At 48.1% G+C, this 53176-nt stretch carries 51 protein-coding genes; 21 read left to right on the forward strand and 30 right to left on the reverse strand.

Annotation, left to right across the window (positions count from 1 at the left end; translation table 11 throughout):
- Together BLQ88_RS34995 and BLQ88_RS35000 are read left to right on the forward strand one after the other, a co-directional pair.
- On the forward strand, positions 1–284 hold a 284-nt coding region (locus BLQ88_RS34995), incomplete at its 5' end, for a transposase (protein WP_143017006.1).
- A gap of 142 nt (positions 285–426) precedes the next feature.
- Positions 427–1740 (forward strand): site-specific integrase, encoded by a 1314-nt coding sequence (locus BLQ88_RS35000; protein WP_090157674.1) that lies wholly within the window; start codon positions 427–429, stop codon positions 1738–1740.
- A gap of 275 nt (positions 1741–2015) precedes the next feature.
- Here BLQ88_RS35000 and BLQ88_RS35005 read toward each other — a convergent pair whose 3' ends face one another.
- A complete protein-coding gene (locus BLQ88_RS35005) occupies positions 2016–2438 on the reverse strand; it encodes a response regulator (RefSeq protein ID WP_090157675.1) in 423 nt (140 codons plus the stop codon).
- Positions 2439–3689: 1251 nt separating this feature from the next.
- Here BLQ88_RS35005 and BLQ88_RS35015 point away from each other — a divergent pair.
- Complete coding sequence (locus tag BLQ88_RS35015) at positions 3690–4127, forward strand: response regulator (protein ID WP_090157676.1); 438 nt, start codon at positions 3690–3692, stop codon at positions 4125–4127.
- 36 nt (positions 4128–4163) lie between these two features.
- Here BLQ88_RS35015 and BLQ88_RS35020 read toward each other — a convergent pair whose 3' ends face one another.
- Positions 4164–4610, reverse strand: coding sequence for a hypothetical protein (locus BLQ88_RS35020; protein ID WP_090157677.1), 447 nt, complete (start codon positions 4608–4610; stop codon positions 4164–4166).
- A 139-nt stretch (positions 4611–4749) separates the two neighbouring features.
- Here BLQ88_RS35020 and BLQ88_RS35025 point away from each other — a divergent pair, with 139 nt between their 5' ends.
- The 3 genes from BLQ88_RS35025 to BLQ88_RS35035 all read left to right on the forward strand — a co-directional run bounded on the left by BLQ88_RS35025 (position 4750) and on the right by BLQ88_RS35035 (position 7418).
- Positions 4750–4941: a cold-shock protein gene (locus tag BLQ88_RS35025; RefSeq protein WP_019942599.1), complete on the forward strand. Its 192-nt coding sequence runs from the start codon at positions 4750–4752 to the stop codon at positions 4939–4941.
- 68 nt (positions 4942–5009) lie between these two features.
- Positions 5010–5936: a lysophospholipid acyltransferase family protein gene (locus BLQ88_RS35030; RefSeq protein ID WP_090157678.1), complete on the forward strand. Its 927-nt coding sequence runs from the start codon at positions 5010–5012 to the stop codon at positions 5934–5936.
- A gap of 9 nt (positions 5937–5945) precedes the next feature.
- The gene (locus BLQ88_RS35035) at positions 5946–7418 is read left to right on the forward strand and encodes a glycoside hydrolase family 130 protein (RefSeq protein ID WP_090157679.1); all 1473 of its coding nucleotides are present in this window, start codon (positions 5946–5948) and stop codon (positions 7416–7418) included.
- Here BLQ88_RS35035 and BLQ88_RS35040 read toward each other — a convergent pair.
- Both BLQ88_RS35040 and BLQ88_RS35045 read right to left on the reverse strand, forming a co-directional pair.
- Complete coding sequence (locus tag BLQ88_RS35040) at positions 7415–8425, reverse strand: glycosyltransferase family 4 protein (RefSeq protein WP_090157680.1); 1011 nt, start codon at positions 8423–8425, stop codon at positions 7415–7417. The genes BLQ88_RS35035 and BLQ88_RS35040 overlap by 4 nt on opposite strands.
- Positions 8422–10665, reverse strand: a complete 2244-nt coding sequence (locus BLQ88_RS35045; protein ID WP_090157714.1) for a glycosyltransferase family 4 protein — start codon at positions 10663–10665, stop codon at positions 8422–8424. Before BLQ88_RS35045 ends, BLQ88_RS35040 begins: the two co-directional genes overlap by 4 nt.
- 272 nt (positions 10666–10937) lie before the next feature.
- Here BLQ88_RS35045 and BLQ88_RS35050 point away from each other — a divergent pair, with 272 nt between their 5' ends.
- Entirely contained in the window at positions 10938–11435 is a 498-nt protein-coding gene (locus tag BLQ88_RS35050; protein WP_229212993.1) for a transglutaminase N-terminal domain-containing protein, read from the forward strand.
- Here the strand turns inward: BLQ88_RS35050 and BLQ88_RS35055 are convergent.
- The 8 genes from BLQ88_RS35055 to BLQ88_RS35090 all read right to left on the reverse strand — a co-directional run bounded on the left by BLQ88_RS35055 (position 11415) and on the right by BLQ88_RS35090 (position 19899).
- Positions 11415–11777, reverse strand: coding sequence for a DUF1259 domain-containing protein (locus BLQ88_RS35055; RefSeq protein WP_229212994.1), 363 nt, complete (start codon positions 11775–11777; stop codon positions 11415–11417). The two genes, BLQ88_RS35050 and BLQ88_RS35055, sit on opposite strands and share 21 nt — an antisense overlap.
- Positions 11778–12080: 303 nt before the next feature.
- On the reverse strand, positions 12081–12992 hold the full coding sequence (locus tag BLQ88_RS35060) for a helix-turn-helix domain-containing protein (protein ID WP_090157681.1): 912 nt from the start codon (positions 12990–12992) through the stop codon (positions 12081–12083).
- 25 nt (positions 12993–13017) lie between these two features.
- On the reverse strand, positions 13018–13380 hold the full coding sequence (locus BLQ88_RS35065; RefSeq protein ID WP_090157682.1) for a hypothetical protein: 363 nt from the start codon (positions 13378–13380) through the stop codon (positions 13018–13020).
- A 13-nt stretch (positions 13381–13393) separates the two neighbouring features.
- The gene (locus tag BLQ88_RS35070; RefSeq protein WP_090157683.1) at positions 13394–14308 is read right to left on the reverse strand and encodes an SDR family oxidoreductase; all 915 of its coding nucleotides are present in this window, start codon (positions 14306–14308) and stop codon (positions 13394–13396) included.
- Between the two features lie 300 nt (positions 14309–14608).
- Positions 14609–17119 (reverse strand): excinuclease ABC subunit UvrA, encoded by a 2511-nt coding sequence (gene uvrA / locus BLQ88_RS35075; protein ID WP_090157684.1) that lies wholly within the window; start codon positions 17117–17119, stop codon positions 14609–14611.
- 87 nt (positions 17120–17206) lie between these two features.
- Positions 17207–17656 carry an Hsp20/alpha crystallin family protein gene (locus BLQ88_RS35080; protein ID WP_090157685.1) on the reverse strand — a complete coding sequence of 150 codons (450 nt, stop codon included), beginning with the start codon at positions 17654–17656 and terminating at the stop codon, positions 17207–17209.
- Between the two features lie 262 nt (positions 17657–17918).
- A complete protein-coding gene (locus BLQ88_RS35085; protein WP_090157686.1) occupies positions 17919–19109 on the reverse strand; it encodes a zinc-dependent alcohol dehydrogenase in 1191 nt (396 codons plus the stop codon).
- Positions 19090–19899, reverse strand: coding sequence for a YgaP-like transmembrane domain (locus BLQ88_RS35090; protein ID WP_090157687.1), 810 nt, complete (start codon positions 19897–19899; stop codon positions 19090–19092). Before BLQ88_RS35090 ends, BLQ88_RS35085 begins: the two co-directional genes overlap by 20 nt.
- Positions 19900–20074: 175 nt before the next feature.
- Between BLQ88_RS35090 and BLQ88_RS35095 the strand changes: the two genes are divergently transcribed.
- On the forward strand, positions 20075–20983 hold the full coding sequence (locus tag BLQ88_RS35095; RefSeq protein ID WP_310590167.1) for a DUF3050 domain-containing protein: 909 nt from the start codon (positions 20075–20077) through the stop codon (positions 20981–20983).
- Here BLQ88_RS35095 and BLQ88_RS35100 read toward each other — a convergent pair.
- Positions 20980–21501, reverse strand: a complete 522-nt coding sequence (locus BLQ88_RS35100) for a VOC family protein (RefSeq protein WP_229212995.1) — start codon at positions 21499–21501, stop codon at positions 20980–20982. The genes BLQ88_RS35095 and BLQ88_RS35100 overlap by 4 nt on opposite strands.
- Positions 21502–21900: 399 nt before the next feature.
- Between BLQ88_RS35100 and BLQ88_RS35105 the strand changes: the two genes are divergently transcribed.
- Positions 21901–23220, forward strand: a complete 1320-nt coding sequence (locus BLQ88_RS35105) for an alginate export family protein (RefSeq protein WP_229212996.1) — start codon at positions 21901–21903, stop codon at positions 23218–23220.
- Between the two features lie 39 nt (positions 23221–23259).
- Positions 23260–23736: a group II truncated hemoglobin gene (locus BLQ88_RS35110; protein ID WP_090157688.1), complete on the forward strand. Its 477-nt coding sequence runs from the start codon at positions 23260–23262 to the stop codon at positions 23734–23736.
- Between the two features lie 288 nt (positions 23737–24024).
- On the opposite strand, the gene BLQ88_RS35115 is transcribed toward BLQ88_RS35110, so the two are convergent.
- The 4 genes from BLQ88_RS35115 to BLQ88_RS37295 all read right to left on the reverse strand — a co-directional run bounded on the left by BLQ88_RS35115 (position 24025) and on the right by BLQ88_RS37295 (position 26769).
- Positions 24025–24345, reverse strand: coding sequence for a helix-turn-helix domain-containing protein (locus tag BLQ88_RS35115; RefSeq protein WP_090157719.1), 321 nt, complete (start codon positions 24343–24345; stop codon positions 24025–24027).
- Between the two features lie 167 nt (positions 24346–24512).
- Positions 24513–24611: a hypothetical protein gene (locus BLQ88_RS37440; protein WP_262485729.1), complete on the reverse strand. Its 99-nt coding sequence runs from the start codon at positions 24609–24611 to the stop codon at positions 24513–24515.
- A complete protein-coding gene (locus tag BLQ88_RS35120; protein WP_262485730.1) occupies positions 24608–25069 on the reverse strand; it encodes an antirestriction protein ArdA in 462 nt (153 codons plus the stop codon). Before BLQ88_RS35120 ends, BLQ88_RS37440 begins: the two co-directional genes overlap by 4 nt.
- A gap of 281 nt (positions 25070–25350) precedes the next feature.
- Positions 25351–26769, reverse strand: coding sequence for a HEPN domain-containing protein (locus tag BLQ88_RS37295; RefSeq protein ID WP_229212997.1), 1419 nt, complete (start codon positions 26767–26769; stop codon positions 25351–25353).
- A 142-nt stretch (positions 26770–26911) separates the two neighbouring features.
- Between BLQ88_RS37295 and BLQ88_RS35130 the strand changes: the two genes are divergently transcribed.
- On the forward strand, positions 26912–27319 hold the full coding sequence (locus BLQ88_RS35130) for a helix-turn-helix domain-containing protein (RefSeq protein WP_090157689.1): 408 nt from the start codon (positions 26912–26914) through the stop codon (positions 27317–27319).
- 27 nt (positions 27320–27346) lie between these two features.
- Here the strand turns inward: BLQ88_RS35130 and BLQ88_RS35135 are convergent, their stop codons facing one another.
- From BLQ88_RS35135 to BLQ88_RS35185, 11 genes are all read right to left on the reverse strand, one after another.
- Entirely contained in the window at positions 27347–27829 is a 483-nt protein-coding gene (locus tag BLQ88_RS35135) for a nucleotidyl transferase AbiEii/AbiGii toxin family protein (protein ID WP_090157690.1), read from the reverse strand.
- Positions 27830–28024 carry a nucleotidyl transferase AbiEii/AbiGii toxin family protein gene (locus tag BLQ88_RS37655; protein WP_090157691.1) on the reverse strand — a complete coding sequence of 65 codons (195 nt, stop codon included), beginning with the start codon at positions 28022–28024 and terminating at the stop codon, positions 27830–27832.
- The gene (locus BLQ88_RS35145) at positions 27982–28293 is read right to left on the reverse strand and encodes a DUF6922 domain-containing protein (protein WP_090157692.1); all 312 of its coding nucleotides are present in this window, start codon (positions 28291–28293) and stop codon (positions 27982–27984) included. Before BLQ88_RS35145 ends, BLQ88_RS37655 begins: the two co-directional genes overlap by 43 nt.
- 105 nt (positions 28294–28398) lie before the next feature.
- Positions 28399–28872, reverse strand: coding sequence for a hypothetical protein (locus BLQ88_RS35150; protein WP_090157693.1), 474 nt, complete (start codon positions 28870–28872; stop codon positions 28399–28401).
- A 54-nt stretch (positions 28873–28926) separates the two neighbouring features.
- Positions 28927–29772: a relaxase/mobilization nuclease domain-containing protein gene (locus tag BLQ88_RS35155; RefSeq protein WP_090157694.1), complete on the reverse strand. Its 846-nt coding sequence runs from the start codon at positions 29770–29772 to the stop codon at positions 28927–28929.
- Positions 29769–30428: a plasmid mobilization protein gene (locus BLQ88_RS35160; protein WP_090157721.1), complete on the reverse strand. Its 660-nt coding sequence runs from the start codon at positions 30426–30428 to the stop codon at positions 29769–29771. The genes BLQ88_RS35155 and BLQ88_RS35160 overlap by 4 nt, the downstream gene beginning before the upstream one ends.
- Before the next feature lie 283 nt (positions 30429–30711).
- Positions 30712–31242: a hypothetical protein gene (locus BLQ88_RS35165; protein WP_090157695.1), complete on the reverse strand. Its 531-nt coding sequence runs from the start codon at positions 31240–31242 to the stop codon at positions 30712–30714.
- A complete protein-coding gene (locus BLQ88_RS35170; RefSeq protein ID WP_090157696.1) occupies positions 31235–31933 on the reverse strand; it encodes a P-loop NTPase family protein in 699 nt (232 codons plus the stop codon). The genes BLQ88_RS35165 and BLQ88_RS35170 overlap by 8 nt, the downstream gene beginning before the upstream one ends.
- A gap of 3 nt (positions 31934–31936) precedes the next feature.
- A complete protein-coding gene (locus BLQ88_RS35175; RefSeq protein ID WP_143017007.1) occupies positions 31937–32263 on the reverse strand; it encodes a hypothetical protein in 327 nt (108 codons plus the stop codon).
- Positions 32264–32298: 35 nt separating this feature from the next.
- Complete coding sequence (locus tag BLQ88_RS35180) at positions 32299–32565, reverse strand: hypothetical protein (RefSeq protein ID WP_090157698.1); 267 nt, start codon at positions 32563–32565, stop codon at positions 32299–32301.
- A 96-nt stretch (positions 32566–32661) separates the two neighbouring features.
- Positions 32662–33552, reverse strand: a complete 891-nt coding sequence (locus BLQ88_RS35185) for a hypothetical protein (RefSeq protein WP_090157699.1) — start codon at positions 33550–33552, stop codon at positions 32662–32664.
- A 1600-nt stretch (positions 33553–35152) separates the two neighbouring features.
- Between BLQ88_RS35185 and BLQ88_RS35200 the strand changes: the two genes are divergently transcribed.
- Positions 35153–35788, forward strand: coding sequence for a response regulator (locus BLQ88_RS35200; RefSeq protein WP_090157702.1), 636 nt, complete (start codon positions 35153–35155; stop codon positions 35786–35788).
- Between the two features lie 16 nt (positions 35789–35804).
- Here BLQ88_RS35200 and BLQ88_RS35205 read toward each other — a convergent pair whose 3' ends face one another.
- Positions 35805–38834, reverse strand: coding sequence for a ligand-binding sensor domain-containing protein (locus BLQ88_RS35205; RefSeq protein WP_176885199.1), 3030 nt, complete (start codon positions 38832–38834; stop codon positions 35805–35807).
- A gap of 148 nt (positions 38835–38982) precedes the next feature.
- Positions 38983–40299, reverse strand: coding sequence for a sensor histidine kinase (locus BLQ88_RS35210; protein ID WP_143017008.1), 1317 nt, complete (start codon positions 40297–40299; stop codon positions 38983–38985).
- A 581-nt stretch (positions 40300–40880) separates the two neighbouring features.
- Here BLQ88_RS35210 and BLQ88_RS35215 point away from each other — a divergent pair.
- From BLQ88_RS35215 to BLQ88_RS35255, 9 genes are all read left to right on the forward strand, one after another.
- Positions 40881–41606 carry a hypothetical protein gene (locus BLQ88_RS35215; protein ID WP_090157705.1) on the forward strand — a complete coding sequence of 242 codons (726 nt, stop codon included), beginning with the start codon at positions 40881–40883 and terminating at the stop codon, positions 41604–41606.
- Positions 41607–41663: 57 nt separating this feature from the next.
- A complete protein-coding gene (locus tag BLQ88_RS35220) occupies positions 41664–42551 on the forward strand; it encodes a tail fiber domain-containing protein (protein ID WP_090157706.1) in 888 nt (295 codons plus the stop codon).
- 26 nt (positions 42552–42577) lie between these two features.
- Complete coding sequence (locus BLQ88_RS35225) at positions 42578–43255, forward strand: hypothetical protein (RefSeq protein WP_229212998.1); 678 nt, start codon at positions 42578–42580, stop codon at positions 43253–43255.
- 87 nt (positions 43256–43342) lie between these two features.
- Complete coding sequence (locus tag BLQ88_RS35230) at positions 43343–44668, forward strand: T9SS type A sorting domain-containing protein (protein ID WP_090157708.1); 1326 nt, start codon at positions 43343–43345, stop codon at positions 44666–44668.
- Positions 44669–44757: 89 nt separating this feature from the next.
- The gene (locus BLQ88_RS35235) at positions 44758–45483 is read left to right on the forward strand and encodes a hypothetical protein (protein WP_090157709.1); all 726 of its coding nucleotides are present in this window, start codon (positions 44758–44760) and stop codon (positions 45481–45483) included.
- Between the two features lie 31 nt (positions 45484–45514).
- Positions 45515–46837: a T9SS type A sorting domain-containing protein gene (locus BLQ88_RS35240; protein WP_090157710.1), complete on the forward strand. Its 1323-nt coding sequence runs from the start codon at positions 45515–45517 to the stop codon at positions 46835–46837.
- A 135-nt stretch (positions 46838–46972) separates the two neighbouring features.
- The gene (locus tag BLQ88_RS35245; protein WP_090157711.1) at positions 46973–47602 is read left to right on the forward strand and encodes a response regulator transcription factor; all 630 of its coding nucleotides are present in this window, start codon (positions 46973–46975) and stop codon (positions 47600–47602) included.
- A 49-nt stretch (positions 47603–47651) separates the two neighbouring features.
- A complete protein-coding gene (locus BLQ88_RS35250; protein ID WP_090157722.1) occupies positions 47652–48278 on the forward strand; it encodes a response regulator in 627 nt (208 codons plus the stop codon).
- A gap of 228 nt (positions 48279–48506) precedes the next feature.
- The coding region (locus BLQ88_RS35255; protein ID WP_090157712.1) for an SBBP repeat-containing protein at positions 48507–53176 on the forward strand (4670 nt) is incomplete at its 3' end.

The raw sequence follows: 53176 nt of genomic DNA on the forward strand, positions 1-53176 counted from the left end.
TGGAGCTCAGTAACATTTTCACGACTACAAAAGAAAAAATATACGGACTGACCAGGCTGGCTAAGTGGCACGAAAAGGTCAGGCAATCCGGCTTCAAATCATTCAATACCGTTGCCCGCTCGATTGAGAATCACTACAAGACCATTGTTAACTATTTTGATAACAGAAGCACCAATGCATCCGCTGAATCTTTCAATGCGAAGATCAAAGCGTTCAGGGCGCAGTTCAGAGGAGTCAGGAATGTAGAATTCTTCCTTTACCGCCTTACCCAGTTATATGCTTAATCCAAGGTGCTCCACAACATTTGGTCTTGATCCTAACCTGCTTTGCTTACTAAATTAGGTTACCGAATGGACATGTTTGACAGAGGCGATTTTGACCAAGGTTTCTCAAACATCAATGTTTTTCTAACCTTAAACTGTGAGGATGATGAATTTCAAACAGAACCTGACTGTACTATTCTGGCTGTACAGACAAAAAGCGAAAGCAGACGGCAAAGCACCTATTTATGCCAGAATCACAATCGACGGTAAGTACACCGAAATCTCAACGGGCAAGAAAGTAAACCCGGCATCCTGGGACTTGGATGTCAAGCAGGTTATTGGCTCAGGACTTGAAGTAAAGCTGGCCAACCAGAAACTAGCTCAGTTGCAAACAGACGTCGAACGGATTTTCAACGGCCTTCAAACGCAGTTCTCTGAGGTGACTCCTGCGATGGTCAAGAATGTCTACTTGGGCAAACCTGCGGTCGAGCAGTCTAAGGTAGCCAAACCCGCAGCCAAGAACGAGCTAACCTTGCTGGAAGTCTTCGACGAGTTCATCGCAAAATTTGAGAAGCGGGTAGAACGGGAAAATGCCTCGTATGAGACCTTGAAGCACTGGCGCAGCACCAAAAAGAAGGTGGCCGGTTTCATCAAATATCACTTCGATCGCCAGGACATTCTTTTTTCATCTCTTGGTGACACCTTTGCGGACGACCTCTATGATTATTTGACGCTACATGTTGCCAAACCGTTGGCTGAGGTAACAGCCCGAAAAGAAGTGAAATGGGTGCGTCAGATTGTCAAAATTGGGGTTAAGAAAAAATATATTCCTTCCAATCCCATGGAAGGTTTTAAGTGTTCCGGCGGCGATGTGGAGGTCATCCCGCTAGAATTTTGGCAAGTCGAGAAAATTCAGCAAAAGCAGTTTAGCGTTGATAGGATTTCAGAGGTTAGGGATGCATTCATTTTTCAGTGCTTCACCGGCTTTGCTTATCAAGACATTTATGACCTCAGCCCCGAAAATGTCGTTCTGGTCGGGCCTAGAAAAGAACGCTGGCTTGTCAAGCACAGAGGTAAGACAGAGGTTGGTGAAATGGTACCAATTCTGCCGATTGTCGACCAACTGATATCCAAATACCAGGGCCATCCCTACTGCCTTGCCAATCGCAAGTTAATCCCGGTGAATAGCAACTACCGATACAACGTGTATTTGAAGGACATTGCCCAGCTTTGCGAAATACGCGATGTTAGTGGAGGAATCAGAAGGCTCGATACACACGATGCACGGCATTTCTTCGCAGACATGATGCTAAACAATGGCGTTCCATTGGAAGATGTCAGCAAAATGCTGGGCCATAAAAGCATCAGGACGACGATGCGTTACTGCCGAGTGAGAAAATCGAGGATTAGCGCGAATGTTGCCCTAGTGAGGAACAAATTGTTTACCAAGACCGGTAAGTTTCGACAAGCTTCTTAGGGATTATCACCCGGTGCGGTCGGATTCAATTCCGGCCGCACTTGCCGCAATGCGCGGGTCACAGTCGAACGTCCTATGCTTCGAATAAGTCCAACTTTATCTGCTGCTAAGTTCTACACGCCCGTGAACAACAATTCATTGATCTTGAATACCCGCTGAAAATCTACGGTTACGTAAATCGGACGACTATGGTCTGTTGCTCCAAAGCTTCCCCACGCATCATGAGCGATATCAATCAAGGCCGCAGCTGCATAAAGTCAGTTATGTCTATACGTTTACGTAGCTCTGATCGCAGTAGATGCAGTCCAGTATTTTACGATCAGCTCGATGAGGTCCTTGATTTCATGGTACTCAGACGGTTTAATAAAAAAGCCTTGGGCTGATTCGCAGTAAGCATCGATGAGATGCTGATGATTTACTGATGTCGTTAAATATAGGTAGGGTACACACTTCAAAGCTATATCTGCATTTTTTTTTAATTCAAGCCGCAGTTCTAAACCGGTGAGTCTTGGTAAATTTACATCCGAAAGAATTAGGAAAATTGGTTCCGAAGGGCCATTTAGGTAGCGTAGAGCGGTATGTCCATCCGGGAAATAAATCCTTTTATTGGGCAAATTGAGCTCTTTAAAAACTTCTTCTAAGACAAACTGGTCATCCGCATCGTCCTCGATGACAATAACCATGCCGCTTTTGTCCATGTGCTATGAGGGTTAGAAAATCTACACATCAAAAGAATCGTTCCTCACTGACTATTAATAAGAAACAAAAAATTTTCCAAAACCGCTTTATCGGTATAATCCAACCCTAGGTTGTGTTCACAGGTATTTTGTTTTTCATCCCAGAGTTCCTCTTTTCTTCATCGCAGCAGACGTATCACTGATCAAACCTCTGGGTGTTTATTAACCCGTTCTTTCACGATGGATGATATCCACCGTAATTCGAATAGAAAAAATAAAATCGTGTTGGTCGACGACAATGAAGATTTAGCGGCTATTCACCCCCTTCATTTAAAACTTCTGAGATTTGAAGTTGCTTTCTGCCATAATGGTAGAAAGTGTCTGTAACTGGTCGAATCCACTAACCCGGACATTGTCATCCTCGACATTGATATGTCCGGGATGGACGGCTATCAAGTCTGCGACCTTCTACAGGCACATTAGATCGGTCGTAACTTCCCTGTCGTGGCATATACGGCCAGGGACGAATACTCTTTAAACCAAGAAAACAAAGCTCATTGCTTTGACACTTACATGCAGAAGGGAATGAATCACACGAAAATGGTTGACATTATCAATAACGCAATTTATTCGAACTAGCGACGGCTGGACTACTATCTAGGCATTTTTTTCGGATTGTCCCCCTGTCTATTCGTTTCGTTGGCACGCTCCAAATCCGAACGTGATCGATAACAGCTCTCCACCATATGGAGCAAGGCTGAAATTTTCGCCATTCTGTCTGTTGCGAATTTATGGCTTGGGCCATACGTTTCAAATTCTACCGTAATAGCCTTACAATTGCATGTAAAGTGGCTAGTGAAAATTTAAGTCAGCTTGCAAATACATATTTTTTCTTTTGTTTAAGATAGTTACAGCCATTTAAGTTTCCTATCTTCCTGAATGGAAAACAAACATCTAGTAGGGTCGGTGGTCTCGTTGTTAACGGATCCCAGGAAGCGGTTGACGGTCAAAAGGTATTTGAAGCGTATTTACTATTGTGAAGAAATTGGCGACAGTGATAAAAAGATGTTGGCCTTTTTTGAAAGGGAGTTGATCCCTGTTCCATTGAACTGATCGATTGAATAAGACGGTGTTCAGTGAGCCCAAATGCGATGTGCTAGGGCTCGCTTTTTATTTCCTGCTGGCCGTCTGCCTATGACCTAGCCTTTCGAGCATCTTAATCTGTGGTTTGGTTTTTGCCTTAGAAGGCAACCCATTAAACCACTATCCATAATGAATATAGACGGAGAAATCATTATTATTGAAGATGACGAAGAAGATAGAAACGTGCTTGAATACGTATTTGAAAAGCTAGGCTATTCCAATAGAAGGGCCTATTTTGAGGACGGAGCGTCGGCATTAGCATATCTGGAAGCCCCATATCCCGAGCCTTTCCTGATATTATCTGACATCGATCTTCCATATATGGATGGTGCCGACCTTAACACCCAGCTAAGTACCGACACCGAAATAAGGCGAACAGGTATCCCATACCTTTACCTGACGAATGGGTCAACTCACAAGCATGTCATCGATGCGTATAGCAAATTGGCACAGGGCTTCTTCATTAAGCCCAATTCTCCAAAGGAGCTTATTTCGACACTAAAAGCCATTATCGATTATTGGCTGGTATGTGCTATCCCTTCTGAATCCCAGCGATCGGCGTGGTGATAGCTGTTAGGTATCCAATCCATGCCCATCTACTGGTCAACTATAAATTACCAGCGCGTGCGGAGGGATAGTTAGTCGGATCGCCTTGCCGTTTCTTACTTCAATATTTAATTCGGCCGGACTTAAATCGGATGCAAACAGGCATTTCATCGAGCTGTCTACCGGGTGCATTACATCATCGACAGTAACATATACACAAGCGTATTTTTCCTGGTCCAAATTCATAGCACACAGTATTTCATGGTCGCCTGAGATCCGCGACCACGCAATCACCTGTTTATCGCCGGTTTGCTCATCCGGATAGCTAAATGTGATTCCATTCCGTGATGTAGACCGGAGAAAAAAGGTGCCGGATATCAAAGCAGGATACCTCTGAACCAGGCTGTCAAGCCGCTCTATATGCGAAGACCGCAATTTTTCCAGACAGTGCTCGCGAGCTCCCAAAAAGTCGGGATTTAAATGGATGTCAAGCAGGTTTTGCATCACAAAAGTCAGGTTTAATAAAACGTCTGTTGAAGGTAGTCAATTTCGAGTAGAATAAAATATTATTCTAAATACTTCCAAAAACATTTTTATTGTCGAAATTTTATTTTACATTTGATAAATATTTTAAAATAAAGTTATGAATAGAGGAACGGTTAAGTTTTTTAATGATACCAAAGGTTTTGGTTTCATTGCTCCGGAAAATGGCGGAGATGACATTTTTGTACACACCACAGGTCTTAATGATGATATCCGTGAGAATGACAGTGTGTCTTACGAAGTTGAAGAAGGTAGAAAAGGCCTGAACGCAGTTAATGTAACCATTATCTAAGCGCTCAAATACATACAAAGCAATAAAATCCTCCCGGTGCGGAGGATTTTTTGTTTTAGCCCATATAGATGAAATCCACTATCCCGAAATACCCGAGATCGTTATGGCGAACAATAGCGCAGCTATTAACAGATCTGCCAGCCACCATTTTGAGTAAATCGCTGCTTTGCCTGACCTCACTCCTTTCTATTTTACTTTCCTTATTGCTTCGGTTTGTACTGCAATACCGGAAAACAGTGATCCGTAAAAATCTCACAAGTTCTTTCCCCACCAAATCGGCCGGGGAGATCCGCAAGCTGATGAGCGCATATTACCGGCACATGAGCGATCTGTTGCTCGAACCTTTTTTGTTTTATCTGGCGCCCGAAAGACTTAGAAAGCGCCTGGCGAGGTATATCAATCCGGAAGTTCTGGAATCGCTCCATGCCGACCAGCGACCGGTAATAGTCTTCGCGTCGCATTATGGAAACTGGGAATACCTGATTAATCTTCCGCAAGTGACAGACTATCCGGTCTACACAGCGTACTCGCCGATCAAAAATGGTTTGCTCGACAGGATGATGATCGGGTTGCGTTCGTTCCTGGGAGTCAAACTTATTCCCAAGAAGGGATTTTACCGGCAAGCGTTGTCGCTGTTGCGCCAAACGGCTATCCCTAATTTACTGGTGGTCATCGCCGATCAGCGGCCAGCGCCTGGCAGCGACAAATTTCATATTTCATTCCTGGACCAGGAGACTGCCGTTCAGACGGGAGGAGAACGGATGGCGGCTTCATCGCAGGCGGCAGTCGTGTACGTCGAATCTCAAAAAAGGTCTCGTTTCAGCTACGAGTTCACATTTCGGCTGATGGAGCATCCTGACCGGTCAACGCCCTTGAGCATTACAAAATCCTACTACCATTTTCTGGAAAGTAGCATCAGTCGCGCGCCATCTTACTGGCTATGGTCACATAACCGGTGGAAAATTCCGGCGGCTGGTGCTATCCATTCATCTTAAATATTGATCATGGCCGCACATCTCATTCGGAAAGACACCATTTTTCAACCTGATTCAAGCCGGGTCATTGCGCGATTTCTATACAATGGCGAGGATAGGAGTAAAGAACTGATATCGATTATTCTCGCTCTCGACACAGGCACCCAGATACGGCAGCTGAACAACGTTCTGAGAAAGTACGCGAAACGGCACCGGAATATCCTCAAAGTATTCGAACGGCATTTTCGAAAGCTAGAAGTCCTGCTCAAAGCCATGCAAATAGATCCGCAGGACCTGGAAACGAACCAGCGTTTGCTAATCGGTGCTTATTTTACGATGGAATACTCTATTGAGGCAGCCGCCTTTTTCAATCCGTCCATCGTAGCCGATCCCGACCAGTCCGACGTGGAACTGGGCGAAACGCGCGTGATCCTCAGCTTTCGGGCTACGGGGGAAGGGCATATATCGTCTATTGTGTTCCGTTCGGCACTCATTGACGAAAACAATGATATTGTCATCGAGACACCTGGCCGGTTACTCGACTCTCCCGAGCATGTGCGTAACCACATTTATAAGAAAAAGTCATTTCTGTCAAAATTGGGCGAAATGCAGGATTTGGATAATCTTGCTTACGCCACTTTGGAAGGGAAGCTGACGGAGACTTTTACTTACGAAGAGCTTAAACGGTATGTGGAAGAAACCAGCAGGATGGCCGGAATGGATATCGCCGGCGCGGTGTTTCTCCGCGAGGTAATGTGGCTGGCCTCCTCGCACTACGAAATGGATTTCTCCCTGGATACCGACATTTCGGAACGTGTGATCTTTCCCATCGCCGATACTGAAAAAAGAGGTATCGAAGATGCAAGGTTCGTTTGTTTTACCGATGACAAGCAAGAGCGCACCTACTATGCTACCTACACCGCATACGATGGCGTCAATATTCTGCCCAAGCTATTGAAAACCAGGGATTTTTATCATTTCAAAGTACTGCCGCTTCACGGAGAGATTGCTCAGAACAAGGGAATGGCACTTTTTCCACGCAAGATCAACGGTAAATACGCGATGCTTTGCCGTATCGACGGCGTGAACAATTACATTGCCTATTCGGAAAATATCAGCGTTTGGCGGAAAGCTGTTTTGATCCAGACACCCAAATTTCCTTGGGAATTCGTCCAAATTGGAAATTGTGGCTCGCCGGTAGAAACCCGGGCCGGATGGCTGGTATTGACCCACGGAGTCGGCCCGATGCGCGAGTACGTGCTAGGTGCCTCCCTGTTTGAACTGGAAAATCCTGAAAATGAAATAGGACGCCTGAATAACCCCCTGCTGATCCCTAATGCAAGCGAGCGCGACGGTTATGTACCGAATGTAGTGTATTCCTGCGGCGCGTTTGTGCACAATCAGAGTCTGATTATTCCATATGCCACTTCCGACTACGCTTCTACCTATGCCGTGGTCAATCTGGAAGAATTGTTGGAAGACCTTCTCAGTGACAAATGTTAACGACAAAGAATTTCTTCATACACTTTCATGTAATTGTCAACCATCTTTTCTTTCGAAAACATCGCTTTCGCCCATTGGCGGCATTCCTGCCTATCGAGCCGTGCCACATTTGTCACAGCCTGAACAGCTTCACCGATTGTATGGACCAGGAACCCGGTTTTGCCGTCGACGATCAGCTCGCACATCGAGCCACGGTTGAAGGCGATTACCGGCGTGCCGCAAAACATCGATTCGGCGACACTTAAACCGAAGGGTTCGTTGAACTGAATCGGATGAAGTAGCGCGAGCGCTTTTCCCAGCAATGTTTTGCGCTCGGATGGCCCGACGTTTCCAATGTAAAAGACCGATCTTTCGTCAATGCAGGGCTTAATCTTTTGTTCAAAATAGGCATCGTCCTGAATCAGCCCCGCGATCAACAGTACCTTCCCGGACTCCCGGGCTATCTGAATCGCTTCCAGCGTTCCCTTCTCTGGATGGATACGCCCGAAAAACAGCAGATAGTCTTGCGGGGTTTTCTCGAAAGGGAAATCCTTGCCGTCTACACCGTTATATACTGTTGCAATGTAGTCCAATTCATCGCTACGATCGGCATTGCTGATAGATGCGTAAAAGCATGATCCGTTATACTTCCGGTAGACGTCCCGGATTTTCGGGGATGAGAATCCATGGATCGTCGTCAGCATCGGGGCGCGGATCAATTTGGAGTAGGTTAATGGGAGAAAATCGAAATGATTGTGTATCAGATCAAACCGCGAAGCATTTTCCATTAGATGGCTGATGTGCAAACATTCGGCCACCTTTGGGTCTATGTTTCTGTCTTCCGCATAGGGAGCATGTGAAGTGCCTTCCAGTTTTGCCGTGGTCACCGAATCGGTTGTGGCAAAAAGCGTTACATCTACGCCCTTCTCCACGAGCCCCTCCGTCAGATAGGAAGCCACTTGCTCCCACGGCCCATATTGCCGGGGTGGCGTACGCCATGCGATCGACGATAGGATGGCCACTCTCATACCAATTCGGCTTCCATTTTGGTGACCTCCTCAAATGCTTCGAGCACGCTCAAATGGGAGATCAGGTAGGCCAATGTGCTTTCTGCGCCTTGGTTTCGGTTCACGCCCGTGCTTTCCAGCCCGTCGCAGCAACCTTTTGTTTCAAAATCGTAAAGGCTTACCCTAAGGTCGTTTTCACCCAAAAACCACATAAAACAGGTATATAGCTTCTGAATGTAAGACTGATCATTAGTAAGCCGGAAAGCTTGATGGAACATTAATACCATGGCAAGCGCATCCAGCGGTTGCTGGGCAAACATCGACTGCTCGCGGTCTCTGCCGTACCAGTTCTCGTTGCCGACAACCGACAAATAGCCGTTCCGAAGCGTCACATCCGAAAGAAAATTCATACTTTCAATCGCTACCTCAGAAACTCGGGCATCATGCAAAAACTCGGCTGAATGAAGGAGCGCCAAAGGCAGAAATGCATTGTCATAGGCCAGTAGCGATTCAAACCATTGCCAATCATTGCTGCGGTGGATGTCATATTCCGTAAGAAGCCTGCCGGTCAGGATCTCCAGTATTTTGAGCATGCCTTCGTCCGTCGGACTACTTTTCAGGTAATGGCATATCCCGACGATGGTGTTAGCAATGCTTCGGATAGATCTGAGACTTGTAAAATTCGGCACAGCGTCAAAGAAAATCTCCCGGCCGGTTTGGTAATAAGCGTCATTAGGCGCATTACCGAGCAGATAGCCCAACGACCAGATGGTACGTCCAAAAGAATCCTCTGACCCCACTTCATCCAGAAAGTTTCGATTGAAGCTCAGGAAGTTCCGGAACATGCCGTCCTGGGTCTGCATATAATTGATGTAGCTCAGATAGGTGGGCGACAATTTCAAGGCGAGCGGATGCTTGTTTCTTTTGTAGGTCATCAACACCATCAATAAGGCCCTCGCATTATCATCCAGGCAATATCCTTCTTTCAGGTTGGGGATTCCGTATTTGGCGTGTTGGATAATGCCGGTGTCGTCGGTGAGGCGCTGCACATGATCGAGCAGGAACGGCGGAAGCGTAAGCGGGTCCAGAATCATCGGATTGCCCGATTCAATTTCCAGTCCGATTTTCGTTATTGACCCTGCCAATTCCAGATATTTTTCCCCGATTTTCGGCCAGGTGATTTCGCGGCCATAATCAAACGCATTCTTCCGGAGTTGCTGCATCTGCTCGGGATGGTCCAAGAGCTCAAGGAGTATCTCGGTAAGTGCCGACGAGTCGTGGAAATTGAACAGACGGCCCCTGCCATCGGCGAGCAGTTCTGCCGCATGCCAATAGGGTGTAGAGATCACCGCATTACCGGCGCCGATGGCGTAGGAAAGCGTTCCGCTGGTGATCTGGGCCTCGCTGGTATAAGGGGTGATGTAGATATCGGAGGCCGAGAGGTATTTGAAAAGCTCGGACTGACTTATGAACTCGTTCAGAAACACGACATGCTTTTCAATGCCCAGCTGTTTGACCAGGCCTGCAAGGAAGACACGGTATTCTTCCCCGGCATGCCTGACTACGTTGGGATGTGTTTTTCCCAGCACAATGTAGACAAGCTGCGGATACTTCTTCACAACCTCAGGCAAGGCCTTCAGAACAGTCTCAATCCCTTTATTGCGCCCGATAAACCCGAAGGTCAATAGGACCTCTTTGGAGGAAAGTCTGAATTCTTTCTTAGCCAGAAGCTGGCCAAAATGTATGTCCGGCACGCCATGTGCAATGAGCGCGATCTTCTCTTTGGGCACCCTGTACACATCCGATAGCATATCGACCGCGGTCTGGCTCATGACCACCACCGACTGCGCAATTTTACATATCTCGGTCATAACAGCCTTCTGATTGTAGGAAGGTGTTTTCAGGACGGTATGCAGCGTAACGATCAACGGAATTTTGAGCCGATACAATAGCGGCAGGATGTAGATGCCGTTCTGCCCACCGAATATCCCGAATTCGTGTTCGAGGATGCATAAATCGGCCCCGCTCAGGTTAATGATATTGGCCGCTTCCAGGTAATCAGTCTGCTCTTCCTGCCGGATAGTGAGCTTTACCTCTTTGGGATAATCATAATGCAGGCCATTGTCGTCAATCGCGATCACAAAGCCTTGCGAGCCACCAGCTAGGGCTTCCTCTCCGACGGTAGAATGATATAAATTTTGGGTGAAGGTGCCAATCCCGCACTCCCTTGGCGGGTAGGTTCCTATAAAGGCAATTTTCATTTTCGGCCGTTTGTTGATTTGTTGTAAGATAACCTTATTAAACGGCATTACCCGGGAATATTTCAGCTGACACCTAATACTTCACAGGATTTCCACGAATAAACAAAACATGTTGAATATCAAGCAAAAGGATCTACCTTACAACAAAACTAAAAACCATGTCAAAAGAAAAAAATCAGCAGAAAAGTGACAAGAAGACGCCCGCAAAAAACCTGAAAGAAAAGCGCGCGGACAAGAAGGAGAAGCGGGACAATAAGTCGAAAGGATACTAGATGACGCGCGTTTCAATCAAGCATAAGATAGACTACAGCTACAGTCACAAAGTACTTCTGTCCCCACACAGATTCCGCCTGGCGCCGCAGCGCTATACCCAGGCGATCATCGACGGATACAGTTTTGTTCTGCGGCCCGCCAATCGCCTATACTGGCAACATGATGTTTACGGCAATAAAATGGCACGGGCCGATTTCGATGCGAAAACAGATTTTATGTCGGTGGAGGTTACTCTGGAAATCGAGCTGACCAGTTTGAACCCCTTCGATGTACTGGTCGACGATGAATCGCAGTACTTCCCATTTTTGTATCCTTCGATCGTTAAAAATGCTTTGCTGCCATATTTACAAATCGTAGACAGGAGTTCTGCCCTCACTGCGTTCGTTGGCTGCACCGAAAAGTTTCATGGTGAAACCCTCTCATTCTTGGTGAAACTCAATCAACATGTTAGTAACCATATCCGGTACGTTCATAGATTAGAACCGGGTGTGCAATAGCAGTACAGTATCGCTCATCAAGACCGCTGACTTTCCATCTACCGTCTTTTTGATGGAAACCCAGCCGCCAAAGCCGAAAGAAACGGGAACGTTCTCTGATTTGATCGCGATTTTCAGGTCACTTCTCGGGAGTGCGATCGTATGAACAGCCTGGCCTTCATTGTAAGTGCCTTTTTTGCCAATTGCGCTTTCTATCGCCGCTATCTCTTCGGCCGAAAGGGGCGGTGTTTTTACCGGTGCGCTGCTAGCAGTGGTATAGTAAAGCCCAGTTAACCCTGCTGTGGCCGCCATCGATGTTGCACCGAGCCATGTTCTTCTCGAAATCAGTGTTTCGTTTTCCATTTTTGAAATAATGTGGTTGACAATGCAATACTATCAAACCCATTACCTAAAAAATAGAATAAAAATAACTCGTTTGTACGGAGTTTACTTTTTGGCCATAGATTTCCTAAAAGCCGCCGGATTTTGCCCGGTGCATCCCGCATGGGTAAAAAGTGGCTTCGGAAATGCCAGGCTGCCGCAAATCTCCCTGATCGGAATGGCCGCTTCATGCTGTTTGAGGATCGAAAGGATGGCACGGGCCAACCCGCTGCGCCTCTGTGAATCTTGTCTTAGCGGTCCAGATCTGATATACCTACAATCAATTCATAAATTGAACGAAGCCCTGAATTCCAAAGGAGATTGTGAGGTTTTTGTTTTGAAAAGCTTACTGAATGACTGCGAATGTTCAAAGCCAAGTTCGTAAGCAATCTCGCTGATTGAAAGACTGGTAGTCGACAGCTTCTCCTTCGCTTTATCAATCAGCTTTTCATGAATGTGCTGCTGGGTGGATTGGCCTGTTAGTTGTTTTAACAGGCTGCCCAGATATTTAACAGATATATTTAGCTCACTGGCCACATACTGGACGGTTGGCAGCCCCTCTGACAGCAAATCTTCATTGTTAAAGTAATCAGCCAGAACCTCTTCCACACGATTTAAAATTTTGCTATTCGTTATCTTCCGGGTGATGAACTGGCGTTCGTAAAACCGCTGGGCGTAGGTGAATAATACTTCCAGCTGTGCCACGATTACGTCCTGACTAAACTTGTCAATATTGGAACTGTACTCGTTTCTGATGTTATCAACAATGGAATTGATGACGGATTCTTCCTTGTCAGAAAGGAACAATGCTTCATTTGTTGAATATCCAAAGTATTCGTACTGCTTGATCTTTTTTGCGAGCGATGTATTCCATAGAAAGTCGGGATGGATAAACAACATCCACCCACGCAGGTTATGCGGCATACCATTGTCTTCGCCCCGCAGTATTTGACCCGGAGCCAGAAAAGCCATCACACCTTCGTCAAAATCATATTTCTGCTGCCCGTAGAAAAGTTTATCGCAGCCGCGTTTCATCGAGACTACATAAAAATCAAATATGACCGAAGTAATGTCCGTATTATTGGCTAGACCTTCCAGATTTAAAATACTGATCAGCGGGTGATGCGGTTTTGCAATTCCCGCAATACGGTGCAGCTCCGAAATGGACCGTAATCTGTATGGTTCGGAATTTTTCATCAAGGCATTATTAGATTTTTAAAGCTTATTTAATGTTGAGCCAAAGTTCTTCCACGTTAAAACTGATCAGCGACACTTTGGTTTTAGCGGGCATTTCAACGGCTGTGGCGCTTCCGTCTCTGACAATCCGGGTGTGTTTGATCAATTCCTCAAGACTTTTCTTGTCTTCTTCTGTCCATTTACCCTCGCCAAAATCTAACACTTTTTTCTCCTCTATCCGCAACCCGTTTATTGAGTCTTTGAAGACAACAGGGTGTGCACTTTGATAGGAGCTGTCGACCAGTAAGCTGAGCGGGCTGTCTGTTTTATTACTGATGTATACCGTTTTGGGAGGATTGCAGGATAACAGCATTATCCAGACAATCAAGATAGGACTTATAAGTTTCATGGTGTTCTTTTTGTTAAAATTCAACTTTGGCTAACGCTTTTGATATCTCCCATAATTTTAAAGAATCATCTGCATCCTCTGCTTGTACTGGTATTTTCGAGACAGCTGGGAATCCCCGGGTCTCCATCAATCTGGCAGGTCCATAATATGCGCCTCCCCGGGCATCCGGAGATGTAGCCGCATACAATGTTGGCAATGCTCCCTGTGCGGATGGCTGGAACAAAAATGGAAGAAACGTCCGCGCCATTCCTGCGGCACTCCAGCGCCCAGCGCCTGTAATCAGCAAATTTGTTCGGGAAACACCCGGATGCGCGGCGATGCTTGTAACACCCCAACCATGCTTTTCGCTTTTCCGTTGAAGCTCTAAGGCAAACATTAGGTTCGCCAATTTGGACTGACTGTATGCTTTCCCGGGCACATACGCAGATTTCGATTGAAGGTCGTCAAAATTGATTTTTCCCTCCCGATTTGCTATACTCGAAACGGTCACTACGCGCGCTTCCGGCGATTTGCGTAGTAATGGCAGAAGTTGCGCGGTCAATGCAAAGTGACCAATGTGATTTGTGCCGAATTGTAACTCAAAGCCATCGGCAGTTTCAAGCCGTTTTGGCGGCGTCATAACGCCGGCATTGTTGATAAGAAGATCAATCGCTTGCCCTTTTGAAATCATTCTCGACGCAAATGATTTGATGGATGAAAGATCCGCCAGGTCTATTTGCTCGAAGCTCACTTTGGCGTGGGGATTAACCTCTTTAATCCTGGCGGTAGATTCCGCGCCTTTCTTAGGATTGCGTCCCATTAATGTGACATTCCATCCTGCTGACGAAAGTGCCAGTGCGTCTTCATATCCGATGCCTTCCGTGCTGCCTGTAATGATAGCTAAACCACTATTAGTTTGTGGAATGTCAGCTGTCGTCCAATTTTTCATTTGCGTCTGTTTCTAACGTTTTTTGTTAATACAAAAGTGGGTAACATTAAAAAAACAGATGTAGCCAAAAGTCGTATTGTTGTAGTGGAAAGTCATGTATGAGAAAAAGCCACATTCTCGGGACAGTGATTGACATCATGGGGAATCCGTAGGCTACCAGTGTTTTGACAAGCACGGGCACGAACATAATAATATAACATTCACGAACTCGTGCAATCCGTTAGATTTACAGGCTCGATTGTTGTAGTAGATGTTTTTGTTGCAGCAGACCCAAAAGTTGCCCCTGAACAATATTCTGGCTCATACTGCCAGATATTTCCCCGTTTTACTTGCCGGTTCAACGGCAACAACTGCCGCGGTACCGCAAGCAACGATTTTACCACCCTCATTCCCCGCACCCGGTCCGACATCGATCACCCAATCGCTGTTCGCGACAACGTGCATGTCGTGTTCGATGATAATGACGGTATTTCCCTGATCGACCAGTTTATTGAGCTGGACAAGTAAATTGTCTACATCGGACGGATGCAAGCCGGTTGTAGGCTCATCCAAAATGTATAACGTATTGCCATGCTGGGCCCGTTGCAACTCGGTAGCCAGCTTGATCCGCTGCGCCTCGCCGCCCGAAAGCTCGGTAGCCGGTTGCCCAAGACGCAAATATCCCAGCCCAACCTGCCGGACCACATCCAGTGCACGGCTGATTGGTGGTTCAGACTCAAAAAACTCAAATGCCTCATCCACAGTCAGGGCAAGTACGTCGGCAATGTTTTTGTCTTGATAGGTGACTTCCAGCGTTTTTTCATTGTAGCGGCTTCCCTGACAAACCGGGCAGGGCGTGTACACACTGGGAAGAAATAGAAGTTCGACCATCACAAAGCCTTCGCCCTCACAGTTTTGGCAGCGCCCTTTTGCCACATTAAAGGAAAAGCGGCCTGCGTCGTATTTTCGGCTCTTTGCCATTTTGGTACTGGCAAATAATTTCCGGACATGATCGAAAAGGCCCGTGTAGGTCGCCAGGTTTGACCGGGGTGTACGTCCGATGGGTTTCTGGTCTACCGGTATCAGTCTGCGGATTTGACTTATTCCTTCCTGGATATAACCGGTCGTCGTTTGTGGGGCTTCTCTTTGAAGAAGATCTTCTTCCTGACCCTCTGTATCCGGTATTCGCTGTCCTAATTTCTCCAAAACAAGCTCCACAAGGGCCTGACTTACCAGACTGCTTTTCCCGGAGCCTGATATGCCGGTGACGCTGGTCAACACACCTAATGGAAAGTCGGCATCCACATGCTTCAGATTATTCTGGCTTACGTCCCTGAGCCGCAGCCATCCTTTCGCCTCTCTTGCAGGTTTTTGGCTTTGATCTGCATTAAATAAATAGCGCCTTGTCACGGACCTGTCCACTTTTTCCAATCCCTGCAATGGACCACTATAAAGGATTTCTCCGCCCTTTTCACCCGCGCCCGGCCCTACATCGACAACCCAGTCGGCATGGCGGATGATTTCGATCTCATGTTCGACGACAAAAAGCGAATTGCCGGCTGCTTTCAACCGGTCCAGCGCCCGGAGCAATGACTGTGTGTCGGCAGGATGAAGACCGGCGGATGGCTCATCGAGTACATATACTACGCCAAAAAGATTGGAATGTATCTGCGTCCCCAGCCGCAGGCGCTGCAATTCTCCCGGCGAAAGTGTGGGGGTGCTTCTTTCAAGTGTCAGATACCCAAGTCCCAGATCGATCAATACATCCAGGCGGGACAAAAGGTCATGACCAATACGTTGAAGCACCAATGCCTTTTCAGGATGCTCCTTGTCTAAGCGATCATTTTTTGAGTTAAGAGATCGAGATATGATTTCGTATAAACGCTGGATATTCAGCTGATAGAATTCCGCGATATCCATCCCGGCAAATTTCACGGACAATGGCTCAGGACGCAGGCGCTTTCCGCGGCAGATTGGACACTGCGCGCGCAACATGAATTTGGCCACGCGCTTTTTCATCGCCTGGCTCGGTGAATTGGCAAATGTCTGCATCACATACCGTTTCGCGCCGGTAAAGGTGCCCATATAGCTGGGTTCCATTTTTCGCGCCAGGGCCCGCTGAACTTGTTCCGCATTAAGCCCGGAATAAACAGGAACAACGGGCTGCTCTTCCGTAAACAATATCCAGTCCCTGTCTTTCTGAGGCAGATCGCGCCAGGGCACGTCCACGTCGTAACCAAGCGTCATCAGTATTTCCCGCAAATTCTGCCCCTGCCAGGCTGTGGGCCATGCAGCGATGGCTTTTTCCCGGATCGAAAGCGTGTCATCGGGAACCATTGAATGCTCGGTCACTTCATAAACAACCCCCAGGCCGTGGCATTCCGGACAGGCGCCTTCCGGCGTGTTGGGTGAAAACGATTCCGCATATACAATGGACTGACCCGGAGGATAATCTCCCGCCCTCGAATACAGCATCCTGATCAAATTGGAAATCGTGGTGACGCTGCCTACCGAGGAACGTGTGCTGGTTGCTCCCCGCAGCTGCTGCAAAGCGACAGCCGGAGGAAGGCCATCTATGCTGTCGACCTGCGGAATGGACATCTGATTAAAAAGCCGCCTCGCATACGGAGAAACCGATTCCAGGTAACGACGCTGCGCTTCGGCATACAATGTCCCGAACGCAAGTGATGATTTACCAGAACCCGAGACGCCGGTAAAAACGACCAGCGCACCTCTAGGAATTTCCAGATCCACATTTTTCAGGTTATGCTCTTTGGCACCTTGTACTTTGACAAAACCGGAGACAGGAAGAGATTCTAGTTCTTTTGGCATGGGATCTGGGATAAAAATCAGCGTAAAAATGTATGGTCACCACGCATTAAAAAAAGAGGGCCTGCAATGAGCAGACCCTCTCGTTTTTTAAGCTATCTCAATCAGCCTCGGGGCTTTTTGTTTGGCTTGCTCCTGTTTGGGAATCGTCAGGTGGAGTAAGCCGTTTTCATATTTTGCCGCAATGTGCTCAACATCGACCACGTCCTTGGGAAGAACGAAACTTCTTTGGAAAGACTGGTAGCTAAATTCCCTGCGGCTGTATCCGTCCTGATCGGACTCTTGCCGCTGCTCTTTCTGAGAACTGATCGTAAGCATGTTCCCGTCCAGCTCTACCTTGAAGTCGCTTTTGGTCATCCCGGGCGCAGCCATTTCGACCTCGAAGTTGTCGCCGGTCTCACGGATGTTTACCGAAGGCACCGTTGTGCTGGTAGCTGAGTAATTATTGTTGCCCCAGTTAAAAAGTTCGCGGCCAAAGAAATCGTCGAACAGCGCTGGGAATGTTTGGGGCAGTAGCCCGTTCCTTTTGATGAGTGACATAATCAACCTCCTTTTTAAAAGTTAAACAATGAAATAAATGAACTTGTGGCCAGTCGCTAGCGTCTGACCGATTGCGCTTATTTCAAACGGCATACCAACCTGGATTTCCCTGAAATTTTTTCAGGGTTATGACATTTTTTTCTGACAGATTTACACTGCAGAAAACTGACAAGTTGTTTACAGTCCACCGATAATTCAAGGGAAGGTATCTCGATGAATACCGGGGTACCCTTTAAACCTTTACTTCGCGTTCACTGCCCATTCAGCCATGTTGCAAGCTCTTCTGGGGATCGAAAACCACACGCATGCAATTGTCTTCTTTTAACGTGAACATGTCATACCCCTGCTGCCCCTGGTGCAAGCCCATTTTATGAGTTACCAGAAACGAAGGATCGACATCACCGTTTTGAACGTGATCCAACAACCTGGGAATGTATTTCGGCCCGTGCATTTGTCCCATCTTGAAAGTCAGCGCCTTATTCATCGCCGCGCCCATCGGTATCTTGTCTGCGAAGCCGCTGTAAACACCTACAATGGAAACGGTACCGCCTTTGCGGCAGGCCATGATGGCATCCCGCAACACAAGCGGCCGGTCATTTTCCATTCTTGCCCATTGTTTTGCCTTGTCGTAGGCATAGCCAATGCCGGTACCTGACGATTCCATACCCACCGCATCAATGCAGCAGTCGGGGCCGCGGCCTCCGGTCAGGTCTTTCAAAGCTTCCAAAACCTCTACTTCCGTGAAATTGAGCGTTTCGGCTTTGCTCTTTTCTTTCGCTACCCGCAGCCGATAGGCCTCCCGATCAATCGCGATCACCCTTTCGGCACCTAGTAGCCAGGCACTTTGCATGGCCATTTGTCCTACGCCGCCCGCTCCCCATACGGCCACCACGCTTCCCGGTTTGATGTTCGCCATATCGGCCGCCATGTAGCCGGTCGGAAACGCGTCGGAACAGAAGATAACCGAATCATCCTGCAAACCTTCCGGCACTTTGAAAGCGCCATTATCTGCGAACGGAACGCGGATGTATTGCGCGTGACTGCCCGCGTACCCGCCGAAAGCATGGGTGTACCCGTAGATGCCGGCCAGCGTATCCCCGAACATTTTTTCAGGCAGGTAGGCATTGGGATTTGTATTGTCACAAAGCGAATAAGACTGCTGGTTGCAATAATGACACTCCCCGCAGGCAATCACCGAAGCCACCACCACCCGGTCGCCTTTGACAAACTTTTTAACATCCCTGCCGGTTTCCACGACCCCGCCCATAAACTCGTGGCCCAGCACATCGCCGGCTTTCACGGTCGGTATAAATCCATTGATAATGTGCAGGTCGGAGCCACATACCGATGACAGTGTTACGCGTACGATCATATCTTTGGGGCTGATGATTTCCGGATCGGGCACGTTTTCCACGCGCAGGTCCTTGACGCTGTTATAACAAAGGGCTTTCATATGCTTGCTCGATTTTGTCGTGAGTAGTATCTCCAAATGCCAGCTTTTTGCCCGAAGGTTGTGCTTCGCTAACAGGAATTTCACCAATCTCCATGAGCCGTTTAAAGCGGCGCAAGTCTTCCTTCAACATTTGTTTGAAAGCGGGATTGAAGAGCTTCGCAACCGTAGAGCCAATGGCGCCCGCCGGCGGCAGATATTTGATGATCACGTAAATCTCCGTCCCCTGATCCCCAGGCGCGTCTTTGAACAAAACTTCTCCCGAGTTGTCCACGGCAGCATTAAGAACCGATCGCCAGCTGAGCTTTTCATTTTCAACTTCTTCCACGATCTCCGCATCCCAGGAAATTTTCCCGACACCACCCGGCACCGGCGCGACCCAATGCGACCTTCTTTCGTCCGTCTGGCTTACCGATTCCAAATGCTGCATGAATGTGGGCAGATTTTCAAGCTTGCGCCAGTACTGATACACCTCCGTTCTCGGCTTGTTGATGGTGAGGCTTTTGGTAATCTCTGCTGTCTCGACGGACTTTTTCGCGGGCCCTCTTTGCACGAGATTGTTCACAGGACAATAACCCGAAGCGCCCCTTTCGAACAAGGCCGCACCCGCGGCACCTGCCAGCAAGCCGGGCATCGAAAATTTCCGTAACCCGAAATACATCAATGCAAGTCCCGCCGCGGCGGATACGATCCGCTCAGTGGAGCCGACATTCATGTAAGACGAACCCGTCGGAAGCGGCTTGATCACGCCGCGATCGATGAATTCAGATGATCTGATTTTGATTGTTGCCATCGCTTTTTAATTAATTAAGTGGAAAGGCATTCATTAATTAGGGACGGCCGGTAGGAAAACAATGTTCCTGACTGATATGGGATTGGAATGCAACCCAAGTATTACATAAGTAACTGACATAAAACATGTTATGTTATAATAAGCGCTGCTACAAGTGAATTGAATTCCCCATTCCGTGGTCAAAAAGGGAGTAATCGATGCTGGCATTCTCTCTGCTGCTGCCAAGAAATACCTACATTTGCCAGATATTATGAGCAATGATGCAATTGTGAACGCACATATAGAAGAAATCAAGAAAAGCATAGAACCACTGCGGAGACAGGTGGTTAGCCATAAAGTTTATCAGTCGATCAGTTCACTGGATGACCTGCGTATATTCATGAAATATCACATATACGCTGTTTGGGATTTTATGTCGCTCCTTAAAAGTCTGCAAAATTCACTCACATGTACTACTGTCCCGTGGGTGCCAAAGGGCGAAGGGAAGACAAGGTATCTTATCAATGAGATCGTTGCAGGGGAAGAATCGGATGTTGATATGGATGGCAATCACACCAGCCATTTCGAGCTTTATCTTTCGGCCATGGAACAATGTGGGGCCGAGACGGACTCAATTGAGACCTTCTTAGCCGGACTGAATAGAACCCATGATCTGGAGGCTGCCTTTCAGGCGGCTAACACCCCGGAAAAAGCCCGCGAATTTGTGAGATACACTTTTGAAACGATCGGCCAAAAGCAGGAGCATGTATTGGCCGCAGTCTTTACTTTCGGCAGAGAAGACCTGATTCCGGACATGTTCCACCAGATGGTCAGCGACTTATACATAAATTCTCCTGAAAGTATTTCCATCTTCAAATATTACCTCGAACGGCACATTGAAGTGGATGGCGGACATCATGGTCAACTTGCGTTGGAAATGACATCAGCGCTGTGCGGTGAAAACGAATCCCATTGGAAGCAGACTCAGGAACACATCGCTACTGCGCTACAAATGCGAATCGCACTTTGGGATGGCGCCTATGAAGAAATTCTGGCGCACGCCGCAACGCTGCCAGAATCACAGAAACTGTGCTTGGATAATTAATCGAGCGGTCCGATCAACTCAACAAAAGTGTCGTCCGGATCCTGTACAAGCAGAAAATGTGCGTCCTTGTTCAATGGGGTTGGCGAGCTGCCCAGAAATGCAACTTTCCGCTCTTTCAGTCTTTCAATGATACCTTTTAATGACTTGACCTGAATTGTGATGTACTGTACGCCCGTATCATCTTGTATAAACTTAGGTTTGGCATGTGCTGCTTTCCTGCCAAAGCTCATAAGCTTCCAGTCACTCGCCTGCGGGCTATTTTCCAATTTCAGGATTTGGACCTGCACAGAATCCCCGCCAGTCAAACCGCCCCTCTTTCCAAACTCTCCGCCAATCGTGAACTTTCCGGTTTTAACCATTCCGATCCCGTTGACATAGAAATCCAGCGCGCGTTCCATGTCTGAAACCACCACGCCCATACCGATTTGCGGACTTCTGAAATTTGATTGAGAAAAAGCCATACTGCTTAACAGCACGCCGCACCCGATTGTGAAAACTTTGATTAAATTAACTTTCATTTGATTTGGAAATTGTAATTGGATATGTTTGACAGGTATAATGCGAGAAAGCGTGAACTATACTCGGATCGGGAGATTTTTATTAATCTTAACTATTCTTGGTGTTCGGTACCTGGATACCTGTAAGGTAAAGTAATCTCATGAGGCGCCACATATGCCATAATCAGTGCAAAGCTACCAGATAGAGGTATTTTTGGGGCGGCATAGTCAAATTCGATAATCTCCATTGACCATATGCCTATCCCAAAATCTAAATTAAGTTCATTTGCCCAGCCCAGTTTTCATAAATCAAGCTTTATATTGTAGTTACCTGGAATGGCCATTGTTAGATTGAATTTAATTAGCCCACTTAGGAAATAGATTAAATCAATTAGCTTTGTGCGAAATAGTTTTGTTGTTGTGCACAGGATCATCATTCAAATCCTAGTAAAGCCCTATCTCGTTGCGATACTCCTACACGCGAGCGCATCCGGTCTCTTTGCACAGAAGTCTGACACGATACGTCGCGAGTTAACCGTGGATTTTGAAATAAGGCCACGGGCTGAATACCGTGACAACTTCAAATGGACCAGTTCGGACACGCTTATGCCCCAGGTTTACACGACCCAGCGGAATAGACTGAGTATTAATTTTCAATCCGACAAGCTCAGATTACACGCGTCGCCGCAGGAGATTCACGTGTGGGGAGAAATGGGAAAACTCTCACGCGTTGGAAACCTTAATTTCTTTGAGCTTTTTGTTGAACCGAAAATTACCAAAAACCTGTCCGTAAGGATCGGTAGGCAAGCGCTTTCCCTTGATAACGGCAGGATATTTTCCGCAGCTCCATGGGGTCAGCAAAGTCGCACTCATGAAGGGGTTAGGTTTCTTTACAAGAAGAATTTTGAAACGGATCTGACTATCGCGTTCACCAGGCCCTATGCGAAACACTTCGATCTGGCATACTCTCCCGTAGGGTCGCATACTTACAAATATCTGCTTGTACATCACCTTAAATACAAATTCTCTAACCAGGTTTCTCTGACTATCATCAATGCGATGGATGTATTCCACAGAACATCGGGGGATAAACAATACTATAAGCGGATTACGAACGGTGGGCGACTGGAATATGACAAAGAATGGTTTTATGCGACCGTTAATGCCTATTACCAGTATGGCGAAAATGCAGCTTCGAAACCGATCCGCGCTTATTACGTCCAACCTGAGATTAGTGCTAACACTGGTCGAACGCTAATCAGGCTGGGTGCCGAAGTAATGAGTGGGAACAGAAGCACTGTCGGCAATGAGGCATCTGCTTCATTCGTGCCGCTTTATGGTGTGGCTTGGAAATTTATGGGCAATATGAATTTGTTCACCAGGTTTCCAGCCGATGTTAATGAGAAAGGTCTTGTCAACCCATATTTGTTTGTAGTTTATCAGGCCAGTAAGAAGCTATCATTTCGCGGCGACTCGCATCTTTTCTATTCCCAATATCCGCTGCTCGAAGAAGGCCGACAGATCGACGGAACTTACCTGGGATTCGAGGGCGATTTGTCATTAAACTACAAACCGGTCAAGGCGTTGGAAATCATCTATGGATTTTCTTTCACATTGGCAAATAAACGCATGGAGCTACTTGGCAAGGTGCCTGATTCCGGTGAGGTGCCGGTATGGAGCTATCTGATGATATCTTACGCTCCGCGCTTGTTCTCGCGAAAGTGGATAGATGTTCGATAAATTGTAGTTTAGCAAACGCTTCGACGTCTATCAACTGCTATGATTCAAAAGTCCTCAATCCCTACATTGTTTGAATGGGCAGGCGGAATGCCTGTTTTTGAGCAATTAACAAAGTTCTTCTACCAGAAAGTCTTACAAGATCCTCTGTTGGAGCCAGTTTTCAAGCATATGTCGCCCGAGCATCAGATGCACGTGGCGCATTTTATTGCCGAAGTTTTTGGCGGGCCAGAGTGGTACAGTACCGCGGACGGAAACCATTTCAAAATGATCCAGAAGCACCTGAACAAGCATCTCACTGAGCAACATCGACAGCGTTGGGTAGCCTTACTGCTCGAAACCGCCGACGAGATTCGCTTGCCTGACGATCCTGAGTTTCGGTCAGCATTCGTCGCCTATATTGAGTGGGGAACTCGGATCGCAGTGATCAATTCAAACAGTGATGAACTGCAAATGAATCCTGACGAACCAATGCCAAAATGGGGCTGGGGTGTTCCAGGCGGGCCTTTCCTTGGTTGATTTGCATACTTTGCCCGTCCAATCCAAAGCGAGGCCGTTCAGCCATTCCTGCGCTATGGATTTAGTGGTCGCTGCACCTGAGCTACCGATAAAATAGCCAACTCCACGCAAGTTGCTTCCAATTTTTTACCCGCATTCCTGAGGAGTCTGACCATTCTCTTAGAGCGTAATAATCAAAAAATGTAGATGCGTTCTCAGCCGTAGATCCCTGCTGCAAAAAATAAACCCTGACATGAATTTTGTCAGGGGGACACTGGCTTCCCAAACCAGATGAAAATAGTTTCTTCTTCATTTTACCGCAGCAGTTTTAAACTTCTCAAACATTTTGTCGATGTCTGCCCGGTCGTAGTAAATAACGCCGCCGATCCGCATAAAACTGAGCTGACGGCTTAGTCGCATGGCATGCAGCTTGCCGGGCGATATATCAAGCAGTTTCCGTACTTCTCGGGATTTGAGCCATTGCTTGGAATGCTGAGCCCCTCCACCAGCAAGTAGCCTCCTCATTTCGGAAAGCATTTGCTCCTTAAACTTTTCCAGATCTGCCAAAGTGACTAATTGATGCGCGTATAACGCCGAACTTTCCTCAGTTTGCTTGCCCTTCTTTTCCATTGCTGCTTGCTTTACGTTAATTATCAAAACATCGACTACCACGTGCAGACGATGTTTTTGATTGGAAAGTAGTAAGCAGCATTTGAATATTGCTTCCTCTTTTTCTCGGTGGAACAAAAAGAATAAAGTGCCGTTCGATGCGGGCCGCATCCAACGGCACTTTGCCTTCAATAATCTGTGAAGATGTGACCTTCGTGGTCGCTGTATCCTTCTAGAAACAAGTCTTTGGCGAAGGCTTCGTAGTCGAAATAACGCTCGAGAGTCACCGGAGCACCTGACAACAAACCAGTATCTTCGACATATTGGTAAGTGTATTCAAGTGTAGCATCTTTCCCGGAGCCTCCAAAGACCCCTGGTAGCTTTCCCGGAATCCTTCAAGTTGGTCATCCAATTCGTATCCGTTGGACGGCCAATAGTTGATCTTTTTACAATAAATCTCGAATGCTTCGGCAGTCTCATCGTCCATCTCGCTGGTAGCCTCAAAGTAGGCGAACACTTCTTTATGAAGGCTACATTCCGAAATCAAAAAATCCGGGATGTTTTCCCAGTCCTGAAACATCAACTCCGGATCGAATTCATTACGATGAAACTCATGGCAGTCTTGCAGGAATTCTTTGAGATCAGCGTAATCTGTCAGGTCAAACCATTTGCCGAACAGCGAGCCATTGTTGTACTGACCGTAAGTCCCTACGTAGATTCTTGCAGCATTTTGGAGATTTCTCATGATTGAAAGGTATTTAAGTAGCTAAGGCCCCGGCTTTGTGCTCAGGGCAATCGCTGCCTTCCACTCAATGTAAAAATGATGGGGCTTGCCCCCTGGTTGCAAGCCCATACGGCGGTTTAAGGTGCGGCTGGCTAATGCGGGTTCAGCTAAATAGCCGGATGACGAAGTGCAGGCTTGCAACCGTCATTTTTTGCTTTGTAACTTTCGTTTGCACTGAACGCATCTTTTAATGCTTCTTTTCAGCAATCTGAACAACTTGGAAAAAGCACTGTAGCTACCCGCTAAACTCTGATTGCAGCCATCCGTTCTTCAAACACCGCTTCGGCTAATTCCAGCAAGCTTAACACCCGGGAAGAAATTGAATGAACTTCCTGTTCGCTGATCTGATAGTCCGGATTGTATCTGGCCCCGAGATATGCGTCTTCCAGAAGCTCTAAAAGCCTTTCTTCATCCGGCGAACCGCCAGGAAAGATCTCATTCAGTTGAGGTGCTAGTCTATGATTAAACCTTTTGAGTGATCTGATGGAATGCGTGCGCCGTTCGCTTCCATAAAGCGCGATAGCGGTAGTGCGAAATATAGTTTCGGTAGCTTGCTGAAGCATGAACATCGATATTGCGTGCTCACATACCTGCCGGTAGTACTGTGCTCCCTCAAAGAACTTTCGGGCTTTACTCATTCCGGCGCTAAACGCGTGTCTCGACTTCTCGATCAGTAGCCTGATAGTTTCGGGCAGCATTTTGGGTAATGGCGTAGCACTCCGTTGGTATACCAGGTTTTCAGTGGTACATGCCAAAGAGAAATATACTTGCCCGCTGGTAAGTGCCTGATGTATATCCGACAACTTGTGAACCGAGCAGCAGAGCTTTTCATCACCGGCACTGAATAGCTCGACGATGGGCTGATACTCTTTGAAGGGCTTTTGGTTATCATCGGCAAATACGATCAGTAGATCTCTGTACGGCTTCTCCTCAGTTGATCGTGCCGTAGGATGCTTCACCTCAAATATCAGAAGTGGATCGAGTGCTGCGATTAGCAATTCTATGATGGCTTTACTGCCCGCCAGCTTCCCAAGGCGGCGTTTCTGAAATGGAATTCCTTGATCGCTTCTCGAAATAAGGTAAACCGCTTCGAGAAGTGATTCCAATAGTTCATACTGAATGATTTCAGCACATTCGCCGGTGGCTTCGCAAATACTCACCTTGCTCAGTCCATACTCCACCCAGTCTTCCAAAATCTCTTGCCACTGGTCATAGCTGTAAGTGTTAAAAACGCGCTTGATCGCCAGAAGGGGCTGCTCGGTCTCAGCGAGCGTCAACCTGCGAATCATACCTCCATGCCGGTCGTTGAGCTCCCGGACATCGCGCATATACTGCCGATCAGCCTGAATTTGCGCATGACTGAAAGGTTGAAAATCGCCCGCATTCAGATCAGTCCCAGCACCTTCGGCAACATCTAATAGCAGCCTACATGCCTTAATCATCTTTTGCAAATGTCTTTGTAGGCAAAGTACAGTGGACGGATCACCCAGAAATGAAAACGGTTTCTCTGTTGTCACTGCTTTTAGGAATTGCCACAGTTCGACACGTATGAATTCCAGATCGGTCGCGTGAAAGAAATCTGCAATAGCTTCGCGGGACTCAGCAAGCTTCTGTTCGCTCGAACTGCGATTTTCGTTTGTTGTTGAGTTGACAGTCTCCATAGGCTTCTCTTTTTTTGTGACAAAAAAGAGGCAGCGGATGAACGTGCCGAACCACGGCCAGTTGTATACTACCACAGAACCTTGGTAAAACACTTTCTGCCTTCTATTGAAGTTAGCGTGGATATTTCCTTTATTTGTAACCATGAGCACAGCAGCAAAACCCAATCATATTGGCCATAAGATCGGTCGCATTCGCGAGCTAAGAGGACTTAAGCAGGAGTCGCTCGCCTACGAACTGAAAGTGAGTCAGCAGACTGTATCAAAAATCGAACAAAGCGAAAATGTGGAGGAGCAAATTCTGGAACAGATTGCGAAAATTCTTGGCGTAACTCCGGAAGGGATCAAGAATTTTAGCGAAGAAGCCGTGTTCAATATCATCGGCAATTCCTTTAGTGATAACAGTTCGAATAACAATAACTATTTGTGCACTATCAACCCCATCGAGAAGATCATTCAGTTATATGATGAGAAGGTTGCATTACTCGAGCGTCTACTGCAAAGCGAACGCGAAAAGGTTGAATTGCTTAAAGAAAAGCAAGATCAGGCCTAAGGCTTTCTGCAAGGTTGTCAGATAAGCTTACAACCTTGGCCGCTTTCCTCGTTTCAACGATTGTTCGGGCTGTTCATCCTCAAACGTAATCCACGGTCTGTGAACAGCCTGGCTCAGGCGCATACTCGTTTCCTGCCAATCGAATTTTCTATCAAGTAATTTGATCGGTACCGAAAAATCGATGTCCTGATGATACAACAGACTCGTCTTGGCAATCTGCGAGGAGGCCTGAGGGTATTTATCAGTATAAGCCTTTACGAGCAGCCCCAGTGGTAACTTTTCCAAAAGAGAATAGACATCGATAAAATCTTTGATTCGGCTTCCGTTTTGAACGATTGCCGAGAGCTTCATTGCCCCGATATCTTCCAGAGAAAGCATTCTGATGCCACTTGTCAGCTCTACGGGTTTGATAAGTGGGTATTGATGACTGATGAAATCCACCTTGACATCATCAATAAATCCGAAGACACCATTCTTGACCGTTTTCTCGTCTGTCAGCCCATAGACCACTTAAAGATGCTCGCAGACAGCAGCGGAGTCAAAATCTTTGCCGGTGCAAAGATCAATGTCGATGGAAATCCTGTGCCCTAACCTTAAGGACAGTGCCGTCCCCCCAACAAGGTAAAAATCCGAGAGATTTTCATCGGCCATCAACCGACGGATCAAAGCCAGTGTGCTGGCCTCGACTGTTTCTTCGTGTAGCATAGCATTTCCTCTTTTTTGATCGGAAGGTATGAGCAGGCGTCTTCAATGGCATAACCCGGCAGGAACACAATTTCGTTTTTAAGGGTATCTACGACTTTTTGAAGCCCGTAGAAGCGGACCAATTCTTGCCATTGTTGCTGCTTACCGCGCTCGATGATCCGGGCGATAACCGTTTTATAGGACGCCTGCCAGTCTATCTTCTCATAGTCTAAATCCCAAAACCATTTGGGGCCAAAATCAGGTTTTTCAAGTGTTGTTGGCTGTTGCATGATCGTCAATGTAAGAGATGCCGGAAGCTTTCAGATTCAAAAGTTAACGAATCTATTGTGAAATCAGTCGCCCGTAAGCCAATAGCTGCCTGCAGGCGGCCCGATTTATTCGGGGTCAGTCACAGCTTTGGCTTTTCTTCCACGAGGTTTACCTGTGTATTCTGGCTTCGGCGCTTCTGCTTCAATGGCTAGCTCATAACCTTTGGTAGACGGATCGAAATCAAAAGTCGAGATTTTGAAAATCAGCTTTTGACTTTCAAAATCAACTCCGCCTTTTTTCAATATAACAGCAAGCGGAATTACATGCCCCCGACCGCTTTTTTCAAACGAAAAGGTCTCATCCGAATTGGTAGCAGGAACAAGGTATACGGACTTGATTTTTCGCTTTCCTTCATGGGTACCGATTTTAAAATTGACCGACTCTGGATCAATTCCCAATTCGCGAAGCGCAGCCGCCGGGAAAACAAGCTTGCCTGAATTAGAAATGTAGCCCGTCGGAAGCGGCGTTGCTTTTACGGCCGTTTTGACTTTGGGAATGTTTTCCTCTGGGGAAAAGAATTTAATAGCTTTCAGCTTCATGGTGTTATGGGTTATTTTGGGCTAAAATAACTCATTCTACTTAGAAACTGGCATTTAAATGCCTAAGCCCTGCTTCTTCTGCCTTTTTTGCACCTGCTGCAACTGCTCTTTCACCTCGATTCCGATGTTTTGAGCGAGTCGCTTTTCAATCCAGGCTAGTGAATAGCTCCGCCCTAAGTCAGAGCCTTTAATCTTGATATTTTTCTGCATATGATAGAATGCGATCCCTCTTCCGACATAAGTCTTGTACCCTTGGGTTAACAATTTCGCTTTGAGCTCATCGACCGATACCACTGTATTTAAAAGCTGATCGACGGATGATTTGAGCTTTAGATGCTGCTTATCGGTCAGGATATTTTCAAGCCCCTGCCGCTGATTGATCCTCATTTCCGGTGCCTGGATTAATTCAAGCCGTTGTTCCATTCTGCGGCAGAATTCGCCCGTTCTGGCGTAATTGTGAAAATGTTTTGAGGTGTTTTTACCATTCGAATCAATGCGGTTAGCAACGACATGGAAGTGCAAATTGGCGCTATCTTCATGTTTGAAAACCAGCATCTGATTCTGTTCAAACCCGAACTCCCTGGCAAATTCCGTTGATATCTCGGCGATCGTTTCGTTGCCGGGCTTCTCGCCCGGCGCGAAGCTAAATGACTGGTGCCACATGAACTTTTTCAGGTTCACATTTTGCATGTGATTACTGTTAAACTGGTTGATCAAATAGTTCAGGTCTAACTTCCCGTCTGCACGCATTTTTATACCCAGGTTTTGAATGTAAACTAACTCCCCACGGACATCCTTTTCATCTAACTGTTGCCGCATCTTTGCGGAGACATGCTTGTCGTAGTAGCAATATTCAATTAGCCCTTTCGCGTAGCTGCCGAGTGTCGCCTTTCCAATCATAGCTTCATCTTTTTCATGGTGGTATTTAAAGCTTTCTCAATCTCCGAGTGAACGGAAAGTGTATCAGTTTCACCCGATTTCCACAGCGGCGCGAGCTCATCAAGTGGCTGTGAATAGTAGGCCTCATATTTTTGCTGCAAATCTCCGATCAGGCGACTGGTCGAACTGCACCTTAGCAGTAGCTGATGTTTGCCCTCGGTTTCAGGCAGCATTTGAGAAAGATAAGAGCTGAGCTCGTTTGACCAATTAAGCAGTTCTTCGAATGCCTTTTTCATACTGCGGATCTCAAAGCTTTCAAACACCCAAAGAGTGATAAGATCGGCGAGCAGCCTAACCCGCTGGCTACTCTGCTGCCATTGGTCTGAAAGCATCTGTTGTCCCTTGGTTTTTAGAACTGCGAGTGACAAGACACCTGAAAGTTGTTGAAGCACCCTGACGATCTCGGCAGTTGCCTTAGGCAGAGCCCTTTTCTGTGGTCTTTTAAAAGGAACATCAAGCGCCAAGGTCAAGAAATATTGACTGGCGGAAAGCCCGCTTTTTTCTATGAGCTCATTAATCTGTCTTTTCTGATCAGCGCTTACCCAGACCGAGAAGTGCTCCCTTTTAGCAGTCCCTTTCACCTTCGGCGGTCTGCCTTTCTGTTTCTGATTTTCCATGTGTCTTTTTTGATTAGCTATGAGCCGGAAGGCGAATAGCAGGGGTCCAGGGGTTTTCCCATGGCCAGCTCCCGCCGGGGAGTCGCTTTTTGCGACGTACCGGCGATAGCTGGCTAAGGAGAAAACCAACGCGCAGGATCTTTCCTGACCGTTTCTGGCTCAAATATTCCTTTAAATGATTTTTCTGGATTACTTTTTGACTCTTTGGAGCGCTTTTATGACTCTTAATACCCCTTAAAGACTCCTTTGGAGCGCATTTAGACCTTTCTGTATCACTTTTGGATCAATTTTTCCTAAGCAAAGGCACTTTGACCAATTTTCGTCGCGAGTCGAATTCGTAAGACTTGCCGAATACATATTTGCCGCGTTTCGATGGCGAAAGAATGAGATACTTGATGCCACCTGAGGTTTCCGTCTCACCTTCCCGAATCAACGCCACATAGTCCGGTGCATTTTTGTAGGCCGAAACGAAATCCTCGATCCGTTGATAATCCACATACGTACTCATGTATACGTAATATAAGATTCCAAGAACAAGTGCCGTAATGGAATACGGTATTCCCTTACCTAGGCCATGGATGAAGGCTTCCCAAATCGAGTTGAATTGAATGGTCTTCACGGAGTCCTTGATCTTGCCACTCAGCTTTTTGTTTTCATCGAGGACGGCCCGGAGTTGGTTATCCATGTTTTGAAACTGGGCCTGGTTGTCTAGCAGAATGATTGCCGACCAGTCGTCCATTTCAATTTCGTACCTGGCCAGGTACTCCGCTTTGATCCAGGCCAGGGTTTGTCGGTTGATCGGCTGGTTAGACATCGACAAAGTTGATTTGAAGTTCCCTTTGGAGTCTTAGTCTTGGCCCAATCGTGTAGGTATCCAGGGCAAGGCCTTTACGGATGCCTGTCAGGATTTCTGCCCCGAGAAATGACTCAGGCTCGAAATCTCCAAACCTGCGAAACGTCAGGCCTGAGTTCTTACAGTTTTCCCTAAGCTCCAAGGTCAGATGTGGAAATTTGCGAAAGGTGGCCATGCTCTGCCAGACGACGATTTCAAAGTCCGTTTTGACAAGGTCAAACATCCTCAGCAAATAATCGATAGACGGATTATAGGCACCTCCGCCGCCAATCACAATATGAAACGTGATGTCAAAACCCAGTCCTTCGGCAAAAGCTTTGAGCGGGATGTCGTATTCAATTAATGCTGGAAGCTGCTCGCTTTCAGGGGCGCCAAAATCAAAATAGGCATCTTCGAAATCTTCCTTTGCGATGCTCTGCAAATAGGCCAACAAATTATCACGGATCAAAAGACCTTTCTCGTCTAGTAAGCTTGCAACATCGGATTGATCCTGATGGACGAATTTCAGTTGACGTGTACTGGTCTGCGTTGAAGCGTCAACGTCGATAAACAGGCACCTTGCGTCTTGATAATGTTTGAGGGCAAACAGGTACATCAAAATGGATTTGCCTACGCCTCCTTTGGCTTGCACTATAAAATGTAAGTTTTTCATCGCTTAGTATTTTTTCGATGGTTTAACATATGGCTCAGGCTCAGAGCGGGGAAATTTCATTGCCGCTTTGGGCTGAGTCTCAGCCTCGGACTTTTCACTTTTTTGAACTGGCATTTGCGGGTCTCCCCACTTTTTCATTTTAGCGCGGATGTATTTGATGTCATACAGCGAAACCGCTTGCATTGAAAGCTTTTCATTAATCACGTCCACAAGGAACCTAGCTGACATCGTGGACATAAACAGATCGCGATACAGCTCAAAAAGCATGCGCTTGCGCTTAGAGTCTTTCCGCTCACAGAGCCTGAGAACCAACTCCTTGGTTATCTCCATAGGGTCAATGATTAAGTTTGTGACGTTTCCCAGATTCAATCCTGTGGTGCCAGTGCCGGATGACTGCCTCGGAAAAATAGAGCTTTCCTGCCTGGCGGATAAATGGCAGATTTCCCTTCGCGCAATGGTAGTAAAGCTTTTTTTGCAAAGACTCTTTTTAACATCCGCTTTGCTTCATGTACATCGACTAGATGATCAGAGCTGACCGCAGGATCCGAGCGGATAGTAACAGGAGCTACGTCCTGTATGGTAGAGGTCGCGTTTGGATTGTGGAGACACGAATCCGGAGTTCTCTTTTTCATTTTGCCTTTCTGTTTGGTAAAACATGCTGGCAAAATTCAGAGTCAAGCACGAGGAATTCCTTCCTGCGATTCGCTCCGGAATGAAAAGAATTTAGTTTAGAAGTCGCGAAGGAGCAATCTGACCTCTGTCAGATATTTAGTACGAGCATTTCCTTCTCTACCGTCAAACTGACTTAGCTCTTCCGCCTGAAAGGCCTTCACAAATGAGCTTTGCTCAAAATCATGCACCAACCAAGAGTTGAAGGATGCGGCAATCTGCGGTGCATCCGTTGTCATCCTGATATGGCCTTTCTCCATTAGAACGTAGTAAAGCGCTGCTACGTAAAGCCTTCCGCCTTTGGATTGTTTGCAATACCGGTACGTATCCGTGTCGCCGATCGGGACAATCCATCGCTCCGTCAACAAGATACGCTTCAAGCGGTTAAATTTCAGAATCCTTTCGGCGTCATTCCCGTCAGTAAATTGTTCCTGAAAGCTTTCTGAGGCTCGCACGCGAGGAACCTTTTTTGTGGCGGTTCCTGGCTTTGGGATTTGTCGCACTAAAAGTTCCAGCTCCTTTTTCCACCTTTCCAGATCAAGCAGCTTGTCTACAACCGCTTCTGAGGATAAGGTTTGAACCCAATTTGAAATTGAAGTGAGAGTTTCATAAATGGCTTTTTCAGTCCCGTAATCTTCCCTTGACAAAAGGTCTTCAATCACCTCCCGATTTTGTCGTAGGATGAATGCTGTGCGACGCTTGACTTGGCGGACCCTAACACGCTTCGATGGACCGAACCACCAGTACAGCCAGTCAGGACCGGAAATGCCTTGCTCGTACGAAGTAATGAACTCGCCGACGTTATTCCTCCTAACCGTAAATGAATATCTGTTATGGTAGAGAATCAAGAGTCGGTTCAGGCTGGTTAAGTCATCCTCATAAAAAGTCCCCGAGAATTCCTCTAGAAGGTACTTCACAAACGGATAACGAAGATTGGAGCGGAGATTCATAATGATGCATCGCAATTGTTAATAAAGCAATATAATCACCATCGGTTACATTTTAAACCCCATTAGTAGCCCACGAAAATCTTGCATAATTGAAAGCTAAAAAAGTCTAACTAAATCACGGAATTTTATACCGGAACCCTACCGGTGCCAGCGGAATCACGGGATAAACGTACAAGCGCCTTGCAAGTCAATCACTTGCAGAGCGCCTTGTTTTCAGGTACAAAAGTCCGGCGAACCTCCTCTTATCCGCGGCCTCGCCAAAACCCGGTAAACCAAACCGTCCTAAACTCACGGAAACTACACTGGAAAGGCAGTTCAAGTTAGGATGAGCTTTGCAAGCTGCTTCTCCGTATTCGGTAATGTGCTTTAATTGCTTAGATAAAGTGATAAGGTATTGCACCGAATTGTATTAATAGATGGCGAAGGCGGGAAATATTGTCGATTTGAAAATGGTCGCGGTGTCAAGTCGTCTGGAAAAACAGGTAAAACTTAACAAAATGATAAAATTTTCCTATTTTTGAATTAAACCCTACACTCTATCATATGACGCATGTATTCCAATCAGACAAGATCTGCATTGCTTCAATTAGCTGCCCAACGGATTATTTTACTAGCGAGTCTGTAATACTTGCACGTTCGTTTATCGAAAAGGTAACGAACTTTTGTTATGCGTCACTCTTCGATTCGGAGGAGTACCGGGCATTTGTGCTCCATCCGTTGTTCAAGCGTTATGATATCATGAGCATGCCCACGATGCAAGACAGTTTGGACTCCTGGCCGAATCATGTAAAACGCGAAAGGAGCGGCAGGAAGCTTTTAAAAAGATGCCTATTGCCCGGGAAGCATTGACGAAATTTTCCGAACACAACCACACCTGAACTGGAAAAAAAGAATATTTTGTCAGAAAGGATTCAGGTGATAGCGGAACGCAGCAAATTGATGGACGCATTCTTTACGCTTTGCAATCTTCAATATTATTCGGATGCTTCGGAAGCGCTTTATGGTTCTTTGTAAGGCTGCACCTTTCATGTTGGCATTTTCGGCCCTGACTTCGACAGCAATCAGGGAGATGAACTGGATAAAAAATTGCGTAAGGAAATTGCTTGCGTGCTACTACACCTGGGGATGCTCGTTCACGCTGATTTCTTACTCGAATGATATCACAGAAATCTGGGACTATTCTTATCGTAACAAGGGAAAAAGCGTTTAAATCTCCTGATGCATATTGTTGGCCGGAAAACTATCTAGAAATTCAAAGAGCCGATAATTGTCAGCCAAAAAAAATGGGCCAAGGATTTTAAGAAGTCAGACTAGCAGTTACGAATCATTCAAACCTCAAGCGTACATTTTTCCGAGGACATCGATTGAGTGCAACTTTCAAGATCACAACGGTCGCAATTACCTGAACAAGCTGGACACCTAGCCATTGCGTTTTCGCTACTGTCAGTTACATTGTGGCAATAGTCGACAGCCAACGTATTCTCAAAGGCAAACTTTCGAAAAATTCACCACAACCAAATAGTAGTATAAAATCCCAATGTGGACTAATTTGTAAAAGTATTACTACCTTACACATATTAGCAGCCACAATTTTGACACAATGAGAATTTTATTAATTGAAGATCATTTTCTAGTCCGCATGAGCCAGAAGATTGTGCTTAACGAGCTTCATCGACAGGCGACGATCATGGAAGCCGACAGTTTTGAATCTGGCTTATCTTTTCTCGAGATATTTTCCTTTGACCTGATTTTGCTGGATATAGATATACCGGGTGGAAAAGGCAAATTCATGATCGAGCGTATCCGGCAGCGGCAGCCCAATGTGGTAATCCTGATTTGCTCCGCTGCCGACGAGCAAATCCACGCCCTTGAATACATTAGCGTCGGCGCGAATGGCTATTTGTCCAAAGCTGCCAGCAAAGAAGACGTCATCGCAGCCCTTACAATAGTGGTTAAAAACAAGCGATATGTGAGCCTGGCTGTACAGGAGCGTCTGCTTGATGCCGTATCGGCAACCCACCGTACCGCGAAAAAATTGAAAGCCCATGAACTCTCCGGGCGCGAACAGGAAGTTATGCAGATGCTGATCAAGGGTAAGTGGGTTAAAGAAATAGCCTCTCAACTGAACTTGCAATCTAATACGGTCAGCACATACAAGGCAAGGATATTTGAAAAAATGGGCGTCACCAGTATTGTGGAATTAGCAAAGAAGGCCCAGCAAATGGGTCATGCCTGATGGGTAACAAGCCTACCTAATGATAGAAGGTCATTGTCACCCTGGTACCCGGGCTTAGCCGCTCGATCAGGATACTTTCCGCCACTGCAGGTGCCAGTTCCTTGACCATCGCCAGGCCAATGCCGCCTGGCGATGATGCTACCGGCAATGCTATTCCGGTTGAAAACCATTCGATAATCTCAGGGGGGATGCCGCGGCCCGAGTCCTCGATCGCCAAGTTCAGCCGGTTTCCATTCTGCGCCGTATACGCCTTGATCTGGCCCCCATCTGTGAATTTATTGGCATTATCCACCAAATTGTGGATGATGATTTTGAGTAATTGCGCATTGGTGACAACGGAGGCATCGCGGGGAATCAGGTTTAAAAATACATTCGTTTTGATCTTGCTGTTCTTCCCATACAATTGCATATTTTCTTCGATCAGATCGTGTAACGCTATCCTTTCGGTATTTGGCTCACGCTTGTAGACGTGGATTTTTACGTAAGCCAAACTGTCCTCAAGGGAACCTTTCACCTGTCGTATCGCCTCGGCAATGTTTTTGGTAAAGAGCGATACCATATCATATTGCTGTTGGTCGAGCATCTTCTGAATCTCTTCGGCAACGATAATGGCCGCGCCCAAAGGCGAGCGTACGTCATGCGCGATGGAGGCCATTAGCCTCGACTGGAGGTGCATCTGGTTGAGCAGTTCATCCTGCGATTTTTCCAGGTTGCGCAGCGTTGCCTGCAACTGATTGGTCCGTTCACTTACCTGAAGTTCGAGCAGGACGCTCCTCCGCTGCACGGCGCGTATTCTATACTTTGAGTAAATAAAGAAACAGAGTATCAGTGCCAGTACGACAAGCATATAAAACCACCAGGTTTGATACCAAAATGGATGGACTGTAATGCCGACGGTTCGATAGCCATAATTACCCATGCCGAAACCATTCTTTTTCCTGATGTGCAGTGTGTATTTGCCTTTACTAAGCGTTGAAATTGTAATGGTGGCGATATTGGAATTTGTCTCCAGGCTCAGCCAATCCGAGTTCATGGGGGCTTTGCCTTCTTCCACTAGCGTATAAGAAAATTCCATATTTTCAGGATTCCCGAAAAACGGGCTACTTACGGTTAGCCGCAACTGCTTTTGGTCTTGCGAGAAAAGAATATGTTTTTGTCTGGCGGCGATTATCTTCCTGTCAATTTCAATCTGATCGATCATGATTTTCTTATCGGGAACTTCCGCGACGGTCGTTTCTGGTTTGAACCATATCAGTCCATCCATAGACGGCAGAGAAACAAATCCCGACGACAACCGCACAGCGCAGGGCTGGCACCCTCCATTAAATTCGTTGCTATTGAACCCGTCTGTCTTTGAATAATGATGGTAATATAACTCGCCTGGTCGATCGGCATATTTAAGGAGATCCGCTTTCAAAATTTGAAACAGCCCGCGATTGGTCGTTATCCATAAAAAGCCCTTATTGTCTTCGACAATGCAATGCGCGTTGGCCAGATACCCGAGGGTATCCAGCGGAAAATGCGTCAGCTTTTTATTCCTAAGAAGAAAAAAGCCGTCCTTGTAAGTCGAGATCCATATCGTGGGCGAGTCACGCGACAGGCACAGACTCCTTATATACTTATCTTCCAGGCCCTTGACCGAAGTCACGGCCCGGGTTTTACGCGACATGCTGAACAGTCCCCGGCCGGTTCCTACCCAAATTGTATCAGTTCCCTGTTCGGCAATACATGAAATGTCGGTCAACGGTCCCTTCAAAAACAGGGTTGGTTTGTTGTCAGCTGTAAACGGGGCCTTAAGTAAAAAAAGCCCCTGCGTCCGGGTCAGCACCCAGATCGTCTTGTCGATTCCCTGATACAATTGCGTGATCTCCGACGGTAATGTCCACGAAAATTTCATTTTCGATCCGTCGGGTTCCATCATCATTAGCCGGCCCCGGAGCTTGCACCAAATAAAGCCCTCATGGTCGATCAGGATAGAGGATTTGTCCCAAAACACTTTGGCCGTTATCAGAGGCAATTGCCTGGCATTTACATTCCCGGTCTGTTCATCCATGGCATAAACAATACCCTGACTGGACAGGATACTGTTTGTGCCCATTCGGCCCTGGCCATAGTATACCTGGTCCGTGCCGGGAAAATTCGTCGCCAGAGGAGTGAATTGTTTTCTGGTTAGTACCCAAAGACCATTGAGCTGGCTTCCTATAAAGATCCGTTTCTTTTTGACTTCGTAGTAAACAGCTTTAATCTGCTCCTTTTCAAAGTCAAAGCCACATAGTATCAGCGTCGAAGTCAAATTACCGTTCGCGGTCAAAGTTATGTGATAAAGCGACTTTCCAATCACAATGCACACCTGGTTGGTTGCATTGTTCCAGAAAACCTTCATATGCTTTCCCTCACGGTAGGATGGATCATTGATTAACTCACCTTCGAAGTTGGCTCTTTCAGCTTTAAATGTGCGCGAATCAGCGGCAAATCTCGTCAGTTGCTTGTTTTCGAGGTGATAGAGGTTAGTGTCCAACCGGAAAAAATTCCAGATGGTTTTCCCTGCCCGATTCACCTGTCCTAATTTTTTCTTTCCATCGTAAAAGGCAAGATTTTCAGCAGAGTAAACAAAAAAGCGATCGATACCCGTGGGAATATAAAAAGGATCGTGGAAAGGAGTGCCGTAAAACAGCGTTGGTAACCGCTCTGAAATATATCCTCTCCCTTTTTCCACATAGGGAAATGTACGTGCATTCAGCTGGCGGTACATAGTGCTGTCAACTACGGCCTTTCCCTGATAAATATGGATAAAACACTGATCGCGATTCATCGCAAAAAAACCAGCCGGGTTCGGGCGGGGATCCATATGGAAGGAGCCTATACTGGCGGCGTTATATGTTTTCCCGAAATTTTCGAAGACCTTGAAATTTTTGCCGTCAAAACGGGCTAACCCGCGCTCCGTAGCGAGCCAAATATACCCGAGCTCGTCTTCCGCTATGGAATATACGCTGTTTTGAGGCAGCCCGCTTTCGTCGGTGTAACGCTCCAGATGAAAGCCTGACAAATCCTCTGGTCGAAAACTTTGCGACAAAACGTTGTGAGGATCCGTTAGAAAGAAAAATGGTATGAGAAACCCTAGTAAAGTATTTTTACACATTTGGAAAACACCAGCGCATCGTAAAGGAAGCAAATTAGAAATTATTCTACATTATTCATAGAATGAAGCCAACCTTAGGTGCCGTGCTCTTAGTCAGGTGAAACGCATTCGCAATGCCAACTTGGCTATCTTGTAGGACGTGGAACTCCGCAAAAGTGATCCTGGCAGTTACCTTTCCAGCCGCTGCGCCGATCAAAAAGTCGATATTCAACAGCGCCGAAATGTCCCTTACCAGTATTAAACCCAGCCCCTGCCCATCTTGCTCGTGCTGGGCAAGATCCCAATCTGGCTTGTAAGGGCGGTCTGCGTCTGCATTTTCGTTCGAAGAGACGGCGGGAATTGTATTTTGGATATCTAAGTGCAGCTGGCCGTCTGCCACCGCAGTTGCTATTTCGATTACGCCGTCCCCTGTATTTTTTGTTGCATTATCGACCAGATTGTGTAAGATCACGCCCAGGAGATGGCCATTACTGGTTACGGCCAAACGCTCGTCCACGAGTAGTTTTAATGTATTTCCCCTCGAAGACAGGATCTGCTCAAACACTCCGGTTTTCTCGCGCACCAATGCAGCCAGGTTCACATTCCCCAAATGCAGCGATCCTTTGTGGATCTGCCCTTTTGCGAATGCCAGGTGGTTATGCATGAAAGTGGCTATATTGGTCAGCCCCCATACCAATTGCCGGTTGTATTCAGCCGCCCGCTTAAATTGATTATTTCCGATGAGATCGCCCATGCGTTCGGCCCCCTCGATGATAAATCTCAGCGGCGCATTGACATCATGTGTGATCGACGCGACTACGCGCGTCAGCAGGTGTACCTGATGGTCCAGTTCGTCCTGTGACGCGCTCAATACGGAAAGTGCATGTTCCAGTTCCGCGGTCCGTTCAATTACGAGCTCTTCCAACAATTGCCTTTGCTGCTCGGCATTTGCTGTGCGGTCCCTTTCCCTTTGCAGTTCTTCCCTTTGACGCTGACGTTCGATTTCACGCAAAAAAATGACCGGAACCATGATCAAACCCATTAAGAGGCCACGTAAAGAAAGCCGGATCGACGCCACCCAAAGCGGAAGTTCGCGAATAGGCTTAATCGGATAATCCTCAAAAAAGGGATTTGAACCATAGTAGAATAAAATGGATAGCAATGCGCAAAAGACCAGTGAAATAACCGCTTTCTGCCATCGGACTAAATGGACCCTGAAATAAATGTGATAGGTCACAAGCCACATCGATAAGCACATCAGCCATATCACCACCTCTGATCCAATCAGGTTTACTGGATCAGCAGCCTGGCCTTCGGAGAGCCGCACAGGCAACAGAGATAAAGCCAGTACTGTCGCAATTGACGAACCGAGTTGTAGATTATATTTTTTCATTAAAACCTTCGTTCGAGCAAAATTCAATACAATTAAGCGACTGAAACCGACATCTAGAGTTGCCACGTGTAAAAAAGTACTTTTCAAAACCGGATAAGTGCGCCAGGTATGCTTCCACCAGTTGTCAGATGGCTGCTATCAAGTATATTGGGGCGCAGTTAACATAAAATTAATTTGTAGACATTCCCCTACGTTCAACTCCCTATCATAGGTTTCAAAGTTTGCTGCATAACCGTGCGCAACTTTACCTCACTACGCCTAATTGCGGCCGGGGCGACACATTAACGCCTCTGCCCTCCGTCATCACAATCCGGGTCCGCCTGAGACACGCCAAATAATAGCAAGTTCAAATATAGACTTACTACTACATTGATAGATTTATCTCTTGGTTCTTTTTGTAGATCTCGACGGGTCGGTTCGGGACAGTCTCTCTATGTTTGTTCTGGACCAAAAGGTCAGGATTCAGACATAATAAACCGTCGCTCCGCATTGCAAGTCTATTCGGGACGAGCGGATGATCAATGTCCCACGATCGGTTAATCGGCTACACGAAAAGCATTTGTTAATCTAAAATCAGTTATATGAAAACACGTCAACTAATTTCTACGCTGCTGCTCAACTTGGCATTGGCCATGTCATCACTCACTTTTGCCCAGGTTAAAATTGGCTCGAATCCGACAACAATCGATCCGAACAATAACCTGGAAGTGGAAAGCTCCGATCCGGTCAAAAAAATCAGTATCCACAAAACCACAGGTAAACTGACGATCGCCGACGGCTCCCAGGGCGACAGGAAAGTACTCACTTCCGACGCGAACGGAGTTGCTACCTGGCGGAGCCAGTCGGACCTGGCGATACCCGTGACAGCATTCAGCGGGGCCATTACCGGCCTGGCCACCATTCCCACATTTACTACACACGATGAACCCAGCCAGCGCCTGCCACTGATCCCGACCCTCGGAGCATCATCCTGGGATGGCGCGGCCAAAAGGTTTATTGTGCCTTCGGATGGCACGTATTCTGTCCAGGTAGGGCTCTCATGTATCAGCACCACCGGCGCCGGTGTCACACTCTGGACGAGGATATGGGTAGTGTCGGAAAATGGCGGTCCGATCTTCAAGGGTACCAGCCCGATGGGTGCGACGGCCGGGGACTGGCAATCTGTCGTTTACACGGGCAAATTGACAACTGGCGACGGCATCTCGCTGGAGGGGTACACTATGCAGACGGACGGAAATCCTCCCGTGAACCCCATCTGGACAGGTACCTGCGGACGTGCTTACATGACCGTTACCAAAATAGATTGATGCACCAGCCCTCTGTGCAAGTAAAAGGTAATTCCACAATTTCTAAACGTCAACGCTATGAAAACAAAGCAATTGTTATCGGCGATCGCATTCGCCGTAGCTGCCACGGCATCGACCGCCTCCATGGCCCAGGTAAAAATCGGGGCAAATCCAACAGCGATAAGCACAGGGGCTCACCTGGATGTCGAGTCCAGTATCAATACGCATACGGTGGTATTGCAATCCGGCGCCGTTGGTATTAACACCGCACTGCCGCAAGCCTGGCTGGATATTCGTGGAACTACTAAAATCCTTTCACAGCCCGGCGAGCAAACCGGGACAATCTGGACAGGAACATCGAATATCGACGGTGTTGAGATAAGCGCCGGTGCTGGGGACGCGTGGGTCGGTATTCAGCGGAGAGGCGGCGCTCCACTCCATCTTTCCAAACCGACGGGTACCATTGAGGAATCCTTCATCATTTTTAGCGTCAGTGGTGTTCCTGGCGGTGTTGGTGCAATCACATACAATGGCGCGGGCGGGGTGATTTACGGAACCACTTCGGACAAGCGTCTGAAGGAAAACATCCACGCCACAAAATTCGGACTGGAAGCGCTGAAAGCCGTTAAAATCTACGATTACAATTACAAAGCCGATTCCAAAAAAAAGCTGGCGACAGGGGTATTGGCGCAGGAGTTGCATCAAATTTATCCCCAGGCCGTCAGAGTGGGTGGCGACGATGAGAAGACTAAGCCCTGGCAGGTCGATTACAGCAAGCTCGTTCCAATGCTTGTCAAATCGGTACAGGAACTGAATGAGAAAGTAGAGTCGCTGGAAAGCGAAAAATCGCAACTAAGCGCGGAATTGAAACGTAAAGAAGCCTCATATACCGAACTCAACAACCGCGTATCACAACTGGAAAGGCTGTTTAGTGGCGCGAATAATACAAAATCCGTGAGCCGGTAAATGCTGATATTTTAAAACTCATCGATATGAAAACACAAATTCTATTATCCAAAATTTCCAGGACGAAACTAACCTTGGCGCTATTTGCCGCTGCAATGCTTGTCGGCTCTTCCACCGTATTCGCTCAGGTGAAAATTGGAACGAACCCGACGACTATCGAGCCCAACTCCAATTTGGAAGTGGAGGCCTCTACCCCAGGACGCAAGACGAAAATAGACAAAACAACAGGCCAGGTAACCATTGCCGACGGTACTGAGGGTGCCGGGAAAGTATTAACTTCGGATGCAGCCGGCGGTACCAGTTGGCAAAATCCATTGGCCGGGGCGATGGTCAATGGAACTACGGGGAATCAAGTAACCGTCACCAATACGGGAACGTTTGCTACCTATTCAGGTGCAACGATCACCTTGACCAGGGCAGGTACTTACATGGTTACTGCCCAATGGACGATGCCGACTGCTTCCACAGTTTACCCTGTCGGTAACCAGGCTTTTATCAATACCGCTTTGTCGACCAGCCCTTCAACTTATGACGCGGTGGGCGTGGCAGCGGAATGGATGGTTATTGCCGGCGGGGCATACCATACAACCCCATCGTTCAGAGTTGCGGTTGCGGGTCCTCAAACGCTTTACTTCTGGTTTCAAACCGGTTTCTTTTCCGGCGAACTGCGATTTACGGAAACCTATGCTGTCGGGCCATTTTGATAGGCCGTTCGGTTAGCTGATCGCGGGTTTGAAAGTAAGTTGCTTTCGAACGCAAACATCCATTCAAAGCATTAAACAGACATTACAATGAAACAAAACTATACCACTTCATCCCGAAAAGGATGGATAAGTCAGGCTGCCTTGACAGCCTTGCTTTTAGTTGGAAACCTCGCCCAGGCGCAGGAAGGCAGCCAAGGCAACACGACGATCTTCGGCGGTGCCCAGATGACCTTTTTCAGCAACCATAACTTCGTTACCGGCGGTGGTGGTGCCCAGCCGGGTGTGATCTTGACCGAGCGCGCAGCAGGCAACTTCGGCGTGCTCAATTTCGCGGGCGATAACCTTAGCTCCACAGGTGCCTCAGACGCGGGTTATGTGGACGGCTATGTGCGTAAGTATGGAGTGGGGCAATTTGTTTTCCCTGTCGGAGACAATGGTTTTGTCGGCCAGTTTGCGGCTTCGGCCGACGGCGTTATGGGCGCCTATTTCCACGCAGATGCCAATACGGCCGTTACCAGCAATCTTTTCACGGGGACCGACTACGCTGCGCTCCCCGCCGGCGGCCCATTTGCCACCAGCAGCATGGGTACCAATGTCGATGTTGTGAGCACGGTTGAGTATTGGGATATCGATGGAGCGAATGCTACGCCGCTGACATTGACATGGGACGCCGGAAGTGCCATCGGTACACTGACAAACAGCCAGCTCAACAAGCTGACGATTGTTGGATGGAACGGGACGCAATGGGTGGCCATTCCATCCAAAGTGGATACCACATCGGTATTGGGTGGCAGCTGCGACCTCACAGCCGGTTCTATCACAACGATCTCACCATTGGCGCCGGATACCTATACCGCCTATACGTTTGCATCCCTTGTACTCCCGCTGCCGGTCACGTTAACCAGGTTTACAGCAGCTGCCGAAAGCCGGACTGTCGTACTCAACTGGTCGACCACCGAGGAGTCCAACAGCGATCGTTTCGACATCGAACGCAGCAACAACGGAAAGCAATGGGGCCGGATCGCTTCGGTAGCTTCTCAGGGAGACAGCAAAGTGCTCGTCAATTATTCCCATGTAGATGCGAGCCCGCTGGCAGGTCAGAATTTTTATCGGCTTAAAATGGTAGACCTTGACGGAACCTTCGCGTATAGCACTATCCGTTTGGTTGAAATAGCAGCCGGCAGTGGTTTGGTGCCTTACCCAAACCCGGTTGTGGACAAAATTTTGATCCGCGACCATCAATTAGTAAAACAAGCAGATTTACATAACGCTAGCGGTGTGAAAGTCCTTGCGAATCAACATCCGTCTTCTGCCGGAATTGATGTAACAAGGCTTCCACAAGGCATTTACGTCATCACATTGACCATGTTTGACGGCACTATCAGCACACACAAAGTAGTCATTACCAAGTAATGCTGAAAGCAGACCCGGGTTATAGTTTGTAACCCGGGTTATGCTCATGCCATTTCGATCAAATTACTTCCATTAAAACAAAACCTATTATGAAAACATCTACGTTATTTTCAGCATTCATATTTGCTTTGGGGCTTGCGGCATCATCGGTTTCTTTCGCACAAGTCAAAATCGGAAGCAATCCTACAACCATTGACCCGAATAATAACCTGGAAGTAGAGGCTTCGACCCCCGGGAGAAAAACCGCCATTAACAAATCAACCGGGCAGGTGACCATTACGGACGGAACGCAGGGCGCAGGAAAAGTATTTACCTCCGACGCCAATGGTGGCGGAAGCTGGCAAACGAGCGGGGCCGGGTGCGCCAGCTTTGATGCGAAGGGAGATAATACGACTACACCGGTAGTCGATACCGGTGTATATACGCCGGTTACACTGATTGCCAATAATGTCGCTTACTCTCCTTCCGGTGCCTATAATAGTGCAACCGGGGAGTATACCATCCCTGAGAATGGATTCTACATCTTTCACGGGTCGGTGGGTACTTATAATGTTGCTATCGGAAATACCGGCACCAGAAATACCTCTATTGATTTGGTTTCAACTTCCAAGGGTCTTTTAAGCCATACTGTTTCACCCGAATTGAATTACGGGGTTGGGGCTTGGCAGGATGTAACATCTGCCAATTATTTTACAGCAGGCGATAAGGTCACGTTTCAAATAAATTCCGATCATGTCAGCGGGGTCAAGCCCGATTCGGTAACTACTGCCGCGATTTTTTTCTCCGGCACTCGTGTCGATTGTAATAAAAACTAGCCGCCCCAAGTACCATCAAACAGACTTTACAATGAAACAACTATATACCAGTGCATCCCGAAAAGGATGGATCGGCAGGGCACTGCTTAGTGCTTTGCTTTTGCCGGGAGTAGTTGCCCAGGCGCAGGAAGGCAGCCAGGGCAACACGACGATCTTCGGCGGTGCCCAGATGACCTTTTTCAGCAACCATAACTTCGTTACCGGCGGTGGTGGCGCCCAGCCGGGCGTGATCCTGACCGAGCGCGCAGCAGGTAACTTCGGCGTGCTCAATTTCGCAGGCGATAACCTTACCTCCGCAGGTGCCTCTGACGCGGGCTATGTGGACGGCTACGTGCGTAAGTACGGGACAGGGCAGTTTGTTTTCCCTGTCGGAGACAATGGCTCGCTGGGCCAGTTTGCGGCTTCGGCCGATGGCGTGATGGGTGCTTATTTTCATGCCGACGCCAATACCGCCGTTACAAGTAACCTGTTCACGGGTTCGGACTATGCCGCGCTCCCCTCTGGAGGGCCGTTCGCTACCAGCAGCATGGGACTTAACGTCGAGGTGGTTAGCACCGTCGAATACTGGGACATCGACGGCGCTAACGCGACCCTGTTGACATTGACCTGGGACGCAAGCAGCGCCGTTTCCACATTGACCGGTGGACAACTCGGCAAACTGACCATTGTTGGCTGGAATGGGACCCAATGGGAAGCTATTCCTTCGAAAACCGATGTCACGTCGGTTTTAGGTGGTACCAGCGACCTGTCCGCGGGCTCGATCACGACCGTAAGCCCCCTGGGCCCCGATACTTACACGGCCTACACATTTGCATCGCTTGTCGTTCCGTTGCCGGTGACCCTGGCCCGCTTCGCGGCCGTTGCCGAAGGACAGACAACTTTACTCACCTGGGCTACCACCGAAGAAACCAACAGCGACCGGTTCGAGGTAGAACGCAGCGCGAACGGTAAAAACTGGGGCAATATCGGAACCGTTGCCTCCTCGCAGGAAAGCGCCGTACTGGTTGACTATTCTTTTGTAGACAATAATCCGCTTTCAGGAGTGAACTTGTACCGGTTGAAGATGGTCGACAAGGATAATACGTTCACGTATAGCATTGCCCGCAACGTCAGATTCGACGGTGCCGCCATCAGCACTTATCCCAACCCGGTATCAGACAAGCTTCTGGTGAACGACTATGCCAGGGTCCGGGAAGTATCGATCAGGAACACCTCGGGCAGGAATGTACTCCAACAGCAAAAGGTTTCCGATCAAGGCGTCGATGTCAGCAAACTGGCACCGGGCACCTACATCGTTATCCTGGCCCTGTTTGACGGCACTATCAACGCACACAAAGTGGCCATTACAAGGTGACGTCATGCGATCCGGATCACCATTGAGATCCGGATCGTTGATTAACGCCCTTCAAGCATTTTTTTGCCCCTGGCCGTCATACCTTCAACCGACGGCACGCGCAGCACCCGTTTTCATGAATAACCCTACCTGCTCATGACGATATTAATCGTTACCGATAACCATTTATTTTCGATGGCAATACGTGCTGTTGTCAAAAAACAGTACCCGGATGGCATTATCGTCGAAACTACCACAGTCCGAAATGCTATTGAGGTTTCACCCGTATATGAATGCCAGGCGATGATCCTGGACGCCGGAGCGGCCGACGCGAAGGACACGGTTCTGCTCGGCAATTTCAAGAATGCAAATCCGCACACGGCGATCCTGGTTAATCTCGGCGATCAGACCCAGTTCATGTATACGTTTATCCGCGCTGGTGCGACGGCGCTGTTTTCCAACAAGTCATTGCCGGAAGAAATCCATGAAGGCCTCCGGCGGGCCGAAAATAACACGCGGTATATCAGTTCTGACATTCAACAACAATTACTGTCCCACATTACGGAAAAGCCTCTTAATCAGACGCTGACCAAAAGGGAAGAGTTGATGGCCGATCTGTTAGTCACCAATAAGTCGCATCAGGAAATCGCTGTCATCGCCGGGGGCAGCTCAAAAAGTGTAGGCTACTACAAACGAAAAATCTTCCAAAAGCTTGAAGTAGACAATGTAGTGGATCTGGCAATCAAGCTCAATAAGGTTTTAGTCAACGAGAAACCCAATTACTGACAAACCGAATAGTTGATTACAGCACCCCTACCAACAAAAATTTTGAATGATGAAAATTCTACTAATTGAGGATCACTTCCTTGTCCGGATGAGTCAAAAAATCGTGCTCAACGAACTGTATCCCCAGGTAACCATAGTCGAAGCAGACAGTTTTGAAAGCGGAATTGCGCATGTCCAGGGATCGCTATTCGATTTGATCTTACTCGATATCGATATCCCCGGAGGAAAGGGAAAGCTAATGATCGAACGCATCAGGCAATGGCGGCCCGAAGTGGTAATCCTGATGTGCTCTGCCGCGGATGAGCAGACACATGCATTGGAATATATTACCGCCGGTGCGAACGGCTATTTGTCGAAGTCCGCGGAAAGAAACGAAATGATCACCGCCATCACCACGGTCATGAAGAAAAAACGGTATGTCAGTCTAACGGTTCAGGAAAGGTTGCTCGATACGGTTTCAACAGGAATCTCTGGTGGCAAAACCCGAAAGACACCGCTGGGACTATCGGAACGCGAGCGGGAAGTGATGAATATGTTAATAAAAGGCAAATGGGTGAAAGAGATCGCGCTGGATTTAAACCTCCGCTCAAATACTGTCAGCACCTTCAAGGCCCGGATATTTCAAAAAATGGGCGTCACCAGCGTCCTCGAACTATCCAAGAAAGTCGGGGATTGATACTCGTCCCGGTTGTACTTCGCGAATACCTGGACGGCGATTACCGGCCCGTATGTCCGAAAGGGACGGGAGGAATCGCTGTGCTGTCCCGGATCTGTCACCGGCAAGATTTCAACCACTATACACACACAACTCCGATAAATCGTCCACCTCAACCCAGTGACTGCCTATGATAAAATGAAAATGTACGCCGCCAAGGCTCTTTTAACGAACCAAACTCTACATTAAATGATGAAACAATTATTTATCAAATTAGCATTGACTTCCAGGCGATTGGGCAATCGAACACGATCGGGCTGCAATGCCGGGCTGGCAGCATTATGTTGCCTTTTCTTGCTCTGGCTGCAATCCGGCCAGGCGCGGGCCCAAGCAACGCAGGACGTAGGTGATGTGTGGGTAGCAGAACCCGGCCTGGTTACAGCAGGGGCGGTAGCTACCCCGCGGGGAGGCGCTACCGACCCGGCAGGAAACACCTATATGGTCGGGAATTACTTCGAAACCGTCGATTTCGACCCAGGTCCGGGCGTAAGTCCTTTGACCGCAGGAGCTACCGGCGCATCTGCCTACATCCAGAAGCTGGATAAAAACAAAAACCTGGTGTGGGTCAAACAGATCAGCGCTACGGTTCAGTTCACCAGTTCTTCCATCGCGGTCGATGCGTCAGGAAACCTACTTATCGCCGGGTCATTCAGGGGAACCGCCGACTTCAACCCGGGTAGTGGCGTTGCAGAACTTTCGACCAGAGCGTCAAATGGCACTGAAACGTTTATACTCAAGCTCGACGGCAACGGAAATTATTTATGGGCTGCCCGATTAGGGGACACCTCCGCTGTCGCAGGAAGCAACGGCGCAGGTAACCAGATAAAAACCGATGGTTCCGGCAATATTTATGTAGCCGGGCTCTTTGCCAATACAGTCGACTTCAACCCGGGTGCAGGGGTGTCCGAGCTGACATCCCCGGGTGCATCGGCAATTGACGCATATCTTTTAAAACTTGCTCCCGACGGCTCATTTATATGGGCAAGACGGATGGGGGGAGCATTCAACGACAATGGAACCTCACTGGCTGTTGATGGGAATGGCAATGTGTTTGTCGGAGGTACTCTGGGCGCAAATGGCGGAGTTTCCGATTTTGGCACCCTTTCTCTTCCTGCGGTGACGACCCAAACGGCGTTTATCACAAAATTGAACAGCGCCGGAACATTTCAATGGGTCAAGACTATCGCAAATACCGGTACCAGCAGCGTAACGGAAATCGAAGCGGATGGTACAGGTAATATCTATATCGGAGGAAACGCGTCGGGCACGATGGACCTGGACCCAGGTTCCGGTACTACCGACATACCCGCAGCCGGTTTCATCACCAAATGGGATGGGAACGGGAATTACGTCTGGGGAATGTTCCAGGGTAATGCTGTTGGGGACATTACCCTCGACAATGCCGGGAATCTGTTCGCCACAGGCCGCTATTCCAATGCGCCCGCACTCCTGGACCGCGACTGGGACCCGGGAGCGGGAGTCGTTAAGGTAACCAACCGGGGGACTAACATTGCCAGCACAGATATTTTTGTAAGCAAGTACACCACCGACGCGGGTTTCGTATGGATCAAAACTGCGGGAGGGGCAAGCGCCATCTTTTCCCTTGAAGACGGGCTATCTGTTGGTGTAGACGCCGCTGGCGACATTTATGCGGGTGGGGTTTATGCTACCGACGCCCAGTTCGGCCCTTGCAAGTATGCAATCACACCGACAGCGAATGGAAATATCCGTTCTCAGTATGTCTGGAAGCTATCGGCCAATCCCGTTCCCGATAATCTCCAATTCGCTACGACTACGCTTTCACCAGCCAGCCAACAGGCGTGTATCCTGGGAATTCCCAAGGTAATCAATGCGAGCCCTGCTGCTATTACATCGCCATCCGGTTACAGTACTACCATGCTTTACCAATGGCAAATTGCCGAAAGCGCGACGGGGCCGTGGGCGGATATGCCCGGCGAGGTATTCAAGGATTTGCAGCCGCTGGCCAGAAACACGTCGGCATATTACCGCCGGATTGTAAAGGTCAACGACGGTTTTTGTGGTTTCAAAACAGTAGACAGCTCCGGGGTGGCCTCGGTCATCATCGGTACCGATGTGTCGCCGATTGCTAACGCGGACGGACCGCAGTGGTTTGTCTGCGGGCCTGGCTCCAATACGGTACAACTGGCGGGAACTGCTTCCGGCGGCACACCCGCTTACACCTACAGTTGGTACGAAGGCAGCACCAGCAATGGCACGCCGCTGGCTTCTACCGGTACCTGGACCACCCCGGGCATTACCGAAGCAACGACCTATACTTTACAGGTAACGGACGCGGCCGGTTGTGTGGATATCGACCAGGTAACGATTGTGCCCGCTATCGCCAATGCAGGCACCGACAAGGCTATCTGCCAGGGTGCAGGTGGCGTTCAGATCGGCGCACCACCCGTTTCCAGTCCTTCGGTTTCATATGTATGGACAAGCATTTCCGGTGACCCGATTTCATCTCTGAGTTGTACGACCTGTGCACAGCCCATTGCCAACCCGACTACCGCTACCGTGTACCGTTTGACGGTCACTGTTCAACAGAAAGGCGGTGGTACTTGTGTAACGACCGACGACGTGACCGTAACCCCGGTGACTGCGCCAAACAACACATTGACGTTTGCCGGAACAGACAAAACGATTTGTAAAAATACATCCGTTACCCTCGGCGGCACCGCGGATGCGACATTTGCCTACACCTGGACCTCGGGCCAGTATCTTTCCGCTTCCCAGGTTGCTAATCCCGTATTCAATGCGGGTACTGCAGCTGTGACCGGCGGGGCGATCAATTACACGGTTACCGCTATCAAAAACGGATGCGCCTTCACCGATGAAGTGAAAGTATCTGTGCTGAATAACCGCATAACTGACCAGGACGAAACGGTTTGTGGTCCTGTATGGAGCAGACATCTCGACGAACAGAATGCCGCAGGTGCAACTTATACATGGAGCGTCGTCTCCGGAAGCGGCACCGTGCTGCAAACTGCCAACTCCGGTCAGGATGCTTACCTGAAAAGCGACAACGGCATTGCGGTTTTCCGCCGTACCGTCACCCTGAACAATGTGACCTGCTCGGCCGACGTGTCAGTACAGGCATGCTCGGGCTCAGGAGGCTGTGATTTTGAAATACTTACCTTGTCTGACCAGGCTTGTCCAAAAGTTTTTGGCTCTGTGGCTTTGACATTAGGTACTTCAATCGCGGAGCCTTCGAACTACAACTTCTCATGGAGCCCCGCCAATCTGGTCGACAATCCAAGCGCACCGACCGTAAAGATTACTTCTACCGCGCAAGCTACGATCACTGTAACGATCACCAACAAGTATGACGGCTCCATCACTTGCTTCAAATCCATTGTGATCAACCCACCGGGATGGTCGCTACCGGCATTTACGGCAACTGACAAGTATACCTGCCCGAATACCACCGTTCAGATCGGTGATGTAGCCCATGCAGGTTTCACCTACGCATGGCAGCCTGGTGCCGGTCTGAATGACCCCACTTTGTCCAATCCGACGGCTACTGTTGCCAATACAACGCAGTTCCGCGTGGCGATCACCGAGACAGCTTCGGGCTGCGTAAACCGCGACACCGTAACTGTAACGGTATCAGCACCCGTTGGCGCTGCTGGTAACGACCGCGCGGTTTGTAACGGCGCCACCGTCACTTTGGGATCTCCTGCCCCCGAAGGTACCAACTGGACCTACGCGTGGGAGCCATCGAATGCGGCATGGACCAATGGAACCGGACCAACCGATCCGCAACCACAGATCCAGTTCGCATCCGCTTCGCCACAAAGCTTCATATTGACCGTGACCGATCCATTATCCGGCTGTGTAGCCAAAGACACGGTAGTTTTAAGCAACACTGTCACCGCCGGCGAATATGCTGGTGCACCCGTAACCACTTGCCAGGGAGAGTCTGTGCAGCTGGGGCGTGCAGCGGAGCCGTTCGCACAATATGAATGGTTTATGGCTGATGGCATTACGCCTGCGACCGGGCTAAGCAGCAATACAGTTGCAAACCCGACGGTCGTCAACCCTACTGCTACGACAACTTATACCGTGAAAGTTAGCTATCCGGGTTGCTCGACGCCAATGACCGACCAGGTGACCTTAACCGTGAATCCGGTAACTGGCCTTGAACTGGCCGATCAAAACGTTTGCCTCGCTGGCCCGATCGCGATAGGCTATGGCGCGGCTGGTAACCCTGCTGCTCCTGCGGGTGCTACCTACGCGTGGGCTCCTGCGACAGGCTTGAACGCCACCAACATAGCTAACCCGACCGCGACAGTAACCACCGAAACGATCTATTCGGTTACAGTGGCTTTGCCAAGCGGCTGTATTTTCACCGACCAGGTTAAAGTAAGCCCATCAGCCAATGCTGGTTCTGACGCCGTACTTTGCCCTGGCGAATCTACTGAGATCGGTACTCCTGCTATCGCGGGCGCTACCTACTCGTGGACAGGCGCGAGCATCGTAGGCGCTGCTAATGTGGCACAGCCGACCGTGAAGCCGACTGTTACAACCACTTACTCGGTTAGTGTCACTTTAAACGGCTGTACTACCACCGACCAGGTTGTGGTAACCGTAAACACCCCGGCCAACTTTGCCATCACCGGTAACACGGCGATTTGCGAAGGCGGCGTAGCGACACTTTCACTGGCAGGTACCGCTCCTGCGAACACTACATGGCAATGGAGCCCATTGGCGGGTGTAGCTAGCCCGAACGCAACCTCTACAACCGTTGCTGCCGGCTCTACCCAGACTTACCGTCTGACGCAGACCAACCTGAACACGGGTTGCAGCAATTACAAGGAAGTAGTAGTGGTGGTTAA

It is taken from the genome of Dyadobacter soli (assembly GCF_900101885.1).
In the GTDB taxonomy this organism is placed as follows: Bacteria; Bacteroidota; Bacteroidia; order Cytophagales; family Spirosomataceae; genus Dyadobacter; species Dyadobacter soli.

Excerpts from the sequence above, each read along its gene's own strand:
- BLQ88_RS35000 (WP_090157674.1), top strand. The coding sequence starts at position 427 with ATGATGAATTTCAAACAGAACCTGACTGTACTATTCTGGCTGTACAGA.
- BLQ88_RS35005 (WP_090157675.1), bottom strand. The coding sequence starts at position 2,438 with ATGGACAAAAGCGGCATGGTTATTGTCATCGAGGACGATGCGGATGAC.
- BLQ88_RS35015 (WP_090157676.1), top strand. The coding sequence starts at position 3,690 with ATGAATATAGACGGAGAAATCATTATTATTGAAGATGACGAAGAAGAT.
- BLQ88_RS35020 (WP_090157677.1), bottom strand. The coding sequence starts at position 4,610 with ATGCAAAACCTGCTTGACATCCATTTAAATCCCGACTTTTTGGGAGCT.
- BLQ88_RS35025 (WP_019942599.1), top strand. The coding sequence starts at position 4,750 with ATGAATAGAGGAACGGTTAAGTTTTTTAATGATACCAAAGGTTTTGGT.
- BLQ88_RS35030 (WP_090157678.1), top strand. The coding sequence starts at position 5,010 with ATGAAATCCACTATCCCGAAATACCCGAGATCGTTATGGCGAACAATA.
- BLQ88_RS35035 (WP_090157679.1), top strand. The coding sequence starts at position 5,946 with ATGGCCGCACATCTCATTCGGAAAGACACCATTTTTCAACCTGATTCA.
- BLQ88_RS35040 (WP_090157680.1), bottom strand. The coding sequence starts at position 8,425 with ATGAGAGTGGCCATCCTATCGTCGATCGCATGGCGTACGCCACCCCGG.
- BLQ88_RS35045 (WP_090157714.1), bottom strand. The coding sequence starts at position 10,665 with ATGAAAATTGCCTTTATAGGAACCTACCCGCCAAGGGAGTGCGGGATT.
- BLQ88_RS35050 (WP_229212993.1), top strand. The coding sequence starts at position 10,938 with ATGACGCGCGTTTCAATCAAGCATAAGATAGACTACAGCTACAGTCAC.
- BLQ88_RS35055 (WP_229212994.1), bottom strand. The coding sequence starts at position 11,777 with ATGGAAAACGAAACACTGATTTCGAGAAGAACATGGCTCGGTGCAACA.
- BLQ88_RS35060 (WP_090157681.1), bottom strand. The coding sequence starts at position 12,992 with ATGAAAAATTCCGAACCATACAGATTACGGTCCATTTCGGAGCTGCAC.
- BLQ88_RS35065 (WP_090157682.1), bottom strand. The coding sequence starts at position 13,380 with ATGAAACTTATAAGTCCTATCTTGATTGTCTGGATAATGCTGTTATCC.
- BLQ88_RS35070 (WP_090157683.1), bottom strand. The coding sequence starts at position 14,308 with ATGAAAAATTGGACGACAGCTGACATTCCACAAACTAATAGTGGTTTA.
- uvrA (WP_090157684.1), bottom strand. The coding sequence starts at position 17,119 with ATGCCAAAAGAACTAGAATCTCTTCCTGTCTCCGGTTTTGTCAAAGTA.
- BLQ88_RS35080 (WP_090157685.1), bottom strand. The coding sequence starts at position 17,656 with ATGTCACTCATCAAAAGGAACGGGCTACTGCCCCAAACATTCCCAGCG.
- BLQ88_RS35085 (WP_090157686.1), bottom strand. The coding sequence starts at position 19,109 with ATGAAAGCCCTTTGTTATAACAGCGTCAAGGACCTGCGCGTGGAAAAC.
- BLQ88_RS35090 (WP_090157687.1), bottom strand. The coding sequence starts at position 19,899 with ATGGCAACAATCAAAATCAGATCATCTGAATTCATCGATCGCGGCGTG.
- BLQ88_RS35100 (WP_229212995.1), bottom strand. The coding sequence starts at position 21,501 with ATGAAAGTTAATTTAATCAAAGTTTTCACAATCGGGTGCGGCGTGCTG.
- BLQ88_RS35110 (WP_090157688.1), top strand. The coding sequence starts at position 23,260 with ATGATTCAAAAGTCCTCAATCCCTACATTGTTTGAATGGGCAGGCGGA.
- BLQ88_RS35115 (WP_090157719.1), bottom strand. The coding sequence starts at position 24,345 with ATGGAAAAGAAGGGCAAGCAAACTGAGGAAAGTTCGGCGTTATACGCG.
- BLQ88_RS35120 (WP_262485730.1), bottom strand. The coding sequence starts at position 25,069 with ATGAGAAATCTCCAAAATGCTGCAAGAATCTACGTAGGGACTTACGGT.
- BLQ88_RS37295 (WP_229212997.1), bottom strand. The coding sequence starts at position 26,769 with ATGGAGACTGTCAACTCAACAACAAACGAAAATCGCAGTTCGAGCGAA.
- BLQ88_RS35130 (WP_090157689.1), top strand. The coding sequence starts at position 26,912 with ATGAGCACAGCAGCAAAACCCAATCATATTGGCCATAAGATCGGTCGC.
- BLQ88_RS37655 (WP_090157691.1), bottom strand. The coding sequence starts at position 28,024 with ATGCTACACGAAGAAACAGTCGAGGCCAGCACACTGGCTTTGATCCGT.
- BLQ88_RS35145 (WP_090157692.1), bottom strand. The coding sequence starts at position 28,293 with ATGCAACAGCCAACAACACTTGAAAAACCTGATTTTGGCCCCAAATGG.
- BLQ88_RS35150 (WP_090157693.1), bottom strand. The coding sequence starts at position 28,872 with ATGAAGCTGAAAGCTATTAAATTCTTTTCCCCAGAGGAAAACATTCCC.
- BLQ88_RS35155 (WP_090157694.1), bottom strand. The coding sequence starts at position 29,772 with ATGATTGGAAAGGCGACACTCGGCAGCTACGCGAAAGGGCTAATTGAA.
- BLQ88_RS35160 (WP_090157721.1), bottom strand. The coding sequence starts at position 30,428 with ATGGAAAATCAGAAACAGAAAGGCAGACCGCCGAAGGTGAAAGGGACT.
- BLQ88_RS35165 (WP_090157695.1), bottom strand. The coding sequence starts at position 31,242 with ATGTCTAACCAGCCGATCAACCGACAAACCCTGGCCTGGATCAAAGCG.
- BLQ88_RS35170 (WP_090157696.1), bottom strand. The coding sequence starts at position 31,933 with ATGAAAAACTTACATTTTATAGTGCAAGCCAAAGGAGGCGTAGGCAAA.
- BLQ88_RS35175 (WP_143017007.1), bottom strand. The coding sequence starts at position 32,263 with ATGGAGATAACCAAGGAGTTGGTTCTCAGGCTCTGTGAGCGGAAAGAC.
- BLQ88_RS35180 (WP_090157698.1), bottom strand. The coding sequence starts at position 32,565 with ATGAAAAAGAGAACTCCGGATTCGTGTCTCCACAATCCAAACGCGACC.
- BLQ88_RS35185 (WP_090157699.1), bottom strand. The coding sequence starts at position 33,552 with ATGAATCTCCGCTCCAATCTTCGTTATCCGTTTGTGAAGTACCTTCTA.
- BLQ88_RS35200 (WP_090157702.1), top strand. The coding sequence starts at position 35,153 with ATGAGAATTTTATTAATTGAAGATCATTTTCTAGTCCGCATGAGCCAG.
- BLQ88_RS35210 (WP_143017008.1), bottom strand. The coding sequence starts at position 40,299 with ATGAAAAAATATAATCTACAACTCGGTTCGTCAATTGCGACAGTACTG.
- BLQ88_RS35215 (WP_090157705.1), top strand. The coding sequence starts at position 40,881 with ATGAAAACACGTCAACTAATTTCTACGCTGCTGCTCAACTTGGCATTG.
- BLQ88_RS35220 (WP_090157706.1), top strand. The coding sequence starts at position 41,664 with ATGAAAACAAAGCAATTGTTATCGGCGATCGCATTCGCCGTAGCTGCC.
- BLQ88_RS35225 (WP_229212998.1), top strand. The coding sequence starts at position 42,578 with ATGAAAACACAAATTCTATTATCCAAAATTTCCAGGACGAAACTAACC.
- BLQ88_RS35230 (WP_090157708.1), top strand. The coding sequence starts at position 43,343 with ATGAAACAAAACTATACCACTTCATCCCGAAAAGGATGGATAAGTCAG.
- BLQ88_RS35235 (WP_090157709.1), top strand. The coding sequence starts at position 44,758 with ATGAAAACATCTACGTTATTTTCAGCATTCATATTTGCTTTGGGGCTT.
- BLQ88_RS35240 (WP_090157710.1), top strand. The coding sequence starts at position 45,515 with ATGAAACAACTATATACCAGTGCATCCCGAAAAGGATGGATCGGCAGG.
- BLQ88_RS35245 (WP_090157711.1), top strand. The coding sequence starts at position 46,973 with ATGACGATATTAATCGTTACCGATAACCATTTATTTTCGATGGCAATA.
- BLQ88_RS35250 (WP_090157722.1), top strand. The coding sequence starts at position 47,652 with ATGAAAATTCTACTAATTGAGGATCACTTCCTTGTCCGGATGAGTCAA.